This window comes from Nonomuraea sp. NPDC049158 (assembly GCF_040648335.1).
Taxonomy (GTDB): Bacteria; Actinomycetota; Actinomycetes; order Streptosporangiales; family Streptosporangiaceae; genus Nonomuraea.
Window position 1 is genome coordinate 169564 of the sequence record NZ_JBEZDM010000015.1, and the last position, 49602, is coordinate 219165.

General features: G+C 71.3%; 43 protein-coding genes and 1 pseudogene (1 of these 44 only partly in view). 14 read left to right on the forward strand and 30 right to left on the reverse strand.

The features are described 5' to 3' along the window. The 7 genes in view from priA to hisD are tightly spaced (at most 59 nt apart) and all read right to left on the reverse strand, a layout consistent with a single transcriptional unit that may run on beyond the window. Window positions 1–334: the 5' portion of a bifunctional 1-(5-phosphoribosyl)-5-((5-phosphoribosylamino)methylideneamino)imidazole-4-carboxamide isomerase/phosphoribosylanthranilate isomerase PriA gene (gene priA / locus AB0B61_RS30430; RefSeq protein WP_358438862.1), read on the reverse strand. It extends 389 nt beyond the left edge of the window; 334 of the gene's 723 nt are visible here — the first part of the coding sequence; the start codon lies at window positions 332–334; its stop codon lies beyond the left edge, outside the window. Continuing rightward, window positions 334–663: a hypothetical protein gene (locus AB0B61_RS30435; RefSeq protein ID WP_358438865.1), complete on the reverse strand. Its 330-nt coding sequence runs from the start codon at window positions 661–663 to the stop codon at window positions 334–336. The genes priA and AB0B61_RS30435 overlap by 1 nt, the downstream gene beginning before the upstream one ends. After that, window positions 656–1291, reverse strand: coding sequence for an imidazole glycerol phosphate synthase subunit HisH (hisH, locus tag AB0B61_RS30440; RefSeq protein WP_358438867.1), 636 nt, complete (start codon window positions 1289–1291; stop codon window positions 656–658). The genes AB0B61_RS30435 and hisH overlap by 8 nt, the downstream gene beginning before the upstream one ends. After that, window positions 1285–1440, reverse strand: coding sequence for a hypothetical protein (locus AB0B61_RS30445; RefSeq protein WP_358438870.1), 156 nt, complete (start codon window positions 1438–1440; stop codon window positions 1285–1287). The genes hisH and AB0B61_RS30445 overlap by 7 nt, the downstream gene beginning before the upstream one ends. Beyond that, entirely contained in the window at window positions 1437–2030 is a 594-nt protein-coding gene (hisB, locus tag AB0B61_RS30450; protein ID WP_358438873.1) for an imidazoleglycerol-phosphate dehydratase HisB, read from the reverse strand. The genes AB0B61_RS30445 and hisB overlap by 4 nt, the downstream gene beginning before the upstream one ends. Before the next feature lie 59 nt (window positions 2031–2089). Further along, on the reverse strand, window positions 2090–3187 hold the full coding sequence (locus tag AB0B61_RS30455; protein ID WP_358438876.1) for a histidinol-phosphate transaminase: 1098 nt from the start codon (window positions 3185–3187) through the stop codon (window positions 2090–2092). Continuing rightward, entirely contained in the window at window positions 3184–4506 is a 1323-nt protein-coding gene (gene hisD, locus AB0B61_RS30460) for a histidinol dehydrogenase (protein ID WP_358438879.1), read from the reverse strand. The genes AB0B61_RS30455 and hisD overlap by 4 nt, the downstream gene beginning before the upstream one ends. Before the next feature lie 164 nt (window positions 4507–4670). On the opposite strand from hisD, the gene AB0B61_RS30465 reads away from it, so the two are divergent. Continuing rightward, a complete protein-coding gene (locus AB0B61_RS30465) occupies window positions 4671–4874 on the forward strand; it encodes a hypothetical protein (protein ID WP_358438881.1) in 204 nt (67 codons plus the stop codon). A 57-nt stretch (window positions 4875–4931) separates the two neighbouring features. Continuing rightward, the gene (ligD, locus tag AB0B61_RS30470) at window positions 4932–5921 is read left to right on the forward strand and encodes a non-homologous end-joining DNA ligase (protein WP_358438884.1); all 990 of its coding nucleotides are present in this window, start codon (window positions 4932–4934) and stop codon (window positions 5919–5921) included. Between the two features lie 12 nt (window positions 5922–5933). Here ligD and AB0B61_RS30475 read toward each other — a convergent pair whose 3' ends face one another. Continuing rightward, window positions 5934–7085, reverse strand: coding sequence for an MFS transporter (locus tag AB0B61_RS30475; protein WP_358438887.1), 1152 nt, complete (start codon window positions 7083–7085; stop codon window positions 5934–5936). Window positions 7086–7139: 54 nt separating this feature from the next. On the opposite strand from AB0B61_RS30475, the gene AB0B61_RS30480 reads away from it, so the two are divergent. Next, entirely contained in the window at window positions 7140–7898 is a 759-nt protein-coding gene (locus tag AB0B61_RS30480; RefSeq protein WP_358438889.1) for a helix-turn-helix transcriptional regulator, read from the forward strand. A 20-nt stretch (window positions 7899–7918) separates the two neighbouring features. Further along, complete coding sequence (gene ybaK / locus AB0B61_RS30485; protein WP_358438891.1) at window positions 7919–8413, forward strand: Cys-tRNA(Pro) deacylase; 495 nt, start codon at window positions 7919–7921, stop codon at window positions 8411–8413. On the opposite strand, the gene AB0B61_RS30490 is transcribed toward ybaK, so the two are convergent. Together AB0B61_RS30490 and murA are read right to left on the reverse strand one after the other, a co-directional pair. Next, window positions 8394–10820, reverse strand: a complete 2427-nt coding sequence (locus AB0B61_RS30490; RefSeq protein ID WP_358438894.1) for a transglycosylase domain-containing protein — start codon at window positions 10818–10820, stop codon at window positions 8394–8396. The two genes, ybaK and AB0B61_RS30490, sit on opposite strands and share 20 nt — an antisense overlap. A gap of 58 nt (window positions 10821–10878) precedes the next feature. After that, window positions 10879–12189: a UDP-N-acetylglucosamine 1-carboxyvinyltransferase gene (gene murA, locus AB0B61_RS30495; RefSeq protein ID WP_358438897.1), complete on the reverse strand. Its 1311-nt coding sequence runs from the start codon at window positions 12187–12189 to the stop codon at window positions 10879–10881. Between the two features lie 63 nt (window positions 12190–12252). On the opposite strand from murA, the gene AB0B61_RS30500 reads away from it, so the two are divergent. Continuing rightward, window positions 12253–12762 (forward strand): hypothetical protein, encoded by a 510-nt coding sequence (locus tag AB0B61_RS30500; protein WP_358438900.1) that lies wholly within the window; start codon window positions 12253–12255, stop codon window positions 12760–12762. Window positions 12763–12848: 86 nt separating this feature from the next. Here AB0B61_RS30500 and AB0B61_RS30505 read toward each other — a convergent pair whose 3' ends face one another. Continuing rightward, the gene (locus AB0B61_RS30505) at window positions 12849–14231 is read right to left on the reverse strand and encodes an amidase (RefSeq protein ID WP_358438903.1); all 1383 of its coding nucleotides are present in this window, start codon (window positions 14229–14231) and stop codon (window positions 12849–12851) included. Window positions 14232–14245: 14 nt separating this feature from the next. Next, window positions 14246–17764, reverse strand: a complete 3519-nt coding sequence (gene dnaE / locus AB0B61_RS30510; protein ID WP_358438906.1) for a DNA polymerase III subunit alpha — start codon at window positions 17762–17764, stop codon at window positions 14246–14248. A gap of 153 nt (window positions 17765–17917) precedes the next feature. Between dnaE and AB0B61_RS30515 the strand changes: the two genes are divergently transcribed. Then, window positions 17918–18994 carry an SGNH/GDSL hydrolase family protein gene (locus AB0B61_RS30515; RefSeq protein WP_358438909.1) on the forward strand — a complete coding sequence of 359 codons (1077 nt, stop codon included), beginning with the start codon at window positions 17918–17920 and terminating at the stop codon, window positions 18992–18994. Here the strand turns inward: AB0B61_RS30515 and AB0B61_RS30520 are convergent. Further along, window positions 18991–19308, reverse strand: a complete 318-nt coding sequence (locus AB0B61_RS30520) for a chorismate mutase (protein WP_358438987.1) — start codon at window positions 19306–19308, stop codon at window positions 18991–18993. The genes AB0B61_RS30515 and AB0B61_RS30520 overlap by 4 nt on opposite strands. A 937-nt stretch (window positions 19309–20245) precedes the next feature. Between AB0B61_RS30520 and AB0B61_RS30525 the strand changes: the two genes are divergently transcribed. Genes AB0B61_RS30525 through AB0B61_RS30550 form a run of 6 tightly spaced genes read left to right on the forward strand, consistent with a single transcriptional unit; the run spans window position 20246 to window position 26955 of the window. Then, the gene (locus tag AB0B61_RS30525) at window positions 20246–21991 is read left to right on the forward strand and encodes a serine/threonine-protein kinase (protein ID WP_358438912.1); all 1746 of its coding nucleotides are present in this window, start codon (window positions 20246–20248) and stop codon (window positions 21989–21991) included. Between the two features lie 10 nt (window positions 21992–22001). After that, window positions 22002–23636 carry a serine/threonine-protein kinase gene (locus AB0B61_RS30530; protein WP_358438915.1) on the forward strand — a complete coding sequence of 545 codons (1635 nt, stop codon included), beginning with the start codon at window positions 22002–22004 and terminating at the stop codon, window positions 23634–23636. A gap of 20 nt (window positions 23637–23656) precedes the next feature. After that, window positions 23657–24535, forward strand: coding sequence for an AraC family transcriptional regulator (locus tag AB0B61_RS30535; RefSeq protein WP_358438918.1), 879 nt, complete (start codon window positions 23657–23659; stop codon window positions 24533–24535). Window positions 24536–24546: 11 nt separating this feature from the next. Continuing rightward, the gene (locus AB0B61_RS30540) at window positions 24547–25209 is read left to right on the forward strand and encodes an AzlC family ABC transporter permease (protein ID WP_358438921.1); all 663 of its coding nucleotides are present in this window, start codon (window positions 24547–24549) and stop codon (window positions 25207–25209) included. Continuing rightward, window positions 25206–25517 (forward strand): AzlD domain-containing protein, encoded by a 312-nt coding sequence (locus AB0B61_RS30545; protein ID WP_358438924.1) that lies wholly within the window; start codon window positions 25206–25208, stop codon window positions 25515–25517. Before AB0B61_RS30540 ends, AB0B61_RS30545 begins: the two co-directional genes overlap by 4 nt. Window positions 25518–25527: 10 nt before the next feature. Beyond that, window positions 25528–26955 (forward strand): protein kinase, encoded by a 1428-nt coding sequence (locus tag AB0B61_RS30550; RefSeq protein ID WP_358438927.1) that lies wholly within the window; start codon window positions 25528–25530, stop codon window positions 26953–26955. 23 nt (window positions 26956–26978) lie between these two features. On the opposite strand, the gene AB0B61_RS30555 is transcribed toward AB0B61_RS30550, so the two are convergent. Genes AB0B61_RS30555 through AB0B61_RS30565 form a run of 3 tightly spaced genes read right to left on the reverse strand, consistent with a single transcriptional unit; the run spans window position 26979 to window position 28835 of the window. Beyond that, window positions 26979–27908, reverse strand: a complete 930-nt coding sequence (locus AB0B61_RS30555; protein ID WP_358438930.1) for an RluA family pseudouridine synthase — start codon at window positions 27906–27908, stop codon at window positions 26979–26981. Further along, window positions 27901–28473, reverse strand: a complete 573-nt coding sequence (gene lspA, locus AB0B61_RS30560) for a signal peptidase II (RefSeq protein WP_358438990.1) — start codon at window positions 28471–28473, stop codon at window positions 27901–27903. Before lspA ends, AB0B61_RS30555 begins: the two co-directional genes overlap by 8 nt. After that, the gene (locus tag AB0B61_RS30565; RefSeq protein ID WP_358438932.1) at window positions 28446–28835 is read right to left on the reverse strand and encodes a TraR/DksA C4-type zinc finger protein; all 390 of its coding nucleotides are present in this window, start codon (window positions 28833–28835) and stop codon (window positions 28446–28448) included. Before AB0B61_RS30565 ends, lspA begins: the two co-directional genes overlap by 28 nt. Before the next feature lie 439 nt (window positions 28836–29274). Here AB0B61_RS30565 and ileS point away from each other — a divergent pair, with 439 nt between their 5' ends. Continuing rightward, window positions 29275–32421 (forward strand): isoleucine--tRNA ligase, encoded by a 3147-nt coding sequence (gene ileS, locus AB0B61_RS30570; RefSeq protein ID WP_358438935.1) that lies wholly within the window; start codon window positions 29275–29277, stop codon window positions 32419–32421. Between the two features lie 121 nt (window positions 32422–32542). Here the strand turns inward: ileS and AB0B61_RS30575 are convergent, their stop codons facing one another. After that, entirely contained in the window at window positions 32543–33493 is a 951-nt protein-coding gene (locus AB0B61_RS30575; RefSeq protein WP_358438938.1) for an SDR family NAD(P)-dependent oxidoreductase, read from the reverse strand. Window positions 33494–33620: 127 nt separating this feature from the next. Here AB0B61_RS30575 and AB0B61_RS30580 point away from each other — a divergent pair, with 127 nt between their 5' ends. Then, a complete protein-coding gene (locus tag AB0B61_RS30580; protein WP_358438941.1) occupies window positions 33621–34211 on the forward strand; it encodes a TetR family transcriptional regulator in 591 nt (196 codons plus the stop codon). Window positions 34212–34364: 153 nt separating this feature from the next. On the opposite strand, the gene AB0B61_RS30585 is transcribed toward AB0B61_RS30580, so the two are convergent. The 13 genes and pseudogenes from AB0B61_RS30585 to AB0B61_RS30645 all read right to left on the reverse strand — a co-directional run. Further along, the gene (locus AB0B61_RS30585) at window positions 34365–36788 is read right to left on the reverse strand and encodes a hypothetical protein (protein ID WP_358438943.1); all 2424 of its coding nucleotides are present in this window, start codon (window positions 36786–36788) and stop codon (window positions 34365–34367) included. Window positions 36789–36830: 42 nt separating this feature from the next. Further along, a complete protein-coding gene (locus tag AB0B61_RS30590; protein WP_358438946.1) occupies window positions 36831–37703 on the reverse strand; it encodes a DivIVA domain-containing protein in 873 nt (290 codons plus the stop codon). A 106-nt stretch (window positions 37704–37809) separates the two neighbouring features. Beyond that, the gene (locus tag AB0B61_RS30595; RefSeq protein WP_358438949.1) at window positions 37810–38103 is read right to left on the reverse strand and encodes a YggT family protein; all 294 of its coding nucleotides are present in this window, start codon (window positions 38101–38103) and stop codon (window positions 37810–37812) included. 80 nt (window positions 38104–38183) lie between these two features. Further along, window positions 38184–38684 (reverse strand): cell division protein SepF, encoded by a 501-nt coding sequence (sepF, locus tag AB0B61_RS30600; RefSeq protein WP_225291780.1) that lies wholly within the window; start codon window positions 38682–38684, stop codon window positions 38184–38186. Window positions 38685–38825: 141 nt separating this feature from the next. Beyond that, window positions 38826–39530, reverse strand: a complete 705-nt coding sequence (locus AB0B61_RS30605; RefSeq protein WP_358438993.1) for a YggS family pyridoxal phosphate-dependent enzyme — start codon at window positions 39528–39530, stop codon at window positions 38826–38828. 618 nt (window positions 39531–40148) lie between these two features. Further along, the gene (gene ftsZ / locus AB0B61_RS30610) at window positions 40149–41666 is read right to left on the reverse strand and encodes a cell division protein FtsZ (protein WP_358438951.1); all 1518 of its coding nucleotides are present in this window, start codon (window positions 41664–41666) and stop codon (window positions 40149–40151) included. 589 nt (window positions 41667–42255) lie between these two features. Then, a complete protein-coding gene (locus tag AB0B61_RS30615) occupies window positions 42256–42918 on the reverse strand; it encodes an FtsQ-type POTRA domain-containing protein (RefSeq protein ID WP_358438953.1) in 663 nt (220 codons plus the stop codon). Window positions 42919–43167: 249 nt separating this feature from the next. Further along, on the reverse strand, window positions 43168–44568 hold the full coding sequence (gene murC, locus AB0B61_RS30620; protein WP_358438955.1) for a UDP-N-acetylmuramate--L-alanine ligase: 1401 nt from the start codon (window positions 44566–44568) through the stop codon (window positions 43168–43170). Then, complete coding sequence (gene murG / locus AB0B61_RS30625; RefSeq protein WP_225291784.1) at window positions 44565–45641, reverse strand: undecaprenyldiphospho-muramoylpentapeptide beta-N-acetylglucosaminyltransferase; 1077 nt, start codon at window positions 45639–45641, stop codon at window positions 44565–44567. Before murG ends, murC begins: the two co-directional genes overlap by 4 nt. Before the next feature lie 12 nt (window positions 45642–45653). Continuing rightward, on the reverse strand, window positions 45654–46877 hold the full coding sequence (ftsW, locus tag AB0B61_RS30630; RefSeq protein ID WP_358438996.1) for a putative lipid II flippase FtsW: 1224 nt from the start codon (window positions 46875–46877) through the stop codon (window positions 45654–45656). A gap of 68 nt (window positions 46878–46945) precedes the next feature. Continuing rightward, the gene (murD, locus tag AB0B61_RS30635; RefSeq protein WP_358438958.1) at window positions 46946–48310 is read right to left on the reverse strand and encodes a UDP-N-acetylmuramoyl-L-alanine--D-glutamate ligase; all 1365 of its coding nucleotides are present in this window, start codon (window positions 48308–48310) and stop codon (window positions 46946–46948) included. Continuing rightward, entirely contained in the window at window positions 48310–49365 is a 1056-nt protein-coding gene (mraY, locus tag AB0B61_RS30640; protein WP_225291786.1) for a phospho-N-acetylmuramoyl-pentapeptide-transferase, read from the reverse strand. The genes murD and mraY overlap by 1 nt, the downstream gene beginning before the upstream one ends. Continuing rightward, a pseudogene (locus AB0B61_RS30645) lies at window positions 49362–49602 on the reverse strand (hypothetical protein); the annotation flags it as partial. The gene mraY and the pseudogene AB0B61_RS30645, both read right to left, overlap by 4 nt.

The following is a 49602-nucleotide window of genomic DNA, read 5'->3' on the forward strand; positions in this document are numbered from 1 at the left end:
ATTCGGGGTTCTCCAGCGCGGCCGTGCCGATGTTCACCCGGCGGCAGCCGGTGGCCAGCGCCGCGGCCAGCGAGGCGTCGTCACGGATGCCGCCCGACAGCTCCACGTTCACGTCGAGCCGGCCGATCAGGTCGGTGAGCAGCTCCCGGTTGGAGCCCCGGCCGAAGGCGGCGTCGAGGTCGACCAGGTGGATCCATTCCGCGCCCGCCTCCTGCCAGGCCAGCGCCGCGGCGAGCGGCTCGCCGTAGCCGGTCTCGGTCCCGGCCGCACCCTGGACGAGGCGTACGGCCTGGCCGTCCGCGACGTCCACGGCAGGGAGCAATACGAGCGACATCAGGTCCTCCGGTCGAAAGCGAGAGTCATGACAACAGGTGCCAGCAGCAGGGAAAACACGAACACGGCCAGGCTCAGCAGCGGCGCGCCCCACACGAGCCACGCCACCACCTGGACCAGCACGAACAGCAGCGCCACCACGGCGTTCTGGCCGCGGCGGCGGCGGGCGAGCAGACCGCCCTGCCGGGCGATCCGGACCGGGCGCGGGACCAGCCGGCCGAGTAAGGCGCGGCGGCGCGCGGACCGCGCCTGCCGTGCCTCGTTGAGCCGGATCGCGCGCGCCCGCTCCGCCTCACGCTCGGCCCGGCGGCGCGCCCGCTCCTTACTCAAGGGTGCCGAGCCAGTTGGACAGCAGCGCGGCTCCGGCGTCGCCGGACTTCTCCGGGTGGAACTGGGTGGCCATCAGCGGGCCGTTCTCCACGGCCGCCACGAACGGCACACCGTGCTCCGCCCAGGTGACCAGCGGCTCGGCGAAGCCGTCACCCGGGTGCAGCTCCCACTCGCGCACGCCGTAGGAGTGCACGAAGTAGAAGCGCGTCGCCTCGTCGATCCCGTCGAACAGCACGCTGCCCGCGGGCGCCTTGACGGTGTTCCAGCCCATGTGCGGCAGGACGGGCGCGTCGAGCCGCTCGACCGTGCCCGGCCACTCGCCGCAGCCCTCCGTCTCGACGCCGTGCTCCACTCCCCTGGCGAACAGGATCTGCATGCCGACGCAGATGCCGAGCACCGGGCGGCCACCGGCCAGGCGCCGGCCGATGATCCGCTCGCCGTACACGCTCTTGAGTCCGGCCATGCACGCCTCGAACGCGCCGACGCCCGGCACGACCAGGCCGTCGCACTCGAGCGCGGCGGTGAAGTCGGAGGTGACGGTCACGTTCGCGCCCACCCGGGCCAGGGCCCGCTCGGCGGAACGCAGGTTGCCCGAGCCGTAGTCGAGCACGACGATGTTCTTCACCACCACATCACCCCCGCGGTGATCGCCAGCGCGGCGCCGAGCGCGCAGGCGGCGGCGCCGAACTTGAGCCCCTGCCGGCCCAGCGAGAACACGCCGCCGATGAGGAACAGCCCGATGAACACCATGACGATGGCGATCGTGTTGTCGGTCACAGGACGCCCTTGGTGCTCGGCACGCCCGTGGCGCGCGGGTCGAACTCCGACGCCTCGCGCAGCGCCCTGGCCAGCGCCTTGAACTGGGCCTCGACGATGTGATGGGCGTTGCGGCCGTAGGGCACGCGTACGTGCAGGCAGATCGCCGCCTGGGCGACGAACGACTCCAGGACGTGGCGCGTCATCGTCGTGTCGTAGTCGGGCCCGATCATCGGCGCCATGCCCTCGGGCTCGGTGTGCACCAGGTAGGGGCGGCCCGACAGGTCGACGGTCACCTGGGCGAGCGACTCGTCCAGCGGGCACGACGCATTACCGAACCGCCTGATGCCCGACTTGTCGCCCAGGGCCTCGCGGAACGCGGCGCCCAGCGCGAGCGCCGTGTCCTCGATCGTGTGGTGCGAGTCGATGTGCAGGTCGCCCTCGGTCTTGACGGTCAGGTCGAACAGCCCGTGCTTGCCGAGCTGGGCCAGCATGTGGTCGAAGAAGCCGACCCCGGTCGAGACGTCGACCCGGCCCGTGCCGTCGAGACCCACCTCGACCAGGACCGAGGTCTCCTTCGTCGCGCGCTCGACGCGACCGACCCGGCCCACCGGCCCTCCATCGTCGGGGCTGTGAGCCGCAGGAGCGCCGTTTCCGTTGGTTGGCTCGCTCACAGCAGGACTCCCTCCAGGGCGGCGCGGAACGCCGCCATCTCCTCATCGGTGCCGATCGACACCCGCAGCCATTCTGGCGGGCCCACCTCGCGGATGAGCACACCGCTCGCCAGCAGGGCCTCCCACACCTTCCGCCGATCGGCGAAGCGCCCGAACAGCACGAAGTTGGCGTCGGAATCGGCGACGGTCAACCCCTTATCGCGCAGCCAGGCCACGATGTCGTCGCGCTCCTGCCTGAGCGCGTCGACCGTGGCGAGCAGCTCGGCCCGGTGGCGCAGCGCCACGCGGGCCGCCGTCTGGGTGAGCGTCGACAGGTGGTAGGGCAGCCGTACCAGCAGCAGCGCGTCGATCACGGCCGGGTGCGCGGCCAGATAGCCCAGCCGGGTGCCCGCCATGGCGAACGCCTTGGACATGGTCCGCGTGACGATCAGCCTCGGGTGCGCGGGCAGCAGGGTGAGCGCCGAGGGCGTGCCCTGCCGGGCGAACTCCGCGTAGGCCTCGTCGACCACGACCATGCCCTTGGCCGCGTCGAGCACCCGGCTGATCGTCTCCATCGGCAGCGCGGTGCCGGTCGGGTTGTTGGGCGAGGTCAGGAACACGATGTCGGGCCGGTGCTCCTCGACCGCGGCGACCGCCTTGTCCGGATCAAGCGAGAAGTCGGGCTCCCGGGCCCCGGAGATCCACTCCGTGCTGGTGCCGGTGGTGATGATCGGGTGCATCGAGTAGGACGGCTCGAAGCCCAGCGCGGTGCGGCCGTAGGAGCCGAACGCCTGGAGGATCTGCTGGAGGATCTCGTTGGAGCCGTTGGCCGCCCACACCTGGTCCTTGGTCAGCCCGTGACCCAGGTAGCCGGCCAGGTCGGTGCGGAGCGCCTCGGCGTCCCTGTCGGGGTAGCGGTTGAGCTCGGCCGCGCTCGCGCGCACCTCCTCCGCCAGGTCGGCGACCAGGGCCGGGGAGGGCGGGTAGGGGTTCTCGTTGGTGTTGAGCCTGACGGGCACGTCGATCTGCGGAGCGCCATAGGGCGTGCGGCCCCGCAGGTCGTCGCGGATCGGCAGGTCGTCGAGCGTCACGTCAGGATTGGCGCGGGGATTCACTGGGCCTCGTTTCGCGATGGGACCTGCCAGTCGAAGCGGGCGCGGACGGCGGCGCCGTGCGCCGGGAGGTCCTCGGCGTCGGCGAGCACCGTCACGTGCCCGGCCGCCTCGGCCAGCGCCTCGCGCGTGTAGTCCACGACGTGGATGCCGCGCAGGAACGACTGCACCGACAGGCCGCTGGAGTGGCAGGCGCAGCCGCCCGTGGGCAGCACGTGGTTGGAGCCGGCCAGGTAGTCGCCGAGGGACACCGGGGCGTAGGGGCCCACGAAGATCGCGCCCGCGTTGCGGACCCGGGCCGCGACGGCCGCCGCGTCGGCGGTCTGGATCTCCAGGTGCTCGGCGGCGTAGGCGTCGACGACCTTGAGGCCGTCCTCGACGCTGTCGACCAGCACGATGCCGGACTGCCGGCCGCCGAGCGCCTCGGTGATGCGCTGGGCGTGCTTGGTGACGGCGACCTGGGCCGGCAGCTCCTTCTCCACGGCCTCGGCCAGCCGGAGGCTGTCGGTGACCAGCACGGCCGCCGCGATCACGTCGTGCTCGGCCTGGCTGATCAGGTCGGACGCCACGTGCACCGGGTCGGCCGTCTCGTCGGCCAGGATCGCGATCTCCGTCGGCCCCGCCTCGGAGTCGATGCCGATGCGGCCCTTGAGCAGGCGCTTGGCGGCGGCCACCCAGATGTTGCCGGGCCCGGTCACCATGCTGGCGGCCGGGCACTCCTCGGTGCCGTAGGCGAACATCGCCACCGCCTGGGCGCCGCCCACGGAGTAGACCTCGTCCACGCCCAGCAGCGCGCAGGCCGCCAGGATCGTGGGGTGCGGCAGCCCGCCGTTGTCACGCTGGGCCGGACTCGTCACGGCCAGCGACTCCACGCCCGCCTCCTGGGCCGGGACCACGTTCATGACCACGCTCGAGGGGTAGACGGCGCGCCCGCCGGGGACGTAGAGGCCCACGCGGTCGACCGGCACCCACCGCTCGGTCACGGTGCCACCCGGCACGACGCGGGTCGTGACGTCGGCGCGGCGCTGGTCGCGGTGGACCAGCCTGGTGCGCCGGATCGCCTCCTCCAGCGCGGCCACGACCTCCGGCCGCAGCTCACGCAGCGCCGCCTGGATCGCCTCCCGCGGGACGCGGGCCTGCTGGATCTCGACACCGTCGAACTTGGCGGTCAGCTCCCGTACGGCTGCCGCCCCGCGATGGCGGACCTCGTCGCAGATGGGCCGCACCTTTTCCAGGGCGGCCTCGACGTCGAGTTCGGCGCGGGGCAGCACGTCGCGCAGGTTCGCCGGAAGGGAACCGCGCATGTCAATACGGGAAATCACCCACCCAGTTTACGGAGTCCCTTCCCTGAATCCGGTTCTGTCCAGTATCCGGGACGGGGGCGCGTCCCCCCGAATGCCCAACTCGGGGACTTTCCGGACACCACATCCTGTCCGGTTTTAGGGTTATTTGTCGTTTTTTATACGAATCTCGTACGCTGGCGCGCATGGCAAAGTGGCATGGACCGGACGGCATCGTCGTCGAGGCGATCGTGCTCGGCAACCGGCCGCTGCTGCGCGTGTCCCGGCACGTCAACGGCCGGGCCTACTTCCGCGGCTACTGCGCCCGCGTCGAGGAACTCGGCGGGCACGGCGTCGACCTGGCCAAACTGGTCGAACAGCCACGCGACGCAGGCCGTCCCCCGGCTTGACCATCTGCGGACCCCGCCCTCTGGTGCCGATCTCGCCGCCGGGGTATGCCAGGGGTCATGGCGCAGCTGCCGGTCTACGCGCCGATGCTGGCTCAGCTCGGCTCTCTGCCGTCGGTACGCGGGGACGAGTGGGCCGTCGAGATGAAGTGGGACGGCGTGCGCGCCCTCGTCTACCTGGAGGACGGCGGCGTCCGGCTGCTGTCGCGCAACGGCAAGGACGTCACCGCGGCCTACCCCGAGCTGCAGCTGATGGCGGGCGCCACCGGCCGGCGGCCGGCGGTCGTCGACGGGGAGATCGTGGCCTTCGACGACGCCGGACGGCCCAGCTTCGGCGCGCTGCAACCCCGCATGCACCAGCGCCACCCGGCCAAGGTCGCCGAACTGGCCAGGACCATACCGGTGACGCTCATGGCGTTCGACCTGCTGCACCTCGGCTCCGACAGCACCATCCACCGGCCCTACACCGAACGCCGTGAGCTCCTGGAGCGGGTCCTGACGCCCGGCTTCCGCTGGCAGGTGCCGGTGTGGTTCCACGACCACGCGGAGGGCGCGCTGGACTCCTCGCGCCGGCTCGGCCTGGAGGGCGTGGTGTGCAAGCGCCTGTCGTCGCCGTACCGGCCGGGGCGGCGCAGCTCCGAATGGACGAAGGTCAAGAACGTCACGGCGGTCGAAGTGATCATCGGCGGCTGGAAGGCCGGCGCGGGCCGGCGCGCGGGCACGATCGGCTCCCTGCTGCTCGGCGCGCACGACCGGGACGGGGGGCTGCTGTTCGTCGGCCACGTGGGCACCGGCTTCACCCAGGCGATGCTGGACGACCTGTACGAGCGCCTCACCCCGCTGGAGCGGCCCGAGTCACCGTTCGCCGTACCGGTGCCCCGCGAGCACGCCCGCGACGCGCACTGGGTCGAACCGCGCCTGGTGGGCGAGGTCCAGTATGCCGAGGTGACCGGCGACGGCCGCCTGCGCCACCCCTCCTGGCGCGGCCTGCGCCCCGACCGCGAGCCGGCGGAGATCCGGCTGGACACCGGCGACTGGGCCGCCGGCTGAGCCCCTCGACTCCTACGCGCCGGGAGCGGGCAGCGGCTCCCGTACGGCGGGAGCGGGATCCTTGAGCGTACGGGCCAGCAGCCAGGCCAGGGCCGGGAAGGCGATCAGCCCGGCCAGCGCGACCCGCAGCGAGGTGGCCTCCGCCACCGCCCCGACGAGCGGGCTGGTCAGACCGCCGGCGCTCACCGCCAGGCCGAGCGTGACGCCGCTGGCCGTGCCCAGACGGTTGGGCAGGAAGTCCTGGCCCAGCGTCACATGCAGCGAGAACGGCGCGTACAGGGTGATCGAGGAGGCCGCGATGAACACGTACGCGGAAGCACCCGGCGCCAGCACCACCCCGGCGATGGCCGGGACGGCGGCCAAGTACGCCAGGCTCATGGTGCGCACCCGGCCCCAGCGGCCCGCCAGCCGGCCGCCGAGCAGCGTCCCCACCGCGCCCCCGGCGAACAGCACGAACAACGCCACCGCCCCCGCCGCGCCCCCACCCATGTAGAGGGCGACGAACGCGCTCAGCCCCACGTACGCGATCGACCGGAAGACGATCACCAGAGTGAGCCGGACGAACGACGGCCAGTCGTCACGCCCGGCCGAACGGGCGCTCGCCCGCGCCTCCTCACCGTGACGGGAGAGCGAGCCGATCACGGTGAGCGTGAGCAGCGCGCCCACCACGGCGGGGACGACCAGCAACGGCGAGGCGCCGAGCCCCCACAGCGACAGCAGCGGTGTGACCACGATCGGCGCGGTGGCGAAGCCGAGCGTGCCGCCCAGCGAGAACCAGCTCATCCGCACGTGACTGCCCTCGCTGGCGATCCTGGCCAGGCGGGCCGACTCCGGATGGTAGGCCGCCACACCGAGACCCGACAGCGCCACCGCCAGCCAGGTGAGGGCGTACACGTCGGTGACACCGCTGAGCGCCACCCCGAGCCCGGCCGTGAGCATGCTGACCGGGATCAGCCACGGCATCCGCCAGCGGTCGGTGAGCGCGCCGAAGACCGGCTGGACGATCGAGGACAGCAGCGTCGCGGCGAGCACGATGCCCGACGCGGCGACGTACCCGTAGCCGCGCTGCGCCACCAGGAAGGGCACCAGCGCCGGGACCGCCCCCTGGTACACGTCCACACCGGCATGGCCGGCGGCCAGCATCACGATCTTGTTCGCCTTCACCCTCCGATCGTCGCCCCGGGATGACCTGGCCCGCTTCCGATAAAATGCCAATCCATGATGGAAATCCGCCATCTTCCGGAGGCGCCCACCGGGATCCGGCCGCTCGCGCCCGGCACCGGGATCGACGCGCACCGCCACGACACCCACCAGATCACCTACGCCTGCCGGGGCGTCCTGTCGGTGACGACGAGCGCGGGCACCTGGGTGGCGCCGGCCAACCGGGCCATCTGGGTGCCGGCCGGCACCGTCCACGAGCACCGCGCGCACGGCGACACCGACCTGCGCCTCGTCGGCCTGCCCGTCGCCGACAACCCCCTGCGCCTCGACCGGCCCGCCGTGCTCGCCGTCGGCCCGCTGCTGCGCGAGCTGATCATCGTCTACACCGCCGCCGCTGGGGGACCGGACCCCGACGACGGCGGCGCCGAGCGGCAGCGACTGCGGGCCGTCCTGCTGGACCAGCTCCGCCGCTCCCCCGAGCAGCCCTTCCACCTGCCCACGGCCCGGGACCCCCGGCTGGCCGCCGTCTGCGCGCTCCTGCACGACGACCCGGCCGACTCCCGCACACTCGCCCAGTTCGGGCGGCAGGCCGGCACCAGCGACCGCACGCTGGCCCGGCTCTGCCGCAGCGAGCTGGGGATGACGTTCCCGCAATGGCGTACGCAACTGCGCCTGCACCACGCGTTGCTGCTGCTGGCCGACGGGATCGCGGTCACCACCGTCGCGCACCGGTGCGGCTGGGCCACCGCCAGCGCCTTCATCGTCGCGTTCCGGCGGGCTCTCGGGTACACCCCGGGCCGCGCCTTTACAATGTAGATTCGCTACACTGGCGTCCTGTGAGCAGAGCGAAAGCCCAAGGGGGCACTCCGGCCACGGTGGCGCTGACGAAGGCCAAGGCCGAGTTCACCCTTCATCCGTACGAGCACGACGCCCACGCGCAGGCCTATGGCGAGGAGGCGGCCGACGCGCTCGGCGTGCCGCACGAGCGGATCTTCAAGACGCTGGTGGCCGAGGTGGAGGGCGCGCTCGCGGTGGCGGTCGTGCCGGTCTCGGGCAAGCTCGACCTCAAGGCGCTGGCGGCGGCGCTCGGCGGCAAGAAGGCGGCCATGGCCGACGCGGCGAAGGTCGAGCGCGTCACGGGCTACGTGGTCGGCGGCATCAGCCCGCTCGGCCAGCGCAAGAGGCTGCCGACCGTGGTCGACGCGTCGGCTCTGGAGTTCGGGACGATCTACTTCTCCGCGGGCAAGCGGGGGCTGCAGATCGAGACCGCCCCCGCCAACCTGATCTCGCTGACCAGCGCCGTCACCGCCGCTATCGGAAGTGCCGGCTGATCCTGTCACGGCGATGACGTGGCTCCAGGAGATCACGGGGACGCCGTGGTCCCATGATGTCCTCGGGACGCCGGGGTTCCCGGACGCCCTCGGGACGCCGAGGCTCCCGGACGTCTTCGGGACGCCGAGGCTCCCGGACATCTCCGGGACGCCTGGGTTCCAGGGCGGCACCGGGACGCCGTTCCAGGGCGTCGCGGCGATGCCGTGGTTCCCGGAAGCCCCGGCGGTTCCATCGCTCCATGAACGTGAAGCGTCCGCGGTGGTCGAACCTCCGGCGCCTGTCGCGGGCGAACCGCTCATGCTCGTGACGGGCCTTCGCCTCCGCCTCCAGCGCCTCCTTCAGGCCCGGGGTGAAGCCGCCGCCGAAGCGGGCCATGTCGGGGCCGGGGAAGCCCGACGGGGCGGTGTCGCGCAGGGCCTCCTCCACCGAGTCGACCCAGATCGGGCCCGGTAGCGAGGCACCCTGCACGGAGCCGTAGTACTCATCGCCGATCTGGACGTTCTGCAGGGGGTAGCGGTAGGCGCCCCTGATGTCACCGACGCTGACCGCCGCCGCCAGATCCGGGGTGTAACCGGCGAACCACGCCGAGGTGTAGCCGTTGTTCGTGCCCGTCTTGCCCGCCGCGGGACGGCCGATGCTCTGGCCGCGCATGGTGCCCTCGGTGAAGACGCCGCCCAGCACCCAGTTGACCGCGTCGGCCACCGGCCGCTCGATGGCCTCCTCGCAGGCGGGCGGCACCTGGGTACGTTCGCCGGCCCGGCCGGTGATCTCCACGATCGCCAGCGGCCGGCAGTACCTCCCCCTGGCCGCGAACGTCGCGAACGCCGCCGCCACCGTCACCGGATCCACCTCGTTGGCCCCGAGCGTGAACGTCGGCACCTCGCGCAGCGGCGTCCCGTCGGCGCGGGCGATGCCCAGCGCCTTGGCGGTCTTGACCACGTTGCAGAGGCCGACCTTGCGCTCCAGCATCATGTAGAAGATGTTGACCGACTTCCAGGTGCCGGTCTCCAGGCTGTGCGGGCCGCCGGTGCCCTCGCCGGAGGCGTTGTAGATGGTCGTGCGCGGGTCGTTGACGCGCCTGCCCTGGCAGTCGCGATAGCCCTGGTCAGGCGACAGCTCGCCGGGGGTCTGAAAGCCGTCTCCGAATCGCCAGCCCTGCCCCAGCGCCGTGGCCAGGGTGAACACCTTGAACGTGGAGCCGGCCTGGAACCCCATCCCGCCGCCGTGCGTCATGTCGGCCGGCAGGTTGAAGGTGGTCCTGGCGCCGTTCTTCTTGTTGCCCGGGTTGCGGCCGAACTGCTTGCTCGCCGCCATCGCCATGATCCGCCCGGTGCCCGGCTCGACCATGGCCTCGGCGGCCACCTGGGTGTCGTCGGGGTGCACCCGCCGCCGGATGGCGTGCTCGGCGGCCCGTTGCGCCACCGGGTCGAGGCTCGTACGGATCACCAGGCCGCCGGTGCTCATTCTGGCCTGTCGTTTGGCCGCGGTGTTGCCGAAGGCCGCGTTGGTTAGAAGCTCCCGCTGAACGTAATAGCAATAGAACGGGTACGCGCTCTGCGCGCAGCCGCCGGGCTCCGGATGGAGCTTGAGGTCGAGGCCGGTCCGCTTGGCCGCGGCCGCCTCCTGCGGCGAGATCCCGCCCACCCCGACCATCCGGTCCAGCACGATGTCGCGCCGCTGCCGCAGCCGGACCAGGTGCCGCTCACCCAGCGAGGGATCGGTCGAGTACGGCATGCGCACCGCCCCCGCCAGCGTGGCCGCCTGGGTCAGGGTGAGGTGGGCGGCCGTGGTCGAGAAGAACCGCCTGGCCGCCGCCTCGACGCCATGTGCGCCCGCGCCGAAGTACGCGATGTTCAGATATTTTTCCAGGATCTCGTCCTTGCGGTACTTCTCCTCCATCGCCAGCGCGTACCGCAGCTCGGTGATCTTCCTGGCCAGGTTGGGCGCGCGGGCCCGGTCGCGCTCGGCGTCGCTGCGGGCGCCCTCCACCAGGATGTTCTTGACCAGCTGCTGGGTGAGGGACGAGCCGCCCTGCTTGATCCCGCCCGCCTGCGTGTTGGTGAGCAGTGCCCGGATCGTGCCCTTGACGTCCAGGCCGCCGTGCTCGTAGAACCGGGCGTCCTCGATGGCCACGATCGCCTTGCGCATCACCGGCGCCACCTGGTCGAGCCGGATCGTCGTCCGGTTGGCCTCGTAGAACTGGGCGAACTGCTTGCCGTTCCGGTCGAGGAGGCGGGTCACCTGGGACAGCGGCTCCTCACGAGGGGCGGGCGGCAGGTCGACGAACGTCATGGCGACGTTCTTGGCGGACAGGCCCGCCCCGGTCACGACCGGGGCGGCCAGCGCCGCCGCCAGGACCCCGCCGATCGCCCCGGCCACGGCGAGCACGCCGACGGATCTGAGCACAGTCACTCAGTTGATCTGCGGCTGGGAAGGCTCCGGCAAACACCAGCCACGCCCGTCTTTACTGTTGTCTGCGGATATTCAGACCAAGTGACGCGAACTGCTCGAACGGCTGGTGATAGCCGCGCTCGATGTGGTTGACGCCGCGCAGCGTCGAGGTCCCGTCCGCCACCGCGGCGGCCAGCACGGCCGAGAACCCGGCCCGGATGTCGGGCAGCGTCACGTCCGCGCCCTTGAGCTGTGACACGCCCCGCACGACGGCCGAGTGCCTGGCGTTCGTGTCGTGGTAGCGGCAGGCCGGGCCGCCCAGGCACTGGTCGAACACCTCGATCTCGCAGCCCATCTTCTGCAGCGCCGGGACGTACACCAGGCGGTTCTCGAAGACGGTCTCGTGCAGCACCGACATGCCCTGGCTCTGCGTGAACAGCACCATGAGCGGCGTCTGCCAGTCGGTCATGAACCCGGGATGCGTGTCGGTCTGCACGGCCGCCGCGCGCAGCCCCTCGGGCGGCGCGGTGGCGCACAGGTATTCGTCGTTGATGTCGAACTGGGCGCCCATCCTGGCCAGCGTGGTGATCGCGGTGACCAGCCGGTCCTGCGGGCAGCCGTGCACCCGCACCTCGCCGCCGGTGATCAGGCCGGCCGCGAGGTAGGAGAAGGCCTCGATGCGGTCGCCGGCCAGCCAGATGGAGGCGCCGTGCAGCCGCTCGACGCCCTCGATGACGATCCTGCGGTCGGGCGAGAGCTCGATCCTGGCGCCCATCCGCTGCAGGAACAGCGCCAGCTCCACGACCTCGGGCTCCATCGCCGCGTTCTTCACCACGGTCTTGCCCTCGGCCAGCACCGCGGACATGAGGATCGTCTCGGTCGCCCCGACACTCGGATACGGCAGCTCCAGCCGGGTTCCGTTCAGCCGCTTGGCCTTGGCGAAGATCCCGGTGTCGCCCACCTCGACCTCGGCGCCCATCGCGCGCAGCGCCTCGACGTGGAAGTTCACCGGCCGCCGGCCGATCGGGTCGCCGCCGACCAGCGGCACGAACGCCTCCCCCGCCAGGTGCAGCAGCGGTCCCAGCATGAGGATGGGGATGCGGTTCAGCCCGGTGAACGCGTCGGGCACCCGCGGCCTGATCTCCTGGCCCTGCCCGATGCGGATCTCCGTCTTGGTGATCTCCACGTTGATGCCCAGCGCGTCGAGCATCGCCGCCGTGATGCCGACCTCGCCGACCTCGGGGACGTTGTGAATGATGCTCTCTCCGGTGCCCAGCATGGCGGCGACCATGTGTTTGGACACCGCGTTCTTGGAGCCGCGTACTTCGACGTCACCCCTGAGGGGACCGGAAGGTTCGATCAGCCAGACCTTGTCTTCAATCACGAAGCGAGCCTAGCCGGGAGATACGATCGACCTGATTAATAGGCAAATGTGAGGGGGAGCGGCGTGGCGAGGCATGTTCGCGCATTCGCGGTTACTGTCCTCATCCTCGCCACTCTGGCGGTGCTGGCCGGGCTGCTGTGGTCCCACCTGTCCCCTCGCGCGCCGTACCAGGTCACGGCGCAGGGGCCGGTGCTCGCGGACCCGTCCACGCAGGCGCTGATCGCCGCCGACGGATGGTACGCGGTGATCACCGGCGGCCTCGGACTGGCCTGCGGGGCTCTCGCGTGGTTCCTCGGCCGGCGGCACCAGCTCGCCGTGCTGCTGGGGCTCGGCCTCGGCGGGGTGCTGGCGGCGTTCCTCACGCTCTGGGTGGGTTCGACGTTCACGTTCGGCGTGGTGGCCGTGGAGGCCGCGGCCGAGCCCGGGGTGAAGGTGGTCCCCGGGTCGCTGGTGCTGACCGCCACGGGCGTGATCGTGTCCTGGCCGCTGGTCGCGGTGGGCTTCTTCGGGCTGCTGGAGGGCATGCACGGGTATCGCGAGTCGCCGCTGCGCAAGCCGTACGGGATCGGTTGACGGCGCCGCCCGACGGGCTGCTGGTCAGAGGGGCCGGGTCGTCGGACGGACAGGTCCTCGGACGAGCTGGTCGTCGGAAGGGCTGGTCAGAGGGGCGGGCGGCGCAGGCCGTGTTCGGTGGCCCGCTCGAAGGCGCGGGCCACGCGCAGCACTGTGGCGTCGGCGAACGGCCGGCCGATGATCTGCACGCCGACCGGCAGCCCCGACGGCGTGAACCCGGCGGGGACCGACGCGGCGGGCGCGTGCAGGACGCTGATCCAGTACGCGGAGCGCATCCACGCCAGGTAGTCGGGCAGCCGGACCCCGTTGATCTCGCTCACGTAGGGATGCTCGACGGGGAACGGCGGCACCTGGCTGACCGGGGCGATCAGCACGTCATAGGTGTCGAAGAAGGCCGCCATGCGGTGGTAGAGGCCGCTGCGCAGGCGTTCGGCCCTGGCCAGGTCGGCGCCGGTGAGCTTGCGGCCCTGCTCGACGTTCCAGGCGGCGTTGGCGCCCAGCCCGTCGAGCTCACCGAAGGCGAGCGCGTAGTACCACGCCCGGTAGACGCGGAAGGCGTCGTCGGCGTCCGACAGGTCCAGCTCGACCTGCTCGACGCGCGCGCCGAGCCGCTCGAACACACCGGGCGCCGTCGCGGTGACCGCCGCGGTCTCGGGGTCCACCGGCAGCCCGCCCAGATCGGGGCTCCAGGCCACGCGCAGCCCGGCGACGTCGCGCTCGTCCGGGGTGAAGCCCTCGGTGATCGAGTACGGAGAACGAGCATCGAATCCCGAAATAACCGACATCATCAGGGTCAGGTCGTCGACCGTCCTGGCCATCGGCCCCTGGACGGACAGCGTGTACCAGGCGGCCTGGTCCGACAGGGCGGGCACCCGGCCCGGCGTCGGCCGTAGCCCCACCACGTTGCAGAACGAGGCCGGGTTGCGCAGCGAGCCGCCCATGTCGGATCCGTCGGCGAGCGGCACCATCCCGGACGCCAGCGCCGCCGCCGCCCCGCCACTGCTGCCCCCGGCGGACCTGGACAGGTCGTAGGGGTTGCGGGTGGCCCCGAACACCTCGTTGACCGTGTGGGATCCGGTGCCGAACTCCGGCGTGTTGGTCTTGCCCACGAGGATCGCCCCGGCCGACCTGAGCCGCTCCACGATCACGTCGTCCTTGTCGGGGACGTGGTCGGCGTAGATCGGCGACCCGTAGGTGGTACGGATGCCCTTGGTGTCGACGAGGTCCTTGTGCGCCACCGGCACCCCGTGCAACGGCCCCGTCGCCTCACCGGTGCCGGTGCCGGCGGCGTCGGCGGCCTTGGCCGCGTCGAGCGCCTGCTCGGCGACGAGCGTCACGATGGCGTTGACCTGGGGGTTGACCTGCTCGATGCGGTCGAGGTGAGCCTGGAGCAGCTCGACGGCGCTCACCTGGCGGGTCCTGACCAGGTGGGCCATCTCGGTCGCGGTCAGGTAGTGCGGTGCGGTCACGCTCCGATTGTCGCTCACGCGCCCAGGCAGGCAGGACCGAGGAGTTGCTTGAGGTCGCCCATCAGCGCCCCCGAAGGCGCCACCCGGAGCCCGTCGCCGACCCGCATGACCGTCGTCCTGGACCCGTCGTACACCTGCAGATGCACCTCCGACGTGCCGGGATGCGCGGCCAGGATCTCCTTCAGCCGCCCCACCACCGACGGCGTGCACCGGGTCAGCGGCAGGCTCACCAGCAGCGGCCCGCCCGGCTCCCGGGATAAGTCGGGCACCGTGACCTCCATCGCGATGATCTTGGCCACGTCCTCCCGCTTGTCGAGGCGCCCCTTGACGAAGACGAGCGCGTCCTCGGCCAGGATCGTCGAGCTCAGCTGGTAGGCCGACGGGAAGATCAGCACCTCGATCGCGCCTTCGAGGTCTTCCAGCTGGGTGAGCACCCAGGTTTCGCCCTTCTTGGTGAGCTTGCGCCGCAGGCCGCTCAGAATGCCGCCGACCGTGACGATCTGCCCGTCAGCGCGGCTGTCGTCCTGGAGCGCGGCGATGGAGCAGTCGGCCCCCGAGGCGAGGATGTGCTCCAGACCGAACAGCGGGTGGTCGGAGACGTACAGGCCGAGCATCTCCCGCTCGAACTGGAGCAGGGTGCGCTTGTCCCATTCCCCCACCGGGATCCGCACGTCGAACGTCTGGTCCTCGACGGCGCCGAACAGGGAGTCCTGGCCGATGGCCTCATGCTTCTTGATGCCGACGATCGCGTCGACGGCCTGCTCGTGCACCAGGACCAGGCCCTTGCGCCCATGGCCGAGCGAGTCGAAGGCCCCGGCCTTGATCAGCGACTCGATCACCCGCTTGTTGCAGACGTGCGCCGGGACCTTGCGCAGGAAGTCGGCGAAGTCGGCGAAGCGGCCCCGCTGCCCGCGTGCGGCGATGATGCCGTCGACGACGTTGCCGCCCACGTTGCGGATCGCCGACAGGCCGAAGCGGATGTCGGCGCCGCGCGGGGTGAAGTCGAAGTCGGAGTCGTTGACGTCGGGCGGGAGCACCCGGATGCCCATGCGGCGGCACTCGTGGAGGTAGAGGGCTGACTTGTCCTTGTCGTCCTTGACGCTCGACAGCAGCGCGGCCATGTAGGCGGCCGGGTGGTTGGCCTTGAGGTAGGCGGTCCAGTAGGCGATGAGCCCGTAAGCGGCGGAATGGGCCTTGTTGAAGGCGTAGTCGGAGAAGGGCAGCAGGATGTCCCACAGCCTCGTGATCGCCGCGGCGGAGTAGCCGTTGGCCCGCATGCCGCTCTCGAAGGACGCGAACTGCTCGGCCAGCTCGGACTTCTTCTTCTTGCTCATCGCCCGCCGCAGCAGATCGGCCTTGCCGAGCGAGAACCCGGCGACCCGCTGCGCGATGGCCATGACCTGCTCCTGATAGATGATCAGGCCGTAGGTCGTGTCGAGGATGTCGGCCAGCGACTCCTCGAACTCCGCGTGGATCGGCGTGATCTCCTGCTGGCCGGTCTTGCGCAACGCGTAGTTGGTGTGCGAGCCAGCGCCCATCGGGCCGGGGCGGTAGAGCGCGATGAGCGCGGAGCAGTCGTCGAAGCCGTCGGGCTTCATCAGCCGCAGCAGCGAGCGCATGCCGCCGCCGTCGAGCTGGAACACGCCCAGCGTGTCGCCCCGGCCGAGCAGTTCGTAGGTCTTGCGGTCGTCGAGCGGCAGCGTCAGCGGGTCGATCCGGTCACCGGACGTCGCCTCGACCATCTTGAGGCAGTCGTCCATGATCGTGAGGTTGCGCAGGCCCAGGAAGTCCATCTTCAGCAGGCCGAGCGCCTCGCAGGCCGGGTAGTCGAACTGTGTGATGATCGCCCCGTCGGACTCGCGGCGCATGACCGGGACGTAGTCGCTGATCGCCTCGGCCGACATGATCACGCCCGCGGCGTGCACGCCGCTCTGCCTGATCAGGCCCTCCAGGCCCTTGCCGAGGTCCATCGCCGCCTTGACGCCGGCGTCTTCGGCGTAGAGCCGGCGCAGCTCCCCCGCCTCGGCGAAGCGGGGGTGGGTGTCGTCGAAGATGCCCGCCAGCGGGATGTCCTTGCCCATCACCGTGGGCGGGAACGCCTTGGACACCCTGTCGCCGAGCGCGTAGGGGAAGCCGAGCACGCGGCCCGCGTCCTTGATGGCGGCCTTGGCCTTGATGGTGCCGAACGTGACGATCATGGCGACCTTGTCGGCGCCCCATTTCTCCGTCACGTAGCGGATCACGTCGGCCCGCCGGCGCTCGTCGAAGTCGATGTCGACGTCGGGCATGGAGACGCGGTCGGGGTTGAGGAACCGCTCGAAGATCAGGCCGTGCGGCAGCGGGTCGAGGTCGGTGATGCCCATCGCGTAGGCCACCAGCGAGCCCGCCGCCGAGCCTCGGCCCGGACCGACCCGGATGCCGTTGTCCTTGGCCCACATGATGAAGTCGGCGACCACGAGGAAGTAGCTCGGGAAGCCCATCTGCTCGATGACGCCCATCTCGTACGCGGCCCGGCGGCGATGCTCGTCGTCGAAGCCCGCCGGCCAGCGCCGGTCCATGCCCGCCCGGACCGTCTCGCGGAAGAACTCCCGCTCGGTCATCCCCTCCGGGACCGGGTAGGCCGGCATCAGGTTCTTGAACGCGAAGAACCCGGTCGGATCGACCCTCTCGGCCACCAGCAGCGTGTTGCGGCAGCCCTCGGCCCACAGGTCGGAGGAGTCGACCGCGCGCATCTCGTCGGCGCTCTTGAGGTAGTAGCCGCTGCCGTCGAAGCGCAACCGGTCGGGGTCGGACAGCTGCCTGCCGGTCTGGACGCACAGCAGGGCGTCGTGGGAGGCGGAGTCGGACGCGTAGGTGTAGTGCGAGTCGTTGGTGACCAGCGGCGGAAGGCCGAGGTCGCGGCTGATCGCGCTCAGCCCGTCGCGGACCCGGCGCTCGATGTCGAGGCCGTGGTCCATGATCTCCAGGAAGAAGTTATCCCTGCCGAAGATCTCCTGATATTTCGCGGCGGCGGCGCGCGCCTCGTCGTACTGGCCGAGCCGCAGCCTGGTCTGCACCTCGCCCGACGGGCAGCCGGTGGTGGCCATCAGGCCGTCGGCGTGCTCGGCGAGGATCTCGGCGTCCATCCTTGGCCATTTGCGGACGAACCCCTCGGTGTAGGCGCGCGAGGACAGCCGCATCAGGTTGTGCAGGCCGACCTTGTCGCGCGCCCAGATCGTCATGTGGGTGTAGTGGCCACCCGCGGAGACGTCGTCGCGCCTCTGGTGCGGCTCGCCCCACAGCACCGGCTCCTTGGCGCGGCGCGACTCCGGCGCGAGGTAGGCCTCGGTCCCGATCACCGGCTTGACGCCCGCGGCGGTGGCCCGCCGGTAGAAGTCGTAGGCGCCGTGCAGGTTGCCGTGATCGGTGATCGCGATCGCCGGCATCCCCAGCTCGCCGACCCGGCCGACCAACTGCTCCAGACGCGCGGCCCCGTCGAGCATCGAGTATTCGGTATGGACATGCAGATGCACGAACGAGTCGCTGGACGACATGGAGCGGCGCCTCCCATCTGCATCGTGGCGTGCGCTCCGACTTTAGTAGCCGCCACCGACAGTCCTGGAGTCGTACAGAGCAGGCATCCTCACCCTGAAGGCAGGTCGCGACGATCACGGGTGGATTAGGCTTCCTGGCGGAGTTGTCACCGCTTGGGGGAGGCCTCGCTGAACGGGACGAAAGGGAAGATCGTCCAGATCGCCGCGGCCGCTCTGCTCGGCGCCGCGCTCGCTCTCGCGGGCGCTCCCCTGGGCCTGTACACCGCACTGGCCTGCGCCGCCGTCGGCGCGGGCTGCCCGGCCAACCTGCCGGCACCCGGCCGGCTCCCGGTCCTGACCCGCCTGTCGCCGGTGCAGGCCGCGCAGAGCGGCACGTACGTGGCGCTCGGCGACTCCTACTCCTCCGGCGAGGGCGTCTACGACCGCGCCGCGCGGCCGATCAACACCGGCGCCGACCGCTGCCACCGCTCGCCCGGCTCGTACGTCCCGCTCGTCGCGGGCGCCCACCGCTTCGGCGGCGGCAGCGCCTTCTGGGCCTGCAGCGGCGCAACCACGCGCCAGCTCTTCTCCGGCCAGTACGGCCAGCAGCCGCAGATGGAACGCGTGGGCGCGGCCGCCAGCCTGGTGACGCTCAGCATCGGCGGCAACGACGCCGGATTCACCAGCGTGCTCACCGGCTGCATCGTCAAGCTGCCCTGGTCCTCGGCGTGCGTCGAGCAGCAGTCGGAGGTGGCCGAGCGGATCGCGGGGCTGCGGCCCAGCATGACCAAGGTGCTGCGGGAGCTCAGGAGCCGGGCGCCGAACGCGCGCATCATCGTGCTCGGCTATCCCCGGCCCTTCCCCGCCGCGCCCCCGGAGGGGGTCGACAACCTGACCGTCCAGGACCAGCGCTGGCTCAACGGCATGACGCGGCAGCTGAACGACGTGGTGGCGCGGGTGGCCGGGGAGTTCGACCGGGAGATCGTGGCGTTCGGTGGGACGGGGAGCGTCGAGTACGTGGACGCCTATGACGCCTTCGCCGGGCACGAGGTGGGACGGCCCGACCCGTACGTGAACGGGCTGGCGCTGAACCTGGACGAGTTCGTCGTCAACAGCCGCAGCTTCCACCCGACGGGCGCCGGCTACCGGCGGTTCGCCGAGCTGATCAACGCCCGGATCGCCGCCGGGCCGGGGCGCCCGATGAACAACTTCCACCTCACGACCCCGAGCACCGGCGACAGCCGCTTCTAAGCCGTCGTTTCCGGTTGGGGGCTCCGGCCGTTGGCCGAGCGTTCCTCGGCCAGGCTCAGGCCCGCCTCGATGACGGCGTTCATGATGGGGACCAGCCGGGCCTCGCCCAGTTCGGGGGCATGCTCGGCCATCCGGGCGACGAGCGCGCGCTCGCGCGCCATGTCGCGGCCCGCGAAGCCGCCTACCGGCTTGAGGGTCTGGACGATCCCGGCGAGCGCGGCGCGGCGCTCCAGCAGCGTGGCCAGCGCCGCGTCCACCCGGTCGATCGCCTGCCTGCACCCGGGCAGCGTGGCGGGCCTCTCGGGACGGACCAGCGCTCCGACGAGCGCCACGGCCTCCTCGGCCAGCCGTACATCGGCCTGCCCGTGCTCTTCCGTCCGGCGGGCGTCACCCGTATCCCCAACGGGGCGGCCCACGATCAGGCCGTCCGCGCCCGCCGCCACCGCCGCCGCCGACAGCCCGGGGTCCGCGCTCACGTCGGCGAGCACCGGACGCCCGGACGCCGCTCGCGCGGCCCGCAGCAGGCCCAGGTCCAGCCGTCCCGTCTCGCACAGGATCACCCGGTCGTCGCACTCCAGGGCGCAGTAGTCGGCCAGCCCCAGCCACTCCTCCAGCGTCGCCGACGCCCGGCGCTCGACCACCACCGGCAGCCCCAGCCCGGCCACGGCCCGCACCAGTGGGATGTCGCGGGTCCACGCCGCCCCGATGACCACGCCGTCGGCCGCCCCGGCGATCGCCGGCAGATCGGCCGCCGAGCCCGGCTCGACCAGCGTCACCCCGTCACGCCGGGCACCCACCCGGTCCCACCCGGTCACCCCGCCAGGTCCGCCGGGCCCGCCCGACCCGCCAGGCGCGTCCATCCCGCCGGGCCCGCGCAGGCTGATCCGGCGGTCGATCACCACGGCCGGACCGTCGCCCACCCGCAGGCCGCCCACGGTCACCACGTGCCGTTCCAAGGTCGATGACATCTCGGCTCCCCACATCGGCCGGCTCCCCTGGAACCGGCAGGAAATCAAAAAGGCAGAGACGATGGCGTCTCTGCCTGTTGCCGACTCCGGGTGGTCGCTAGCCGACCGGCCCTCCCGGAGCCGGCTCGGTAAACGCGTAGCGACAAGTCATGTCTGAACTTTACACCGGCCCTCCACCTGCTGGACTCCCCCTCTCACATAGCGGACTAGCCTTCAGGCGAGTCGCCGTTGATCCCTCGCTATGGGAGTATTTCCTGGCCTAGAGGAGGTTACGAGGCCGTTGATGTCGGATCGCAAGCGGGACGGACGCCGCATCGCCGGTCGTTACCAGCTGCAGGAACCCATCGGCAGGGGTGGCATGGGCATCGTCTGGCGAGCCCATGACGAGCTTCTCGACCGCACTGTCGCGGTCAAGGAGGTCAGATACGCCGCCGCCCTGGGTGACGAGGTGCAGCTGCTGAACCGGCGCACGATGCGTGAGGCGAGGGCAGCGGCCAGGTTCGAGCACCCGAACGTGATCGTCGTACACGACGTGATCGAGGAGGACGGCCGGCCCTGGATCGTCATGCAGCTCGTCCAGTCACGCTCCCTGGGAGCAGTGATCAAGCAGGACGGGCCATTGCCGCCCAAGCGGGTGGCCGAGATCGGCCTGGCCGTACTCGACGCGCTGCATCGCGCGCACGAGTCCGGCGTCCTGCACCGGGATGTCAAGCCGGAGAACGTACTGCTCGCCGATGACGGCCGGGTGGTGCTCACCGACTTCGGCATCGCGACGCTGGAGACGGAGACGCAGCTCACGGTGACGGGGCTGGCGGGCACTCCGGCGTTCATCGCGCCCGAGCGGCTCAAAGGGCTGCCCGCGCGGCGCGAGTCGGACCTGTGGTCGCTCGGGGCGACCCTTTACACGGCGGTGGAAGGCCGCTCGCCACACGAGCGCGGCATGGCCCTCGCGACCATGCACGCCGTACTGACCGACGAACCGGACCCGGCCCCCCACGCCGGGCCGCTCAGCGACGTGATCAGCGGCCTGCTGACCAAGGAGCCGGTGCAGCGCCTCGGCTACGAGGAGACCGGGGAGTTGCTGCGGGCCGTCATCACGCAGCAACGGTCACGGAAGTCCTCGGTGTCCGCGCCCGCGCCGACGGCGGTGATCCCGCCGGCCGTGGACGAGACCCCGACCGACCCCAACCTGCTGGCGGCGGCCGCCGCCACTCCGCCGGAGACCGGCGCACGGCTCACCCCGGCGACCGGCGCGCATTCCGAGGAGGTTGCCCAGTCCACCCGGAACGCCGTCCGGCACGACGGCCGACGGTGGGGCCCGATCGTCGGCGTGATCGTCGCGGTCGTGCTCGTGGCGGGTCTGGGCGGCTATCTCGGCCTGCGCTCGGCCAAGGGCGACCCGGAGGACGGGACGAAGTCCGCGTCCGTCACGTCTCCCGTCAAGGAGTCGGCCAAGCCGCCCGCGGCGACCGCCGACCCGCCGAAGACCACACCGAGCAGCGCGGCTCCATCCGCCACGCCGTCGGTCAGTCCGTCCGCCGCACCGACACCGACGCCGACTCCGAAGCCCACCGAGACGGCCGCCGCGGTGCCCGACGGCTGGAAGATGTACACGAACAAGAAGCTGAAGTTCTCCGTCGCGTTGCCGAAGGGCTGGACGAGGTACCGGCACAGCGGCAACCAGATCGCCTTCCGTGGCAAGGGTGCGGGCAGCAACGCGTTCATCCTGTTCGAGATGACGTCGAGCCCCGGCAAGGACCCCGTCGCGGACTGGAAGAAGCAGGACAAGACCATCGGGCTCGGCGGCTACAAGAAGATCAGCATCAAGGCGGTCGACTACCGCGGCTGGCCGGCCGCGGACTGGGACTTCACCTGGAACACCAACACGGGCCCGACCAGGGTGCGTGACCGTGGCTTCATCGCCAACGGCCGGGGCTACGCGATCTACTGGCACAACCTCAAGAGCAGGTGGAAGAAGGACAAGCACTTCTTCGACACGTTCGCCGCGACCTTCACCCCGGCCAAGTAGGCTTCCCTGCGTGGAAAGGCAGGTCAGCAACCGATATAGGCTCATCGAACCGCTTGGCGAGGGCGGGATGGGCGTGGTATGGCGTGCCTACGACGAGCTGCTCGACCGTACGGTAGCGGTCAAAGAGGTCCGCTACACGGGCATCGGTGAGGACAAGCGGGCCGAGCTCAACCGCAGGACCATCAGGGAGGCCAGGGCGGCGGGCCGCCTCGACCACCCCTCGGTGATCGTCATCCACGACGTCGTCGAGGAGGACGGCCGCCCGTGGATCGTCATGCAGCTGATCCGCTCGCGGTCGCTGGCCGACGTGATCCGCGAGCACGGCCCGCTGCCGATCGCCCAGGTCGCGACGATCGGCGGCCGGGTGCTCGACGCGCTGCGGGCCGCGCACGCGACCGGTGTGCTGCACCGCGACGTGAAGCCCGAGAACGTGCTGCTCGCCGACGACGGCCGGGTGGTGCTCACGGACTTCGGCATCGCCTCCCTGGAGGCCGAGGCCGGTCTGACCGCCACCGGTGGCCTGGTGGGCACGCCCGCCTACATGCCGCCCGAACGCCTCAACGGCGAGCCCGCCCGGCCCGAGTCCGACCTGTGGTCGCTGGGCGCGACGCTGTACGCGGCCGTGGAGGGCGCGCCGCCGTTCAAGCGGGACTCGTGGGCGGCGACGGTCGCGGCGGTGCTGCGTGACCTGCCTGGGCAGCCGGTCAGGGCGGGCGTGCTCGGCCCGGTGATCATGGGCCTGCTGCACCGGGACCCGGCCGCGAGGATGTCCGCCGACGAGGCCGCCCACCTGTTGCGGGCCGCCGCCGCCGAACCCATCGTGTACGGATATGCCGGACATCAGACCCCGCAACCCGGCGGGCCGGTACCAGTCATGCCTGGGTCAGGCGGTTACTCGCCGGGCATGTCCGCCCCGCCAGGGATGACCCCACCCGGCGGGTTCGTGCCCGCGGGGACCATGCCCGTGCGGACCCGTCGGCGCGGGTGGGTCATGGCCGTGCCCGCGGTCGTGATCGCCCTCGCGGCGCTGGGCACGGGCGGCTGGTACGTCATCACCTCCCAACAGCCCCCTACCGGCACGCCCACCCCCGCCCCCAGCGCCACCCCGACCCCCACCTCCGGCGAGACGACGGCGCCGCCCACCCCCACCCGCACCGCCGAACCGTCCGCGACCCCCACCCCGCCGCGCCTGCCCGACGGCTGGCGCCGGCTCGTCAACTCCACCGGGCGCTTCTCGATCGGCCTCCCCGAGGGCTGGCAGGCCAAGAAGAACCCCGACAGGGACAGCGTCACCATCACCGGCCCCGGCACACCGGGCCAGATGATCGTCGAGTGGACCGTCCCCGAGAAGCCCCTGGCCGACCCCGAGCGCCGCTGGGCGGAGCTGGAGAAGGAGATCCAGGCCAAGGGGGAGTTCAAGCGCTACAAGCGGATCGGCATCCGGGCCACGACCTACCTCGGCCGGCCGGCCGCCGACTGGGAGTTCACCAGGCTGCGCGGCGACATGCTGATCCACGTGATCAACCGCGGCTTCCGCACCGCCGACGGCCGCCACTTCGCCCTCTACTGGGACACGGCCGACTCATGGTGGGACCAGGACCGGCACTACTTCGACGAGTTCGTCAAGACATTCAGGCCCCAGTGAACGCCTCAATGAGCGACCCGGTGAACGCCTCAATGAGCGATCCGGTGAACGAGGCGGCGAAGGAGCGGGCGCGCTTCTGGCGCCACCCGGCGCTCCCCCAGCTGGACCTGCTCAAGGCCCGCTACGTCACCCACCGCTTCACCCGGCACGTGCACGACGGCTACGCGATCGGGCTCATCCTCGACGGCGTGGAGGAGTTCGAGTACCGCGGCGACCTGCACCGGGCGGGCGCGGGCGAGGTGGTGCTGGTCAACCCGGAGGCGGCGCACACCGGCCAGGCGGGCACGGCGGACGGCTGGTCGTACCGGATGCTCTACCCCTCGGTGGAGGCGCTCTCAGGGCTCGCGGCCGAGCTCGGCCTGCCGTACGCGACGCCGTACTTCCCCGAGCAGGTGGTGCGGGACCAGGCGGTCGCGGCGCTGCTCGGCCGGGCGCACCTGGCCGCCGAGCGCGGTGACGCGCTGGCCGCCTCGTCGCTGATGCGCGGCTTCTTCGCCCGCCTGCTGATCCGGCACGCCACGCCGCGCCCGTCCGCCGTCCTGCCCGCCGAGGGCGGCCGGGCGGTCGCCGAGGCGCTGGACGTCCTGCATGGGAGCCTGGTGGACCCGCCGTCCCTGGACGATCTCGCGCAGGCCGTCGGGGCGCGGCCGTTCCCGCTGCTGCGCGCGTTCAAGGCCGCGACCGGCCTGCCGCCCCACGCCTACCTGATCTCCATGCGGATCCAGCGGGCCCGCCGGCTCCTGGACTCGGGCGTACGACCGGCGCAGGTGGCCGCCGAGCTGGGCTTCACCGACCAGGCCCACCTGAACCGGCACTTCAAACGCATCGTGGGCGTGCCACCCGCGGCCTACCAACGGTCAGCAGGAACGTACAAGACTGGCGATTCCCGCATCACCTAGCCTCAAGTTTCATGGGACAGACAACACACCGTTCCGCCGCGATACGGGACGGTCTTGGCGTGGGCCTGGCCGTGGGGCTGTCCGGGCTCGCCTTCGGCGCCGCGGCGATCACCGCGGGCCTCAGCGTGGCGCAGGCATGCGTGCTGAGCCTGCTGACGTTCACCGGCGCCTCACAGTTCGCGCTGGCCGGGGCGGTGGGCGCGGGCGGCGACCTGGTGGCGGCCGCCGCGGGCGCGCTGCTGCTGGGCGGCCGCAACACCCTGTACGGGCTGCGCCTGGCCGACCTGCTCCGGGTACGCGGCCCGCGCCGGCTGCTCGCCGCGCACGGCGTGATCGACGAGACCACCGCCGTCACACTCGCCCAGCCCTCGCCCGAGGCGGCGCGCACCGCGTTCACGACCACCTTCGCCAGCCTGTACGTCACCTGGAACCTCACCACGCTGGCCGGCGCGCTCGGCACCTCGTTCCTCGGCGATCCGGGAATGCTGGGGCTGGACGCGGTCGGCCCGGCCACCTTCCTGGCCATCCTGTGGCCGCGCCTGGCGGGCAGCGTCCAGCTCAGGTGGCTGGCGGTGGCCGGCGCGGCGGTCGCGCTCTGCGCCACGCCGTTCTTCCCGCCGGGCGTACCGGTGCTGCTGGCGGCGGTCGTCGTTCTGGCGGTGCTGGTCCGATGACGCTGTGGTGGGCGATCGCGGCCGTGTGCGCCGGGTGTTATGTCCTCAAGCTGGCCGGGCTGGCGGCGCCGCGCCGGGTGCTCGACCACCCACGGGTCCGCCGCTTCGCCGAGCTCGTGCCCGTGGCGCTGCTGGCCGCCCTCATCGCGGTGCAGATGTTCACCGAGCACGGCGAGCTCCACTTCGACGCCGCCCGCACGGCCGGGCTGGGCGCGGCCGTGGTCGCGCTCCTGCTCCGCGCCCCATTCCTGGTGATTCTGGCGACAGCTGCAATAGTGACCGCGCTTGTCCGGGTTTTTATCGGGTAGACGGCGGAGCATGTCCGATTCTGCGCTGCTGGTCGGCGGACGTTACCGACTGATCAGGACCATCGGCCAGGGTGGGATGGGAACCGTCTGGCAGGCCCACGACGAAGTACTAGGCCGAGACGTGGCGGTCAAAGAGATCCATCCCCCTCCTGACCTGACCGACCCCGAGCGAGACGTCTTCTCCGTGCGTACCTTCCGCGAGGCCAGGGCCGCGGGGCGGGTGGCGCATCCCGGCGTCGCCACCGTCTACGACGTGCTCGAAGAGCACGGCCACCCGTGGATCGTCATGCAGCTCATCCACTCGCGCACCCTCGGCGAGCTGGTACGCGAGGACGGCCCGATGGCCCCGGCCGAGGCCGCCGACATCGGGCTGCAGTTACTGGAGGCGCTGCGGGCCGCGCACGCCGCCGGGGTCCTGCACCGCGACGTCAAACCGGACAACGTGCTGCTGACCCCGGACGGCCGGGCGGTGCTCACCGACTTCGGGATCGCCACCACCGAAGGCGAGGCGCCCGTCACCAGGACCGGGGTGCTGCTCGGCACGCCCGCGTTCATGGCGCCGGAGCGGGCGGCCGGCGGTGAGGCCCGGATCGCCTCGGACCTGTGGGCGCTGGGCGCGACGCTGTACTACGCCGTCGAGGGCCAGTCGCCGTTCCAGCGCCCCCACGCGCTGGCCACGCTGGGCGCGGTGCTGCACTCCGAGCCCGCCCCGATGGCCCGCGCGGGCATGCTGGCCCCGGTCATCCTCGGGCTGCTGCGCAAGGACCCGGCCGAGCGGATGGCGCTGGACGAGGCCGAGCAGCGGATCCACCGGCTGCTGATCGGCAGCTCTCCGGAGGAGACCGCGCCGGTGAACCTCCCGGCGCCGCCCACGGTGCCCAAACGGGACCCGATGCCGCAGACGGGCGCGATGATGGGGCTGGGAGCCATGGCCGCGCCCGTCGCGGCGGCGGCGGAACCCGACGCGGACCCGGCGCCATCCGGGAGGCATCGCAAGCCGCCGCTCACCGCGGTCGCGGCCTGCACGCTCGCCCTCGTCGTCCTGACCGCGGGCGCGGCGTGGTGGACGAACCGGCAGTCGCAAGCCCGCCAGCCGGCGACGACGGTCCCGGCCGTGGTGCGGACGACCAGCGTCCGCCCCTCGGGCCCGACCCCCTCGGCGGCGCCCACGCAGACGCAGGCACAGACGCGCGAGCCGACCACCAACCAGAACCAGGTACGGCAGAGCACCCCGCCCTCCACCGACCGGACCGGCGAGCCCACCCCTGCCCCGACCGGCACGCCGACGAAGAAGAAGGAGCCGACCAAGGAGCCGACGAAGAAGGCGACCAAGAAGCCCTCGGCCACACCCACCAAGAAGACCACCAAGACCTCGGCGAAGGCCACCGACGAGCCCACCGACCCCGTCGACGTCCCTCCGGTCGACAACGCGGACTAGGACGCCGTCACGCGCGGGGAAGGTCAGGACTCGTCGCGCACGGTGTCGAGGGCCCGCCGCAGATCATCGGGGTAGTCGGTGGTGAACGTCAGCCACCCGCCCGAGCTCGGGTGCTCGAAGCCGAGCGACACCGCGTGCAGCCACTGCCGGGTGATGCCCAGCCGGGCGGCGAGCGTCGGGTCGGCGCCGTACATCAGGTCGCCCACGCACGGGTGACGCAGCGCGGACATGTGCACCCGGATCTGGTGCGTACGGCCGGTCTCCAGCTTGATGTCCAGCAACGAGGCCGCCCGGAAGGCCTCGATGGTGTCGTAATGGGTGACCGACGGCTTGCCCCCGGCGACCACGGCGAAGCGGCCGTCGCCCGACGGGTGCCGGTCGATGGGCGCGTCGACAGTGCCCCTGAAGGGGTCGGGATGTCCCTGTACGAGCGCGTGGTAGCGCTTGTCGACCGTGCGCTCCTTGAAGGCGCGCTTGAGGTGGGAGTAGGCGTGCTCGCTCTTGGCCACGACCATGGCGCCGGTCGTGTTGGCGTCGAGCCGGTGCACGATGCCCTGCCGTTCGGCCGCGCCGCTGGTGGCGATCGTGTGGCCGGCGCCGAGCAGGCCGCCGATCACGGTCGGGCCGGTCCAGCCGACAGTCGGGTGGGCGGCCACCCCGATCGGCTTGTTGACCACGACGATGTCGTCGTCCTCGTACACGATCGACATGCCGGGCACCGGCTCGGCGACCGGCATGGGCGTGCTGACCGGCGGAGGGAGGGTCACGTCGAGCCAGGCGCCGGCGTGCACCCGGTCGGATTTGGCGGGCGCGTGCCCGTCCACGAGCACCTCGCCCGCGACGATCAGCTCGGCGGCGCGGGTGCGGGAGAAGCCGAACAGGCGGGAGATCGCGGCGTCGAGCCGCTCGCCCTCCAGCCCGTCGGGCACGGGGAGGCTACGCTGGTCAGCCACGCTTGCCGCCCTCCCTGGTGCCGTCGATCTGGTAGCCCCGCCAGGCCAGGATCACCGCGAGGATCCCGCCGCAGACGATCGCCGAGTCGGCCACGTTGAACACCGGGAAGTAGTCGATCACCGGGAAGTGTCCGGGCAGCACCTCGATCCAGTCGACCACGTGCCCCTGGAACTGCACGGACCTGCCGATCCCGGACGGATAGCGCAGCAGCCGGTCGGTCAGGTTACCCAGCGCCCCGCCGAGCAGCAGTCCCAGCGTGATCGCCCACGGCAGGCTGCGCATCTTGCGGGCCGTGCGGAGGATGGCCACCACCACACCCGCCGCGATGAAGGTGAAGATGATGGTCATTCCGGTGCCGATGCTGAAGGCGGCACCGGAATTGAAGATCACCCGGAACTGCAGCACATCCTGGATGACCACCAGGGGCGCCTTGCCCTCGAGTGTCCGCAGGACGAGCGTCTTGGTGATCAGATCGGCCGCGTAGATCACGACCGCCAGCACGACGAGGACCGCGAAAAGGCGGCCGCGCCGCCCCCCTACCGGCGCTCCTCCTTCTGCTTGCAGGCCACGCACAGCGTCGCCCTCGGGAACGCCTGCAGACGTTCCTTGCCGATCGGCTTGTGGCACGATTCGCACACTCCATAGGTCCCTGCGTCGATCCGGGCGATCGCACGTTCGTTCTGCGCGACGAGGTCGCGCGCATTCAGGGTAAGGGCGATCTCGCGTTCGCGCTCATACGTCTTGGCACCCGCGTCGGCCTGGTCGTCACCGGCCCCCTGGGTGACGTCACCCGAGGCGATCTCGGACTCATGGCGAAGAATGTCGGTGTTGAGCTCGTCGATCTCGCTCTGCAGCCGGCCGCGGACGTCGGCGAGCTCCTCCTCAGACCACATCGACGGTGTAGCGGTCTGCGTGACTGGCACCATGGCTACCTCCCCATGCTGGAACAAGGCCGTAAATGGTGCGGGCAGCTTAGGTCCCCCATAACAGAACAGCAAACGACCCGCCGGACGATTTACCTCTCCCGTAATATCCCGCCCCGCTCGTTCAACTCCTCCTCAGAGGCGCCCATTCCCACAACTTTGTCGTGGTTTACGAGTTCACTACCTGCCGAACGCGAACCCGGAAGCTTTGCGGGCCACTCTGCGTTATGGTGTGAAGCTGCAAGGCGTTGATGGGGCCCGTCTGTGACGGACATCACCCCGGAGCCGCCGGAAGAACGGCTCTCCCGAGCTCACTAGACCCGGCCGCAGCCCAAACGAAGAGGGCCTCACCGAGGCCAAGAAGGGTGGTACCGCGGGGCCGCACGGCTTCGTCCCTTCACGCTCACCTGTCAGTCAGTGATCGCGTGGAGGCCCGCCCGAGATGTCTTCCCCTTCTTTCCGCCCTCTTCCCGCGCAGGTCGACCTGCCCGCGCTCGAGCGCGAGGTCCTCGATCGCTGGCGGGACGGGAAGATCTTCGAGCGCTCCGTCGAGCAGAACGACGGCAACCCCTCCTGGACCTTCTACGAGGGCCCGCCCACCGCCAACGGCCTGCCCGGCGTCCACCACGTCGAGGCCCGGGTGTTCAAGGACCTGTTCCCCCGCTACAAGTCGATGCGGGGCTTCAGCGTGCCGCGCAAGGCGGGCTGGGACTGCCACGGCCTGCCCGTCGAGGTCGGCATCGAGCGCGAGCTCGGCCTGACCGGCAAGAAGGACATCGAGGCGTACGGCATCGCGGAGTTCAACGCCAAATGCCGCGAGTCGGTGCTGCGCCACGTCGACGCCTTCGAGCAGATGACCGAGCGGATGGGTTATTGGATCGACCTGTCCACCGCCTACCGGACCATGGACCCGTCCTATATCGAGTCGGTCTGGTGGTCGCTCAAGGTCGTCTTCGACAAGGGCCTGCTGTTCCGCGACTTCCGCATCACCCCCTACTGCCCGCGCTGCGGCACCGGCCTGTCCGACCACGAGCTGGGCCAGCCCGGCGGCTACGAGACCGTCTCCAGCCCGTCGGTCTACGTGCGCATGCCCATCACCTCCGGCCCGCTGAGCGAGCTCGGCGCCGCCCTGCTGGTGTGGACGACGACGCCGTGGACGCTGGTCTCCAACACCGCCGTGGCCGTACACCCCGAGGTGACCTACGTCGCGGCCCGTACGGCGGACGGCGAGGTGCTGGTCGTCGCCGAGCCGCTGCTGTCGGTGCTCGGCGAGGGCGCGACCGAGGTCGCCCGCTTCACCGGCCGCGAGCTGGAGCACACCTCCTACACGCGGCCGTTCGAGCTGGTCGACATCCCCGGCGCCCACTACGTGGTGCTCGGCGACTATGTGACGGTCGAGGACGGCACCGGGCTGGTCCACCAGGCTCCGGCGTTCGGCGCCGACGACCTGGCCGTGACCAAGCGCTACGACATGCCGGTGGTCAACCCGATCGGCCCCGACGGCCGCTTCCTCGACGACGTGCCGATGGTCGGCGGCCAGTTCTTCAAGGACGCCGACGAGGGCCTCACCGAGGACCTGCGGGCCCGCGGCCTGCTGTTCCGCGGCACTCACTTCGAGCACAGCTACCCGCACTGCTGGCGCTGCCACACGGCGCTGCTCTACTACGCGCTCCCCTCCTGGTACATCCGGACCACCTCGGTCAAGGACCAGATGCTGGCCGAGAACGCCAAGACCAACTGGTACCCCGACACCATCAAGTGGGGCCGGTTCGGCGAGTGGCTGCGTAACAACGTCGACTGGTCGCTGTCGCGCTCGCGCTACTGGGGGACCCCGCTGCCGCTGTGGGTCTGCTCCGCCGACGAGTCCCACGTGACGTGCGTCGGGTCGATGGAGGAGCTGGGCACGCTGGCCGGCCGCGACGTGTCCGCGCTCGACCCGCACCGCCCGTACGTCGACGACGTCACCTTCCCCTGCCCGACCTGCTCGGCCGAGGCCCGCCGCGTGCCCGACGTCATCGACGCCTGGTACGATTCCGGGTCCATGCCGTTCGCCCAGTGGGGTGAGCGGGGCAAGCCGGAGGGCCTCTACCCGGCGCAGTTCATCTGCGAGGCCACCGACCAGACGCGTGGCTGGTTCTACTCTCTGATGGCCGTGGGCACGCTGGTGTTCGGTCAGTCCTCCTACGAGAACGTGCTCTGCCTCGGGCTCATCCTGGCCGAGGACGGCCGCAAGATGAGCAAGCACCTGGGCAACATCCTGGAGCCCATGCCGCTGATGGACGAGCACGGCGCCGACGCGCTGCGCTGGTTCATGGCCTGCTCCGGCTCGCCGTGGGCGGCCCGCCGCGTGGGGCACAACGCCCTTGAGGAGATCGTCCGCAAGGTCCTGCTGACGTACTGGAACACGGCGTCCTTCTTCACCCTCTACGCCAACGCCGAGTCGTGGACCCCCGAGCGCCTCGCGCAGGCGACCCCCGCCGCCGAGCGGCCGCTGCTCGACCGCTGGGCGCTGGCCGAGCTGCACCGGACGGTGGCCGAGGTCACGGGCGCGCTGGACGAGTTCGACACCCAGCGGGCCGGGCGCCGGCTGGCCGAGTTCCTGGACGACCTGTCCAACTGGTACGTACGCCGCTCGCGCCGCCGCTTCTGGCAGGGGTCGGCGGACGCGTTCGCGACGCTGTACGAGTGCCTGGAGACGGTCACGCGGCTGATGGCGCCCATCGCGCCGTTCGTCACCGACTATTTGTGGGACGTGCTGCGCGGCGAGAGCGCGCCCTCCTCCGTACACCTGACCTCATGGCCCGCCGTACGCGACGACCTGCTCGACCCCACGCTGTCGGAGCGGATGGCACTGGTACGACGGCTGGTGGAGCTGGGCCGCTCGGCCCGCGCCTCCTCCGGTGTCAAGACCCGGCAGCCGCTCGGCCGGGCCCTGGTCGGGGCGCACGGCTGGCCCTCGCTCCCGTCCGAACTGCGGGACCTGATCGCCGACGAGCTGAACGTCCAGGCTCTGGAGGACATGTCCGGCTTCAGCGCCGATCTCGTGTCCTACACCGTCAAGCCCAACTTCCGGGCCCTCGGCAAGCGGTTCGGCTCGCAGACCAAGCTGGTGGCGGCGGCCGTCGGCGCGGCGGAGGCCGCCTCCCTGGCGCCCACCCTCCGCTCCGGCGCCTCTGTCACGGTGGACGTACCGGAGCTCGGAGCGGTGTCGCTCGGCCCCGACGACGTGATCGTCACCGAGCAGCCGCGCTCGGGCTGGGCCGTCGAGACCGGCGCCATCGACACGGGCACCGGCGAGACGGTGGCGCTCGACCTGGAACTGACGGACGAGCTGCGCCGGGCCGGACTGCTGCGCGAGGTCATCCGCCTGGTCCAGGAGGCCCGCAAGTCGACGGGCCTGGCCATCACGGACCGGATCTCCCTGTGGTGGTCGTCCTCCGACCCGGACCTGGCCCAGGCGCTGCGGTCGGGGTGGCAGGCGGTGGCGGAGGAAGTCCTCGCCACGACCGTCACGGAGGGGACGGAGGACGGGCTGCCGTCGCACTCGGAGCCGGACCTGGGGCTGACGTTCCAGCTGCGCCGCGCCTGACGAGCCGTTAGGGGTGGGACGTGTCACTTGGACGCGTCCCACTCGGCTGACCGGCCGCGCGCCTGGACGCCTCACACGCCGCTTCGCGCCTGGCCCCGATCGGGCCCGCTCGGCTGACGGCTCACCCGAGGCCAAGGCTCGGATCGAGGCCGGTCAGGTCAGTGCTGATGGTCCACACGCGCGCCGCGAGATCGGCGTCGGCCAGCTGGCCTCGCAGGGGTTCGAGAGTGGGCACGCCGCGGATCCCGAACACCCGGGGCCCCCACAGCTGGCCGCCGCGCACGTCCGGGTCGAGCACGGCCCGGACGGCGGACCAGGCGGCGGCCTCCTTGCCCTGGAGGAGGAGGCCGGCCGGCAGACCACGCAGCCGTTCACCGGTGGTCCTTAGGTGCACCGGCGGGCGTGACGGGGTGAGGGAGTCGAGCGCGCCGCCGGGGTGGGTGAGCACGCTCAACGTCGTACTGCCGGCGGCACGCAGGCGGCGGTCGAGTTCGAGACCGAAGAGCATCTGCGCGAGCTTCGATCGCGCGTATGTGCGCTTCGGCCGGTAATCGCGCGTGCTCTGGAGATCGTCGAGATCCAGACTCTCGGACTTGGCCGTGAAACTGCCGGTGGTGACCACCCGGCTCGCGGACGCGGCCGCCAGCAGCGGCGCCAGCCACGAGATCAGCGCGAAGTGCCCCAGATGATTGGTGGCGAACATCAGCTCGTGGCCGTCCTTGGTCTCGCGCCGTGGCGGCTGGTCGATCAGAACTCCGGCGTTGCAGACGACCGCGTCCAGGCTCACCAGCCTCAGCGCGTCCACGGAGGCTTTGATCGAGGGGAGATCGGCGAGGTCCAGGCGGATGTGACGGACGCGCGCCCCGGGGACACGGGCGCGGATCGAGACCTGAGCCGCTTCAGCCTTGGCGGTGTCCCGGCTGCCGAGGATGACGGTGGCACCGGTGCCGGCGAGTTGCTCCGCGACGAAGTATCCGATGCCCGCGTTGCCACCGGTGACCAGGAAGTACTTACCCTCGGCGGGCGGCAGGCGTCGCACGTCCCAGGGGGCTGGGCTGTGGAGGGAGGTCATGTCCCGGCTCCTTGACGTTGAGAGGTCATTCGCGTCGGCCGCACGAGCACGGCCAGACGCATACTGACTAAGAAACTATAATCACTATAGTTTCAGATGCATTCTAGTCTTGGGATACGATGGAGGCATGGCGACGACGATGGGGCGCCGCGAGCGCAAGAAGGCACAGACCCGCCGGGCGTTGTCGGACACGGCGTTGCGGCTGTTCTCCGAGCACGGCTACGACGGCGTCACCGTCGCTCAGATCGCCGACGAGGCGGACGTCTCCATCGCCACCCTGTTCGCGCACGTACCGGACGGCAAGGAAGCGCTGATCTTCGACGACGGCGCCGACCGGCAGGTGTGGCTGGTCGCCGCGATCCGCGACCGCCCCTCGGGCCAGTCAGTCCTGGAAGCCCTGCGCCGCTGCCTGGCCGGCCGGGGCCCCTTCACCGACGATCTCCCGCCCGACCTTCGGCGCAAACGCGACCTGATCGTGGGCACGCCCGCCCTGCGCGAATACTCACGCAAGCTCTGGATAGCGGGCGAGGGCGCCCTGGCCGCGGCGATCGCCACGGAGAGCGGACGCGACCCCGCCGACATGACCGTCCGCGCCCTCGCCCGCTACGTCCTGGAGATCCCCGAACTGGCGGGCACGGAAGCAGACCCTTTGGCCGCGATGAACGCCATCTTCGACCTCCTCGAATCCGGCTGGCCCGACCCACCCATGAACGCCTGACCGACCCCAACCCGGCCGCGCCCTACCCGGCCCGCTCGGCCCGGCCGCGCCCTACCCCGGCCCGCCCGACCCGGACCGCTCGCTCTGCCGCTCGACCCAGGCGACCTCTACCTGGGCCGATGAACCAACGTCGAGGCTTACGCCCAGGCTCGCCTAGCCGGCGGACTCGCGGTCGTCCTGGCAGACCGAGCAGCTCGTCAAGCCTGCCGACTCGGCCTGCGAGATCGTCATGGTCTCCACACCCGTGTCACCCGCGCCCCGGATGAGGGGGCAGGCGGTGCTGTGGAAGCGGCGGGTGCCGACGATGACCTTCACCGTGGCCGACCGCCCGCTCTTTCTCGCGCCTTCGCTGTCGGGCTTGCCGCCTTTGGCGCTCGCCTCTTTGGCGGGGTCGGCGTCTCCCCCGCCAGGGGACTCCTTAGCGGACGCGGCACTGCCCGGCTTGGCGGACGCCCCACTGCCCGGCTTAGTGGACGAGCCACTGTCTGGCTTAGTGGACGAGCCACTGCCTGGTCTGGCGGACGCGATGCTGTCCGGCTTCGTGGACGCGCCACCGTCCGGCTTGGCGGACGCGGCACCATCCGGCTTCGTGGACGCGGCGCTGCCCGGCTTGGGCGGCGTGGGCCCGGATGCGGGCTCGGGCGCTTTGGCCGCTGCCTTGGCACTCTCGGCCGCCTTGGCGCTCTCCGCGGGTCTGCTCGCCGCAGGGGCCGCACCGGCAGCGGGTCTCCCGCTGTCCGGGCGCGACCCGCTCGTGGACCCGGCGCCCTCTGTCTTGGACGTCGCCCCGGAAGCGCCTCCAGGCTGCACCGGCATGATCACGGTCCCGCCCACCGACTCGGACCGCTCACCCCTGGCTCCGGACGCCTCTCCCTTGGATCCCGACGTCTCTCCCTTGGTTCCGGACGTTCCCCCTCCGGATCCAGGGCGCTCGGGCTTGGCCACCTGCGACGCCGACCCGGGCCTGCCAGGCTTGGCGCCGGAATCCGGCGTACCACCGCCGGACCCACTCACCGCACCAGACCCAGCGGACCCGCTACCAGATCCAGCAGACCCGCCAGCCCCACCAGACTCGGGCCGCCCCGGCTTACCGGACGCGGTCGGCCCCGTAGGCAGGGGGCCCTTGGGCTTGGCCGCGGACTCGGCCGACGAGGCGGGGCGCTCGGGCGCCACGGCCGGACGCTCAGGCCGGTCCGACGACGGGCTCCAACCGGCCTTGCCGGGTGCGGGACGCTGCGGCGCGGGATCTCCCGCCTGTACGGCACGCTGAGGCGCCGTCGCGGGCCCGGGGTCGTCAAGGTCCGGCGCGGCACCACGGTCCTGAGTACGGCCGCTTCCGGACGGGCCGGACGCCGACTGACCGGACCCAGGCCTCCCCGGCGACGACTCACCGGACCCAGACCTGCCCGACGACGACTGACCAGATCCGGGCCTGCCGGACGCTGGCTGACCGCTCCCAGGTCGGCCGGAGGACGGCTGCCCGGAGGACGGCATGGTGGTGATGTACGGGGCCAGCCTCGGGCCGGCGGAAGGGTCGGACGACGGGGGTTCCGTGCGGTCCTTGCCGGGCCCTGCAGCGGCCGGCTTCGTCGTAGCGCTGGACGACGGGGCGGGCTCCGCGGGGCGGGCGAACCAGCCGGTCGGCTCGGCCGGAGCGTCGGCCGGGTCCGGGGCGGGGGTGGAGGCCTTCGAGTCGGGCTTCGGCTTCGCCGGGCCGGCGGACACCGGGGGGCGCAGGTCGCGTGTGGCGCCGGGCGCCTCGGCCCGGAGGTCCGCGGGGACCTTGGGAGTCTGCGGAGGCTCGGGGCCACGCTTGGGAGCCGACGAAGGGCCGGAACCAGGCTTGGGAGCCGAGGAAGGCGCGGAACCAGGCTTGGAACCGCCGACCGGCGCGGGGCCCATCGCGGACACGGAGCCGGTAACCGGGCCGGAGGTGGACGCGACGCCGGTAGCAGAGCCGGGGCCGGAAGCGGCGCCAGGCAAGGGGGTGACGGCGGGCTCAACGCCGCCGGGCTTGGAGGTGGCAGCGGACTCGGGGCCGGCGGCAGGCGGCAGCTGCCGTCCGCCGAGCGCTGCATCCGGCAGGCACGCCGTACAGGGCGTGAAGCCCTCCTCGCGCGCCTCCTCGTACGTGAGCTCCTCTTGATCCCGTCCGATCAGCTGGCGGCAACCCGGGACGTGATAGCGCTTGCGTCCGGGGATCACCAGGACGAGCGCGTCCGGGGAGATCCCGCGCACCGCGGGACGGCGTTGCGCCGGCGCGGTGGCCGTCTGCTGGAGCGTCTGTGGACGCGGCGACGGCGGCGCTCCCATCGGGGCCCCCAGGGGACCCTGCTGGGTCTGGCCATGCGGCAGGCCGGCAGGCGCGTGCCCCACCGGCGGGGTGGCCGGCGCAGCGGCCCGCCCACCACCGGGAAACAGCTCGTGACGCCGCAGCAGCGCCCCGATCACCAGGAACAGCGCGGACAGCACGCTGACCACGATGGACCACATGATCAGGAACGGCTTTGCCAGAACGAAGCCCGCGATCAGCAAGACAACCGCCGCGAGCACCAAACCAGCACTGATTAGGATCACAAAGGGCTCTTTCGAGTGACGGGTCCTTGATGACCCGCTACTTTACCGGCGGTCGTTGTGCGGACCGTCACCGCCGGGGAAAGCGCCCTGCGGGGATTCACCGCCGAAGGGGTTGGGACCACCGGGGAGAGGCTGCTGACCACCCTGAGGCACCGCGTGCGACATGGCCGGAGCCGCCGCCGAGGGACCGCCGCCGGTCATGACCGGGAAGCCACCGCTGCCTTCCGCGGAGACGTTCAGCTCGGCGAGCTGGTTCTCCAGGTAGAGCTTGAGGCGGCTGCGGTATTCGCGTTCGAAGCTGCGCAGCTCCTCGACCTTGCGCTCCAGCTCGTCACGGGTCTGGACGAGGGAACCCATGGCCTGGCGGTGACGCTCCTGCGCGTCGCGCTCGAGCGTCTCGGCGCGGGCACGGGCGTCGCCGATGACCTGCTCGGCCTGGCGGCGAGCCTTGGTGAGGATCTCGTCGGCCTCGCGGCGGGCGCGGGTGACCGTCTCGTCCGCCTCGCGGCGGGCGTCGGAGATCGCCTGGTCGGCGGTCTGCTGGGCCAGCGCGAGCACGCGGGCCGCGGTGTCCATGTTGTCCTCGGCCGGAGGCATGTTCATGACGGGGACCGGCTGAGGCTGCTGCTGCGGCTCGGGAACCTTCATCGGCTCCGGCTGCGGCGGCATCATCATCTCGGGCTTCGGCTGCTCCTGCACCGGAGCGGAGGCCATGGGCATGCTCATGCCCCCGGGCACCTTACCGCGCAGGCACTCGGCCAGCTTGGCGCGGAGCTCCTCGTTCTCTTGGATCAGGCGGTCGAGCTCAGCCTCGACTTCGTCGAGGAAGGCGTCGACCTCTTCTTCGTCGTAGCCCGGCCGTAGCCGAGTGGTACTGAACTGCTTGTTCCGCACATCAGCGGGCGTCAGCGGCATCTTTTGGTCTCCTTGGCGCGCTTGGAGTCTGTCCGGAGGGACGGTTAACCCGAATCACTTCAGCGCGGACACGAGTTGGATCACGACCGGTGCCTCACGGCCCGTGTCACCGCGTGCCCAGCAATCCGGCGAACTGGATCAAGAGCAGGACGATGATGAAGAGGACTGTGAAGCTTAGGTCAAAGGCCACCGTACCCAACCGGAGCGGGGGAATGAAACGGCGGAGGAACTTGAGAGGTGGGTCGGTTGCGGTATAGGTGGCCTCGGCAAGCACGAGCACGACGCCCGAGGGGCGCCACTGACGGGCGAACGCCTGGACCGTCTCAAAGATCATCCTGCCGATGAGCAGCACCAAGTACAGAGACAGGACAACGACCAAGATCTGGCTTACGATCCCCACGGTCTGGCCGCGCCTCCACTTCCGATGTGCCCGCCGAGCCTCGGTGAGGCCTGGTTGGGTGCGATAGACATACAGAGACTCTAACTCTGGTTGAAGAACCCGCGTTCCGCGATTCGAGCCTTGTCCTCGGCGGTCACCTCGACATTGGCTGGGGACAACAGGAACACCTTGTTGGTAACACGTTCAATGCTGCCATGTAGGCCAAAGACCAGACCTGCCGCGAAATCGACCAGGCGTTTTGCGTCGCTGTCAACCATCTCGGTCAGGTTCATGATGACCGGGGTGCCGTCGCGGAAGTGCTCGCCGATCGTCCGGGCCTCATTGTAGGTCCGCGGATGGAGGGTGGTGATGCGCGCCAGATCGGTCGTACGGCGCTCCAGGACGGTCGTGGATGGCCTCGGCGCGGGGACCCCGGAGTCTGCCTCGTCGTCGCGTTCCTGGACCGCTACGGCCCGCTCCTCGCCGGTCCGCGGGGGCTCGTCCTCGTAGGCGTACTCGTCGGGGTAGGTCTCATACCTCTCGTAGCGGTCGTCCTCCACGAGACCGAGGTAGACCGCCATCTTGCGCATCGCGCCGGCCATCGCTACGTCGTCCTCCTGCTCATGGTCGCACTCGCTCGGGCCTGTCGCCGGGTCCGAGGCGGCAGCCGTACCCCCTTGGAGCTCACCGCTGATCGACCTCTACTTGTGGTGGTGGGCCTGTAAGACCCACTTGACGGGACATTACCTGACGAAGAGCTTGCGACGACCGAGCAACGCCGTACCGACCCGAACGTGTGTCGCGCCGTGCGCGACGGCCGCGCCGAGGTCATCGCTCATGCCCGCCGAGAGCATCGTGGCACGGGGGTGGCGCTCCCGTACGGCGGCGGCCAACTCTCGCAGCCGGGCGAACGCCTTGCCCGGGTCCTCCCCCAGCGGCGCCACGGCCATCACCCCGCCCAGCCACAGGTGCGCGGCCGCGGCGATCAGGTCGGCGATCTCCGGTACGTCGGCGGGCCTGGCACCGCCCCTGGCCGGGTCGTCGTCGAGCGCCACCTGCACGAGGCAGCCGACCTGGCGCCCCTGCTTCTCGGCCTCCCGGCTGATCACCTCGACCAGCCTGGGCCGGTCCACGGAGTGGATCACGTCGGCGTAGGAGACCACTGAACGGACCTTGTTGGTCTGCAACTGGCCGACGAAGTGCCAGGTCAGCGGGAGCTCCTGGCATTCGCGCGCCTTGGCGGCGGCCTCCTGGTCGCGGTTCTCGCCGACCTCGCGGACGCCGAGCTCGCACAGCAGGCGGACGTCGGAGGCGGGGTAGGTCTTGGTCACGGCGATCAGGGTCACCTCGCTCCGATCGCGCCCGGCCGCCCGGCACGCCTCGGAGATCCGCTTCTCCACCTCCGCCAGCCCCGCCGCGATCTCGTCCCGCCGCGTCCGGTCGGCCACGTCCCGCCGCGCCGGGTCTGTTTCGTCGCGCCCCGCCCGGTCGTTCTCATCGCGCCGTGTCCGGTCGGTTTCGTCCGTACTCACGCTCACGTCCACCTCTTCGCTCCGCTCGGGTATCTCTATGCCGCAGGGCGCGCCTCCCATGTGGTGCGGCACTGTTTTTCTGGTACGGCAAGCCCGGTGGGCCCCACCCGCCGCACGGGGCCGGGGGCCTCCAGGAAGACGGCCGCTGATCCCGCACGGGGCCGGCCGCCGTGACGAGGCACGTGAGTCCGGTCACCCCGGCGCTACGCGAATCCGGCCACCCCTGGCTCAGCGCGAGTCCGGCCACCCCGGGCTCAGCGCGAGTCCGGCCACCCCGGCCGCCGGATTCCGGTCACCCGCGCTCCACGTGAGGACGGCACCCTGCTGCGCGCCAAGGCGACCCCGGCCACCTGGCTCCAACCACCCCGGCTCCACGCGACTCCGATCACTCCCGCCACGTGGCTCCGATCACCCCCGGCCAGGTGAATCAGATCACCCGGCCGCAAGAACCGGCCCCGAACGCGGCTGCGCCGCTCCATTCCCCCGGTGAAGGACCGTCGAGGCCCGGTGAGGAAGGAGCGGCGGAGAGTCGGGCTACTTGAGGAAGTCGGGGACGTCGAGTTCCTCCTCCTGCTCCTCGAAAACCACCGGACGGCGTTTGGCGGGCTCCGACATGCGGGAGGTGATGGGCGTGGGCGGATTGGCGGGCTCGGGCGTGGGCCGCGGGATCGAGACGGGGCCGGAGGGCTCGTCGGCGATCGGCTCGTGGGCCGCCGGCTCGGGCGCGCTCTCCACCGGACGCACCGGCTCGGGCCGATGGTCGGAGCGGAAGTCGGACCGCTGGTCCGGCCGCGGCGGTTCGGGACGGAGGTCGGCGCGCGGCTCGGGCAGGGGCTCGGGGCGAGGCTCGGGCCTGAAGTCGGAGCGCGGCTCGGGGCGAGGCTCGGGCCTGAAGTCGGAGCGCGGCTCGGGGCGAGGCTCGGGCCTGAAGTCGGAGCGCGGCTCGGGACGCAGCTCAGGCCGCTGGTCGAAACGCTGCGGCGCGGGCTCGGCCTTCACGCTGGGCGCCGAGACGCTGGGGCGTACCGGCGACGACACGGGCGGAGCCGTGGGCGCGGCGGCGGGGCGGCTCTGCGGGCGCGGGAGCGGCTTCTCCGCCGGTGGCGGCACATCGTCGAACCCGGCGGCGATCACCGTGACGCGGACCTCGTCGCCGAGCGCGTCGTCGATGACCGTACCGAAGATGATGTTGGCGTCGAGCGCGGCCGCCATCGACACGAGCTGGGCGGCCTCGTTGATCTCGAACAGGCCGAGGTCGGAGCCGCCGGCGATCGACAGCAGCACGCCGTGGGCGCCGTCGATGCTGGCCTCCAGCAGCGGGCTGGAGACCGCCATCTCGGCCGCGGCGACCGAGCGGTCGTCACCGCGCGCGTGGCCGATGCCCATCAGCGCCGAACCGGCGCCGGACATGACCGACTTGACATCGGCGAAGTCGAGGTTGATCAGGCCAGGCGTGGTGATCAGATCGGTGATGCCCTGCACACCGGACAGCAGCACCTGGTCGGCCGCCTTGAACGCGTCGAGCACGCTCACCTGCCGGTCGGAGATCGACAGCAGCCGGTCATTGGGGATCACGATCAGCGTGTCGACCTCGTCGCGCAGGGTCTCGATGCCGGCCTCGGCCTGCGAGGCCCTGCGGCGGCCCTCGAAGCTGAACGGCCGGGTCACGACACCGATCGTGAGCGCGCCGAGCGATCGGGCGATGTTCGCCACGACGGGGGCGCCGCCAGTGCCGGTGCCGCCTCCCTCGCCCGCGGTCACGAAGACCATGTCGGCCCCCTTGAGGACCTCCTCGATCTCCTCGCGATGGTCTTCGGCCGCCTTGCGCCCCACATCGGGGTTGGCGCCGGCGCCCAGCCCGCGGGTGAGCTCGCGGCCCACGTCGAGTTTGACGTCGGCGTCACTCATCAGCAGCGCCTGGGCGTCGGTGTTTATCGCGATGAACTCGACGCCCTTGAGTCCCTCCTCGATCATCCGGTTGACGGCGTTCACTCCGCCGCCGCCAATGCCGACGACCTTGATGACCGCGAGGTAGTTCTGCGGTGCTGCCACGACGAGGGGCCTTTCCGCTCGTTGACTTGCCATTTCGGTGCGGATCGTCTCCGCGTTCTCTGCTTCGTTAACTCTCAACCTCAAGTTGAGATTCAGATTTATGTCAACCTGAGGATTGATACGGACAGTAGGAGTTACGCTCCGGGCGGGTCAACTAACCGCGCCGCAAGCACGTCCGGCGTGTCGCGGGCTGTCCGTTTCGCTCCGTCGTCCCGCCAGGTCGGAACCCTCCTCTGCCACGCGCCGTGTTACAGGCTCTCACGCCGGAACCCCCATCCCGGACAGACTCGGCCATCGCGTGGCGGCATGATCGGCGCGCTCTGACAGGTGCGCCGCCCTTTATGCGGCGCATATCCCATTGGACGCGCCAACCCCACCCCCGGATCACGCCGGACGGCGGCTCAGTTGGCGGCACGGCGGAGCCCGGTCGCTTGACCGTCACCAGGCGGGTGGGGTCCGCCGCCTGAGCGCCACCAGGTCGATGTGGTCCAACGCTTGAGCCTCACAACGTCGAGGTGGTCTAGCGCTTGTGCCTCACCACGTCGGTGTGGTCTAGCGCTTGAGCGTCACCACGTCGGTGTGGTCAGACTCACTTGAGCGTCACCACGTCGGGTGAGCTCACGTCGTAGACGTCGGCCTTGCGGCGTAGGAGTGTCCGCAGGATGCGAGCCTTGTCCGCGCCCCGGTCGGTCCCGCCCCAGACCACGCTGCGGCCGTCGGAGAGCTCCAGCGACACGCCCTCGGGCGAGGAGGCCCGGACCCCCCGTACCTTGGCCGCGAGATCGCCGGGCAGCGACTGGATCACCCCCAGCGCGGCCATGGTCGTGGGGTCACCGGCGGCCGGGCGGTCCACCTTGAGCGTCGGCAGGCCGGGCGGGACCATGTCCTGGATCTCGATGACGACGCCCCCCTTGTCGATCAGCGCCGCCTTGCCCCCGGCCGTGATCGCGGCGATCGGCTCGCGCTCGACCACCTCGATCTTCAGCGTGCCCGGCCAGACCCGGTCGACCTTGGCCGAGGCGAGCTGCCTGATCTGCATCACCCGGGCCTCCACGCCGGCCAGATCGACGGTGGCCAGCGGATGCAGCTCCGGCACTCCGGCCTGTTGCTCGATGCGCTCAGCAGGCACTGTGACATTTCCCACGATGTCGATCGAACGTACGCCGAGCACGGGCGAGAAGAAGATCAGCCAGACGGCGCAGCCCACCACTCCGGCGGTCAGCAGCACCAGAAAAGCGTTGCGCGCCTTCATCGCCCTCCCAGGGTCGCCCGCCTTGCGCAACCGGCACGCCGTGCGCCACCGAACCTACGCCGCGCAGGACTCACGGCCCACGCCACGCTGTGCGCCACCGAACCTACGCCGCGCCCAGCCACCGCCCACGGCGCCACGCCAGAGCCCCACCGCCAGACCCCCCGCCGCCCGGCCGCCTGTGGCCGCCGGCCGTGGGGGACCACAGAGCTGTCCCAGAGAGAGCCGCGCCAGGCATAGCCGACCCCCGGGTCAGCCCGCGGAGAGCTGCTCAAGGATCTGTGGTCCGAGCTCCGTCACGTCGCCCGCGCCCATCGTCAGCACGATGTCGCCGCCACGGGCCCGAGCCGCCACCAGGGCCGGCACCGAGGCCCGGTCCGGCGCGTAGACCACCTGTTCGGCGGGCAGCCGCACGCGGCCCGCCACCATGGCCCCCGAGACGCCGGGCTCGGGGTCCTCGCGGGCGCCGTAGACGTCGAGCACGATCGCCTCGTCGGCCAGCCCGAGCGCCGTCCCGAACTCCTCGGCGAAGAACCTGGTGCGCGAGTAGAGGTGCGGCTGGAAGATCGCGATGACCCGCCCGTCGCCCGAGTAGGAGGCCACCACGTCCCGCGCGGCCCTCAGGTCGGCGGCCAGCTCGGTCGGATGGTGGGCGTAGCTGTCGAACACCGCGACCCCGCCCGCCTCGCCCTTGGCCTCGAAGCGCCGCTTGGCCCCGGTGAAGGTCGCCAGCCCGTCTCTGATCTCCTCGAACGGCAGCCCCAGTGCCACGGCCACGGCGACCACGGCGGTGGCGTTGAGCGCGTTGTGCGCCCCGGGGACGGCCAGCCGGACCTCGCCCATGCCCTCGATGGTGAACGTGGTGCCGAACCCGTCGGGCCGGACGTCGCGCACGCGGTAGTCGCCCGTCTCGCCGTACGTGATGACCTTGATGCCGCGCGCCCGCGCCACCTCGGCCAGCTCCGCCGCCCCGGGGTCGTCGGCGCAGGCGATCAGCAGTGAGGCGATGCGGTCGGCGAAGCGGGCGAAGCTGTCGTGCACGGCCCGCGGGTCGCCGTAGTTGTCGAGGTGGTCGGCCTCGACGTTCGTCACCACGGCGATGTCGGGGGCCAGCATGAGGAAGGAGCCGTCGCTCTCGTCGGCCTCGGCGACGAACACCTCCCCCGACCCCTCGTCGGCCCCCAGCCCGGTGGTGACGAGCTGGCCGCCCACGCAGTAGGAGGGGTCGGCCCCGCACTTCTGCAGCGCGACGGTCATCATCGAGGCGGTGGTGGTCTTGCCGTGGGTGCCCGCGACGGCGACGCCGTTGCGCCCGGCCATCACGGAGGCCAGCGCGGCGGCCCGCGGGATGACCCGCAGCCCCTGCTTGAGCGCCTCGCCCAGCTCGGGGTTGGAGTCGCGGATCGCGGTGGACACCACCACGGTGTCGACGTCCCTGATGTGGGAGGCGGCGTGGCCGATGTGCACGATCGCGCCGAGCTCGCGCAGCTCGTTGACCTGATCGGTGCTGCGGGCGTCGCTGCCGGACACCCGCACCCCGCGCTTGAGCAGGATGCGCGCGATCCCGGACATCCCCGCGCCGCCGATGCCGATGAAGTGCACGCGCCCCAGCTCTTCTGCGGCGACGGGATCGACCAGCTTGACGAGACTCATCGGGCTATCTCCAACACTTTCCTGGCCAGAATGATATCGGCGTCCTTCCGTCCCAGTCTGGAGGCGGCCTCCGACAGGGCCACGACCCGCTCGGGGCTGTGGAGCACGGGAAGGACGTTGTGGACGATCCAATCAGATGACAGGTCGGCGTCGCCGACCACGAACCCGCCACCGCCCGCCGCGATGCGCTCGGCGTTGATCCGCTGCTCGCCGTTGCCGTGCGGCAGTGGCACGTAGGCGGCGGGCAGCCCGACCGCGGTGAGCTCGGCGCAGGTCAGCGCGCCGCTGCGGCACAGCGCGAAGTCGGCGGCGGCGTACGCGAGATCCATGCGGTCGACGTAGGGCAGCAGGACGTATTGGGGGTCGCCGGGCGGCGGCTCGCGCTCGACGGTGTTCTTGGGGCCGAGCACGTGCAGCACCTGCACGCCCGCCGAGCGCAGGACCGGCGCGGCGGCCAGCGCGGCCTCGTTGAGCGACCTGGCCCCCTGGGAACCGCCGAACACCAGCAGCGTGGGCCGGTCGGTCTGCAGCCCGAACCAGGAGCGGGCCTTGTCGCCCATCGACAGCCGGTCGAGCGAGACGATCTCCCGGCGCAGCGGGGTGCCGATGTATTCGGCCTTGCCCAGCACGTGGTCGGGGAAGCCGGTGAAGACGTGGTCGGTGAGCCGGGCGCCCAGCCGGTTGGCCAGGCCGGGCCGCGGGTTGGCCTCGTGCACCACGATCGGCAGGCCGCGCCGCTTGGCCGCCAGGTAGGCCGGGGTCGCCACATAGCCGCCGAAGCCCACCAGGACGTCGGCCTGGACGCGGTCGAGTATCGCCGCCACCGCGTTGACCGCCCCGGCCAGCCGGCCGGGCACGGTCAGCAGCCGGGGCGTGATCGCCCTCGGCAGCGGCACCGCCGGCACCAGCTCGAGCTCGTATCCCCTGGCCGGGACCAGGCGGGTTTCGAGGCCGCGTTCGGTGCCCACGCAGGTTATGCCGATGCGCTGGTCATAATGGCGCAGCGCGTCCGCAAGGGCGAGAGCCGGCTCGATGTGCCCGGCCGTCCCGCCACCGGCGAGGACCACCCTCATCTAGGTCACTCCCTAACGTCTCACTCGGCCTTTGGTCGTTCCCCCCAGGCCAAGCCAGCTTAGGGCCCGTACGGCCGGTCCGGGGCCACGAGCGGCCAGAGCCTCGCGCGCGCCCGGCTCACGTTTCGCGAAGGACAACAGCATCCCCAGGGCGGCGAGGGTCGGCAGCAGCGCCGACCCCCCGTAGGAGAGCAGCGGCAGCGGGATGCCGGTGATGGGCACCACGCCGAGCACCGCGCCCATGTTGACGACGGCCTGGCCGACGATCCAGGCCACGACGGCGGCGGCGGCCAGCCGTACGAAGGGGTCCTTGACCCGGGCGGCGACCCGCAGGCCCGCGTAGCCGAGCAGCCCGAAGAGCACCACCACGGTCAGGGTGCCCATCAGCCCGAGCTCCTCGCCCAGAATGGCGAAGATGAAGTCGCTCTCGCCGTGGGGCAGCCAGCTCCACTTCGCCCGGCTGCTGCCCAGGCCGAGCCCGAACCAGCTGCCGGAGGCCATGGCCATCTGCCCCTGTACGGCCTGGTATCCGTCGCCCTGGGCGTCGGCCCATGGGTTGAGGAACGCGCCGATGCGCGCCATGCGGTACGGCTCCACCTTGATCATGATCAGCGTGGCCAGCACGGCGAGCGACAGGATGCCGCCGAACAGCTTCACCGGCGCGCCGACCACCCACAGCAGCGACAGGAAGACCATGAACAGCACCAGCGTGGTGCCCAGGTCACGGCCGAACATGACCATGACGGCCAGGAGCGCGGTGCCCGGCATGAGCGGGATGAGCAGCTGCCGCCACTCGATGCGGCCCTGCCGCGCCCTGCGGGCCAGCAGGTCGGCCCCCCAAAGCGCCAGAGCCAGCTTGGCGGGCTCCGAGGGCTGGATGCTGTAGGAGCCGACGTCGATCCACCGCTGGGCGCCCAGCTGGGACGAGCCGATGAACAGCACCATGACCAGACCGATGAACGACAGCGCCATCAGCGGGTAGCCCGCCCAGCGGAAGAACTTGTGCGGCAGCCGGGAGCAGACCCACATGAGCGTCAGGCCCAGCCCGGCCGACAGCGACTGCTTGATGAACCAGGTGAACGGGCTGTCGGTCACCCTCATCGCCTCGATGCTGGAGGCCGACAGCACCATCATCAGCCCGAGCGCGAGCAGCAGCCCGCTGCAGCCGATGATGAGGTAATAGTTGGCCAGCGGCTTGTCCAGCAGCTCCTTGAGCACGGCGAGCTGGTCGCGGATCCAGCGGGTCGGCCCTTCGACCGCGCTCTGCTGTGGCCGCTCCGGAGCCTGTGGAGAGGTGGTCGTGCTCACGTGGCCGCCTCCAGGCCGCGTACGGCTCGCGCGAAGGCCTCCCCTCGGGCCGGGTAGTTGGCGAACATGTCCAGCGACGCGCCGGCCGGCGACAGCAACACGGTGTCTCCGGGGGAGGCGAGCCTGGCGGCTTCGGTGACGACACGATCCATCGCACCAGTGTCTTGGGCGGAGATGTCCACGACGGGGACATTCGGCGCGTGTCGCGCCAGAGCTTCGGCGATCCGGGCGCGATCCGCGCCCAGCAGCACCGCGCCGCGCAGCCTGGGCGCCGCCCGGCGTACCAGGTCGTCGACGTCGGCGCCCTTGAGCTGGCCGCCCGCGATCCACACGATCGACGGGTAGGCCGACAGCGCCGCGGCGGCGGCGTGCGGGTTGGTGGCCTTGGAGTCGTCGACGTAGTCGACCTCGCCGACCCGCTCGACGTGCGCCATGCGGTGCGGGTCGGGCACGAAGTCGCGCAGGCCCTGGCGTACGGCGTCGGGGGCGACGCCGAGCGTGCGGGCCAGCGCGGCGGCGGCGAGCGCGTTGGCCACGTTGTGCGGCGCGAGGGGGCGGACGTCGGCGAGGGTCGCGAGCTCCTCGGCGGCCTCGGCGGGGTCCGCCACGAACGCCCGGTCCACCAGCAGGTCCTCCACCACGCCCAGCTGGCCGGGCCGGGGCACGCGCAGCGTGAAGCCGACCTTGTCCGGGTAGGGGGCGGCGAGCCGCGACGCCTCGGGGTCGTCGGCGTTGTAGACCACGGTGCCCGCGCGCTCGAAGATGCGGCCCTTGGCCTCGGCGTAGGCCTCCATCGAGCCGTGCCAGTCGAGGTGGTCGGGCGCCACGTTGAGTATCGCGGCGGCGTGCGGGGCGAGCGTGCTCGACCAGTGCAGCTGGAAGCTCGACAGCTCGACGGCCAGGGCGTCGTACGGCTCCCCCACGGCCTCGACCACGGGCACGCCCACATTGCCCACGGCCAGCGCCTTGCGCCCGGCGGCCAGCAGAATGGAGGTGAGCATGCGGACCACGGTCGTCTTGCCGTTGGTGCCGGTCAGCGCGAGCCACGGGGCCGCCTGGGCGGGGCGCAGCCGCCAGGCCAGCTCCACCTCCCCGACCACCTCGACGCCCGCCGCGAGGGCCGCGGCGATCAGCGGGTGGTGCGGCGCCCAGCCGGTGGTGACGAGCCGGGTGACGCCCGCCGGCAGCTCCATCGGGCCGAAGCGCACCTCGACGCCGAGGCCGGCGAGCTCGGCGGCCACGGCGCGCCGGCGTTCGTCCTCGGCGGCCTCGACCACGACTACGGGCTCACCCCGCGCGGCGAGCACCCGCGCCACGGCGGTGCCGGAGACGCCGAGCCCGGCCACGCAGGTGAGAGCCATTACTTGGGCATCCATTCGACATAGAACAGCCCGAGCCCGAGGGCCGCGCAGAGACCGGCGATGAGCCAGAAGCGGACCACGATCGTGGTCTCGGCCCAGCCCTTGAGCTCGAAGTGGTGCTGCAGCGGCGCCATCCTGAACACCCGTTTACCGGTCATCTTGAAGAAACCGACCTGGATGATCACCGACATCGTGATGATCACGCACAGCCCGGCCAGGATGATGAGCAGCAGCTGGGTACGGGTGGCGATGGCCAGCCCGGCCAGCACCCCGCCCAGGGCCAGCGAGCCGGTGTCGCCCATGAAGATCTTCGCGGGCGGGGCGTTCCACCACAGGAACCCGATCAGCGCACCGAGCACGGCCGCGGCCACCACGGCCAGGTCGAGCGGGTCTCGCACCCAGTAGCAGTTGGGGCCGAGCTGGTCGATGCAGTTGTTGCGCAGCTGCCAGTTGCCGATCAGCACGTACGCGCCGAGCACCACCCCGGTCGCGCCACTGGCCAGGCCGTCGAGGCCGTCGGTGAGGTTCACCGCGTTGGAGAACCCGACGATCATGATGAGGACCCAGATGGTGAAGCCCACGATGCCGAGCGAGGGCCCGAAGTCGCGCAGGAACGACAGCCGGGGCTCGGCGGGGGTGATGCCGTAGACGTTGGCCTGCTGGGTCACCAGCACCGCGAAGATCGCGCCGATGACGAGCTGGCCGAGCGCCTTGGCGCCGCTGCGCAGGCCGAGGCTGCGCTGCTTGTAGATCTTGATGAAGTCGTCGAGGAAGCCGACCGCGCCGAGCCCGGTCATCAGGAACAGCACCAGCATCCCCGAGACGGTCGGCGCCGACAGCGTGGCCAGGCGGGAGGCGCCGTAGGCGAGCAGCGAGGCCAGCACGATCACGGTGCCGCCCATGGTGGGCGTGCCCCGCTTGCCGTGGTGCCCGGACGGGCCCTCCTCGCGGATCTCCTGGCCGTAACCGCGCCGGGAGAACAGCCGGATGGCCAGGGGCGTCCCGAGCATCGAAAGGATCAGCCCCACCGCACCGGCGATGATGATGTCGGTCACTGCTTGGCCCCCCCGAGCAACAGCTCGGCCGTCCGCTCCAGCCCCATCGCCCGAGGCCCCTTGACCAGGACCGCGTCACCCGGCCGCAGCCACCCGGCCAGCTCGGCCGCCGCGGCGGCGGCGTCGGGCACGTGCAGGATGAGCGTCTGCTGCGGCTGCGCGGGCCCTCCCACGCCCGGCGCGCCACCGACGACCGGCGGCACCGGCGGGCCACCCGCACCCGGCGGGAACGGCGGG

Bases quoted from the DNA above. Each gene is read 5' to 3' on its own strand.
- AB0B61_RS30465 (WP_358438881.1), top strand. From the start codon at position 4,671: ATGGCAAAGTGGCATGGACCGGACGGCATCGTCGTCGAGGCGATCGTG.
- ligD (WP_358438884.1), top strand. From the start codon at position 4,932: ATGGCGCAGCTGCCGGTCTACGCGCCGATGCTGGCTCAGCTCGGCTCT.
- AB0B61_RS30480 (WP_358438889.1), top strand. From the start codon at position 7,140: ATGATGGAAATCCGCCATCTTCCGGAGGCGCCCACCGGGATCCGGCCG.
- dnaE (WP_358438906.1), bottom strand. From the start codon at position 17,764: ATGTCGTCCAGCGACTCGTTCGTGCATCTGCATGTCCATACCGAATAC.
- AB0B61_RS30525 (WP_358438912.1), top strand. From the start codon at position 20,246: ATGTCGGATCGCAAGCGGGACGGACGCCGCATCGCCGGTCGTTACCAG.
- AB0B61_RS30540 (WP_358438921.1), top strand. From the start codon at position 24,547: ATGGGACAGACAACACACCGTTCCGCCGCGATACGGGACGGTCTTGGC.
- AB0B61_RS30545 (WP_358438924.1), top strand. From the start codon at position 25,206: ATGACGCTGTGGTGGGCGATCGCGGCCGTGTGCGCCGGGTGTTATGTC.
- AB0B61_RS30550 (WP_358438927.1), top strand. From the start codon at position 25,528: ATGTCCGATTCTGCGCTGCTGGTCGGCGGACGTTACCGACTGATCAGG.
- AB0B61_RS30565 (WP_358438932.1), bottom strand. From the start codon at position 28,835: ATGGTGCCAGTCACGCAGACCGCTACACCGTCGATGTGGTCTGAGGAG.
- ileS (WP_358438935.1), top strand. From the start codon at position 29,275: ATGTCTTCCCCTTCTTTCCGCCCTCTTCCCGCGCAGGTCGACCTGCCC.
- AB0B61_RS30575 (WP_358438938.1), bottom strand. From the start codon at position 33,493: ATGACCTCCCTCCACAGCCCAGCCCCCTGGGACGTGCGACGCCTGCCG.
- AB0B61_RS30580 (WP_358438941.1), top strand. From the start codon at position 33,621: ATGGCGACGACGATGGGGCGCCGCGAGCGCAAGAAGGCACAGACCCGC.
- AB0B61_RS30590 (WP_358438946.1), bottom strand. From the start codon at position 37,703: ATGCCGCTGACGCCCGCTGATGTGCGGAACAAGCAGTTCAGTACCACT.
- sepF (WP_225291780.1), bottom strand. From the start codon at position 38,684: ATGGCCGGCGCGATGCGCAAGATGGCGGTCTACCTCGGTCTCGTGGAG.
- AB0B61_RS30615 (WP_358438953.1), bottom strand. From the start codon at position 42,918: ATGAAGGCGCGCAACGCTTTTCTGGTGCTGCTGACCGCCGGAGTGGTG.
- murC (WP_358438955.1), bottom strand. From the start codon at position 44,568: ATGAGTCTCGTCAAGCTGGTCGATCCCGTCGCCGCAGAAGAGCTGGGG.
- murG (WP_225291784.1), bottom strand. From the start codon at position 45,641: ATGAGGGTGGTCCTCGCCGGTGGCGGGACGGCCGGGCACATCGAGCCG.
- murD (WP_358438958.1), bottom strand. From the start codon at position 48,310: ATGGCTCTCACCTGCGTGGCCGGGCTCGGCGTCTCCGGCACCGCCGTG.